Annotated in this window: 43 protein-coding genes and 1 tRNA gene; 34 read left to right on the forward strand and 10 right to left on the reverse strand. The window is 66.5% G+C overall.

Going from position 1 to position 42,012, the window contains the following annotated elements; genetic code table 11:
- From gspL to F3J14_RS16805, 3 genes are all read left to right on the forward strand, one after another.
- On the forward strand, positions 1-592 hold a 592-nt coding region (gspL, locus tag F3J14_RS16795), incomplete at its 5' end, for a type II secretion system protein GspL (protein ID WP_166723957.1).
- A complete protein-coding gene (locus F3J14_RS16800) occupies positions 589-1,095 on the forward strand; it encodes a type II secretion system protein M (protein ID WP_166723958.1) in 507 nt (168 codons plus the stop codon). The genes gspL and F3J14_RS16800, both read left to right, overlap by 4 nt.
- A 31-nt stretch (positions 1,096-1,126) precedes the next feature.
- The gene (locus tag F3J14_RS16805; RefSeq protein WP_166723990.1) at positions 1,127-1,915 is read left to right on the forward strand and encodes a type II secretion system protein N; all 789 of its coding nucleotides are present in this window, start codon (positions 1,127-1,129) and stop codon (positions 1,913-1,915) included.
- Between the two features lie 31 nt (positions 1,916-1,946).
- On the opposite strand, the gene F3J14_RS16810 is transcribed toward F3J14_RS16805, so the two are convergent.
- The gene (locus tag F3J14_RS16810) at positions 1,947-3,509 is read right to left on the reverse strand and encodes an efflux transporter outer membrane subunit (RefSeq protein WP_166723959.1); all 1,563 of its coding nucleotides are present in this window, start codon (positions 3,507-3,509) and stop codon (positions 1,947-1,949) included.
- Between the two features lie 276 nt (positions 3,510-3,785).
- Positions 3,786-4,070 carry a multidrug ABC transporter ATPase gene (locus tag F3J14_RS16815; protein WP_211080363.1) on the reverse strand — a complete coding sequence of 95 codons (285 nt, stop codon included), beginning with the start codon at positions 4,068-4,070 and terminating at the stop codon, positions 3,786-3,788.
- 174 nt (positions 4,071-4,244) lie between these two features.
- On the opposite strand from F3J14_RS16815, the gene F3J14_RS16820 reads away from it, so the two are divergent.
- The 3 genes from F3J14_RS16820 to F3J14_RS16830 all read left to right on the forward strand — a co-directional run bounded on the left by F3J14_RS16820 (position 4,245) and on the right by F3J14_RS16830 (position 6,820).
- A complete protein-coding gene (locus tag F3J14_RS16820) occupies positions 4,245-4,733 on the forward strand; it encodes a MarR family transcriptional regulator (RefSeq protein WP_006757446.1) in 489 nt (162 codons plus the stop codon).
- A 175-nt stretch (positions 4,734-4,908) separates the two neighbouring features.
- Complete coding sequence (locus F3J14_RS16825; RefSeq protein WP_166723961.1) at positions 4,909-6,471, forward strand: DHA2 family efflux MFS transporter permease subunit; 1,563 nt, start codon at positions 4,909-4,911, stop codon at positions 6,469-6,471.
- 100 nt (positions 6,472-6,571) lie between these two features.
- Complete coding sequence (locus F3J14_RS16830; protein ID WP_166723962.1) at positions 6,572-6,820, forward strand: type II toxin-antitoxin system prevent-host-death family antitoxin; 249 nt, start codon at positions 6,572-6,574, stop codon at positions 6,818-6,820.
- Positions 6,821-6,926: 106 nt separating this feature from the next.
- Here F3J14_RS16830 and F3J14_RS16835 read toward each other — a convergent pair whose 3' ends face one another.
- Positions 6,927-7,853, reverse strand: coding sequence for a LysR family transcriptional regulator (locus F3J14_RS16835; RefSeq protein ID WP_006750435.1), 927 nt, complete (start codon positions 7,851-7,853; stop codon positions 6,927-6,929).
- 140 nt (positions 7,854-7,993) lie between these two features.
- Here F3J14_RS16835 and F3J14_RS16840 point away from each other — a divergent pair, with 140 nt between their 5' ends.
- From F3J14_RS16840 to F3J14_RS16920, 17 genes are all read left to right on the forward strand, one after another.
- The gene (locus F3J14_RS16840) at positions 7,994-8,470 is read left to right on the forward strand and encodes a CidA/LrgA family protein (RefSeq protein ID WP_166723963.1); all 477 of its coding nucleotides are present in this window, start codon (positions 7,994-7,996) and stop codon (positions 8,468-8,470) included.
- A gap of 13 nt (positions 8,471-8,483) precedes the next feature.
- Complete coding sequence (locus F3J14_RS16845) at positions 8,484-9,206, forward strand: LrgB family protein (RefSeq protein ID WP_166723964.1); 723 nt, start codon at positions 8,484-8,486, stop codon at positions 9,204-9,206.
- Between the two features lie 173 nt (positions 9,207-9,379).
- The gene (gene fliL / locus F3J14_RS16850; RefSeq protein ID WP_166723965.1) at positions 9,380-9,916 is read left to right on the forward strand and encodes a flagellar basal body-associated protein FliL; all 537 of its coding nucleotides are present in this window, start codon (positions 9,380-9,382) and stop codon (positions 9,914-9,916) included.
- A gap of 22 nt (positions 9,917-9,938) precedes the next feature.
- Complete coding sequence (gene fliM / locus F3J14_RS16855) at positions 9,939-10,937, forward strand: flagellar motor switch protein FliM (protein WP_012362723.1); 999 nt, start codon at positions 9,939-9,941, stop codon at positions 10,935-10,937.
- Positions 10,930-11,421 (forward strand): flagellar motor switch protein FliN, encoded by a 492-nt coding sequence (fliN, locus tag F3J14_RS16860; protein ID WP_105785923.1) that lies wholly within the window; start codon positions 10,930-10,932, stop codon positions 11,419-11,421. The genes fliM and fliN overlap by 8 nt, the downstream gene beginning before the upstream one ends.
- The gene (gene fliO, locus F3J14_RS16865) at positions 11,418-11,984 is read left to right on the forward strand and encodes a flagellar biosynthetic protein FliO (protein WP_166723966.1); all 567 of its coding nucleotides are present in this window, start codon (positions 11,418-11,420) and stop codon (positions 11,982-11,984) included. Before fliN ends, fliO begins: the two co-directional genes overlap by 4 nt.
- A gap of 36 nt (positions 11,985-12,020) precedes the next feature.
- Positions 12,021-12,782, forward strand: a complete 762-nt coding sequence (gene fliP / locus F3J14_RS16870) for a flagellar type III secretion system pore protein FliP (RefSeq protein ID WP_011655568.1) — start codon at positions 12,021-12,023, stop codon at positions 12,780-12,782.
- Positions 12,783-12,798: 16 nt separating this feature from the next.
- Positions 12,799-13,071 (forward strand): flagellar biosynthesis protein FliQ, encoded by a 273-nt coding sequence (fliQ, locus tag F3J14_RS16875; protein ID WP_006750427.1) that lies wholly within the window; start codon positions 12,799-12,801, stop codon positions 13,069-13,071.
- Positions 13,072-13,099: 28 nt separating this feature from the next.
- Positions 13,100-13,882, forward strand: a complete 783-nt coding sequence (fliR, locus tag F3J14_RS16880) for a flagellar biosynthetic protein FliR (protein ID WP_166723967.1) — start codon at positions 13,100-13,102, stop codon at positions 13,880-13,882.
- Between the two features lie 143 nt (positions 13,883-14,025).
- Complete coding sequence (locus tag F3J14_RS16885) at positions 14,026-15,030, forward strand: ABC transporter substrate-binding protein (protein ID WP_166723968.1); 1,005 nt, start codon at positions 14,026-14,028, stop codon at positions 15,028-15,030.
- Positions 15,031-15,151: 121 nt separating this feature from the next.
- On the forward strand, positions 15,152-15,949 hold the full coding sequence (locus F3J14_RS16890) for an ABC transporter ATP-binding protein (RefSeq protein ID WP_006750416.1): 798 nt from the start codon (positions 15,152-15,154) through the stop codon (positions 15,947-15,949).
- A 49-nt stretch (positions 15,950-15,998) separates the two neighbouring features.
- Positions 15,999-16,847: an ABC transporter permease gene (locus F3J14_RS16895; RefSeq protein WP_041491301.1), complete on the forward strand. Its 849-nt coding sequence runs from the start codon at positions 15,999-16,001 to the stop codon at positions 16,845-16,847.
- Positions 16,848-16,920: 73 nt separating this feature from the next.
- A complete protein-coding gene (locus F3J14_RS16900; protein WP_166723969.1) occupies positions 16,921-18,288 on the forward strand; it encodes a sensor histidine kinase in 1,368 nt (455 codons plus the stop codon).
- 12 nt (positions 18,289-18,300) lie between these two features.
- The gene (locus F3J14_RS16905; RefSeq protein ID WP_166723970.1) at positions 18,301-18,978 is read left to right on the forward strand and encodes a response regulator; all 678 of its coding nucleotides are present in this window, start codon (positions 18,301-18,303) and stop codon (positions 18,976-18,978) included.
- A 282-nt stretch (positions 18,979-19,260) separates the two neighbouring features.
- Complete coding sequence (locus F3J14_RS16910; protein ID WP_166723971.1) at positions 19,261-20,391, forward strand: porin; 1,131 nt, start codon at positions 19,261-19,263, stop codon at positions 20,389-20,391.
- Between the two features lie 349 nt (positions 20,392-20,740).
- The gene (locus F3J14_RS16915) at positions 20,741-22,759 is read left to right on the forward strand and encodes a site-specific DNA-methyltransferase (RefSeq protein WP_166723972.1); all 2,019 of its coding nucleotides are present in this window, start codon (positions 20,741-20,743) and stop codon (positions 22,757-22,759) included.
- Positions 22,759-25,794: a DEAD/DEAH box helicase family protein gene (locus tag F3J14_RS16920; protein ID WP_166723973.1), complete on the forward strand. Its 3,036-nt coding sequence runs from the start codon at positions 22,759-22,761 to the stop codon at positions 25,792-25,794. Before F3J14_RS16915 ends, F3J14_RS16920 begins: the two co-directional genes overlap by 1 nt.
- 250 nt (positions 25,795-26,044) lie before the next feature.
- Here F3J14_RS16920 and F3J14_RS16925 read toward each other — a convergent pair whose 3' ends face one another.
- The 4 genes from F3J14_RS16925 to egtB form a co-directional block, all read right to left on the reverse strand.
- Positions 26,045-26,419: a hypothetical protein gene (locus F3J14_RS16925; protein WP_166723974.1), complete on the reverse strand. Its 375-nt coding sequence runs from the start codon at positions 26,417-26,419 to the stop codon at positions 26,045-26,047.
- A gap of 238 nt (positions 26,420-26,657) precedes the next feature.
- Entirely contained in the window at positions 26,658-26,960 is a 303-nt protein-coding gene (locus F3J14_RS16930) for a hypothetical protein (protein ID WP_166723975.1), read from the reverse strand.
- 284 nt (positions 26,961-27,244) lie between these two features.
- Complete coding sequence (gene egtD / locus F3J14_RS16935; protein ID WP_166723976.1) at positions 27,245-28,258, reverse strand: L-histidine N(alpha)-methyltransferase; 1,014 nt, start codon at positions 28,256-28,258, stop codon at positions 27,245-27,247.
- Positions 28,242-29,471, reverse strand: a complete 1,230-nt coding sequence (gene egtB, locus F3J14_RS16940) for an ergothioneine biosynthesis protein EgtB (RefSeq protein WP_166723977.1) — start codon at positions 29,469-29,471, stop codon at positions 28,242-28,244. Before egtB ends, egtD begins: the two co-directional genes overlap by 17 nt.
- 576 nt (positions 29,472-30,047) lie before the next feature.
- Here egtB and F3J14_RS16950 point away from each other — a divergent pair.
- Positions 30,048-30,524 carry a carboxymuconolactone decarboxylase family protein gene (locus F3J14_RS16950; protein WP_166723978.1) on the forward strand — a complete coding sequence of 159 codons (477 nt, stop codon included), beginning with the start codon at positions 30,048-30,050 and terminating at the stop codon, positions 30,522-30,524.
- Positions 30,524-31,405: a sigma-70 family RNA polymerase sigma factor gene (locus tag F3J14_RS16955; RefSeq protein ID WP_166723979.1), complete on the forward strand. Its 882-nt coding sequence runs from the start codon at positions 30,524-30,526 to the stop codon at positions 31,403-31,405. Before F3J14_RS16950 ends, F3J14_RS16955 begins: the two co-directional genes overlap by 1 nt.
- Positions 31,406-31,633: 228 nt before the next feature.
- On the opposite strand, the gene F3J14_RS16960 is transcribed toward F3J14_RS16955, so the two are convergent.
- A tRNA-Val gene (locus tag F3J14_RS16960) sits at positions 31,634-31,710 on the reverse strand.
- 353 nt (positions 31,711-32,063) lie between these two features.
- Between F3J14_RS16960 and F3J14_RS16965 the strand changes: the two genes are divergently transcribed.
- The 7 genes from F3J14_RS16965 to F3J14_RS16995 all read left to right on the forward strand — a co-directional run bounded on the left by F3J14_RS16965 (position 32,064) and on the right by F3J14_RS16995 (position 38,002).
- Positions 32,064-32,999: a glycosyltransferase family 2 protein gene (locus tag F3J14_RS16965; protein WP_166723980.1), complete on the forward strand. Its 936-nt coding sequence runs from the start codon at positions 32,064-32,066 to the stop codon at positions 32,997-32,999.
- A 73-nt stretch (positions 33,000-33,072) separates the two neighbouring features.
- Complete coding sequence (locus F3J14_RS16970; RefSeq protein WP_166723981.1) at positions 33,073-34,644, forward strand: hypothetical protein; 1,572 nt, start codon at positions 33,073-33,075, stop codon at positions 34,642-34,644.
- A 69-nt stretch (positions 34,645-34,713) separates the two neighbouring features.
- Complete coding sequence (locus F3J14_RS16975) at positions 34,714-35,502, forward strand: methyltransferase domain-containing protein (protein ID WP_166723982.1); 789 nt, start codon at positions 34,714-34,716, stop codon at positions 35,500-35,502.
- Positions 35,499-35,837 carry an EamA family transporter gene (locus tag F3J14_RS16980; protein ID WP_006750400.1) on the forward strand — a complete coding sequence of 113 codons (339 nt, stop codon included), beginning with the start codon at positions 35,499-35,501 and terminating at the stop codon, positions 35,835-35,837. The genes F3J14_RS16975 and F3J14_RS16980 overlap by 4 nt, the downstream gene beginning before the upstream one ends.
- A gap of 428 nt (positions 35,838-36,265) precedes the next feature.
- Positions 36,266-36,706 carry a hypothetical protein gene (locus F3J14_RS16985; protein ID WP_166723983.1) on the forward strand — a complete coding sequence of 147 codons (441 nt, stop codon included), beginning with the start codon at positions 36,266-36,268 and terminating at the stop codon, positions 36,704-36,706.
- A gap of 74 nt (positions 36,707-36,780) precedes the next feature.
- Positions 36,781-37,674 carry an Imm72 family immunity protein gene (locus tag F3J14_RS16990; protein WP_166723984.1) on the forward strand — a complete coding sequence of 298 codons (894 nt, stop codon included), beginning with the start codon at positions 36,781-36,783 and terminating at the stop codon, positions 37,672-37,674.
- A 64-nt stretch (positions 37,675-37,738) separates the two neighbouring features.
- Positions 37,739-38,002, forward strand: coding sequence for a hypothetical protein (locus F3J14_RS16995; protein ID WP_348772000.1), 264 nt, complete (start codon positions 37,739-37,741; stop codon positions 38,000-38,002).
- 503 nt (positions 38,003-38,505) lie between these two features.
- Here F3J14_RS16995 and F3J14_RS17000 read toward each other — a convergent pair.
- Entirely contained in the window at positions 38,506-39,267 is a 762-nt protein-coding gene (locus F3J14_RS17000; protein ID WP_166723986.1) for an anti-sigma factor, read from the reverse strand.
- A complete protein-coding gene (locus tag F3J14_RS17005) occupies positions 39,264-39,782 on the reverse strand; it encodes a sigma-70 family RNA polymerase sigma factor (RefSeq protein WP_166723987.1) in 519 nt (172 codons plus the stop codon). The genes F3J14_RS17000 and F3J14_RS17005 overlap by 4 nt, the downstream gene beginning before the upstream one ends.
- Positions 39,783-39,939: 157 nt before the next feature.
- Between F3J14_RS17005 and F3J14_RS17010 the strand changes: the two genes are divergently transcribed.
- Entirely contained in the window at positions 39,940-41,031 is a 1,092-nt protein-coding gene (locus tag F3J14_RS17010) for a catalase family peroxidase (protein ID WP_166723988.1), read from the forward strand.
- A complete protein-coding gene (locus F3J14_RS17015) occupies positions 41,031-41,561 on the forward strand; it encodes a cytochrome b (protein WP_166723989.1) in 531 nt (176 codons plus the stop codon). The genes F3J14_RS17010 and F3J14_RS17015 overlap by 1 nt, the downstream gene beginning before the upstream one ends.
- The last annotated feature ends 451 nt before the right edge of the window (positions 41,562-42,012 follow it).

The raw sequence follows: 42,012 nt of genomic DNA on the forward strand, positions 1-42,012 counted from the left end.
TGTCGGCCGCACCGACGGCCCGCTGCTGCCGGGTGCGCAGCCGCTGCCGTTCGACACGTTCGCGCGGCGTGCGCTCGCCGAGCGCTTCGATCTGTGCCAGTTCGAATTCGAGTCGCAGCCGTGGCGCTTCGACCGCGCGACGATGAAGCGCCTGCGCGTGCCGATCGCCCTCGTCGCGGCAACGCTCGCCGTCGCGGTGATCGGGATGAACCTGCACTGGTGGAAGCTGTCGCGCGAGCGCGATGCGCTGTCCGCGCAGATCACCGAGACACTGCTGTCCGCCTTCCCGAAGACCACGACGGTGCTCGATCCGCCCGCGCAGATGCAGCGCCAGCTGGACCAGTTGCGCCTCGCGGCGGGCGAGCTGTCGCCGAACGACTTCCTCGCGCTGTCGAGCGGGCTGTCGCGTTCGATGGGCGCGCTGCCGCTGAACGGAATCGCGTCGCTCGATTATCACGACCGGCGGCTCGACGTCGGCTTCAAGCCGGAGGTCAAGGTCGACCCCGATTTCCCGCAGCGTCTCGCGCGCAACGGGCTCGCTGGCGAAGTCGACAGCAGCACCGGCAAATGGACTATCCGGAGCCGCCCATGAAGACCGAACAACTGAACCAGACGCTGGCCCAGTTCTGGGGCGAGCGCTCGCAGCGCGAGCGGACGCTGCTCGGCTGGGGCGGTGCCGTGCTGGCCGTCGCGATCGCGTATTCGGTGCTGTGGTCGCCCGCGCAGGAAGGCCGCGCGCGCATCCGGCACGAGCTGCCGACGATGCGCAGCGAGCTCGCGCAGATGACCGCGCAGGCCAACGAGGCGAAGTCGCTGACGGCCGCCGCGCAAGGCGTCGCGCCGACCGGCCTCGCGCTGAAGGACGCGCTCACCGCGTCGCTGTCCGACCACGGGCTGCAGGGCGCGCAGGTGCAGGTCGTCGGCAATGGCGTGCAGATCCAGATGAAGAACGTGCCGTTCCCGGTGTGGACGCAGTGGCTCGACGACGCGCGCCGGCAGTTCAAGGTGCAGGTCGGCGAAGCGCACGTGACCGGCCTGAAGGAAGACGGCCAGGTCGACTTGACGGCCGTGATGCAACCCTCGACGCAGAAGTGACGCAGTGGATGAAACCAGCGACGGTCGGCCGATGAGGCCAGGGATCAGGCGGCTTGCCGCCGTGGTGCCGTGGGTAGTGGCAGGCGGGCTCGCGACGGCGCTGACGCTCGTCGCGCTCGCGCCGGCCGCGTGGATCGCGCCGCAAGTCGCGCGCGCGACCGGCGCTCACGTGAACCTCGTCGATCCGGACGGCTCGCTGTGGCACGGTTCGGGCACGCTGATGCTCGCGCCGGGCGCGGACCAGAGCGCGGCGACGCTGTTGCCGGGGCGGGTCCAGTGGACCACGCGCTTCTGGCCGCTACTGACCGGGCGCGTGCAGATGCACATGCGGCAGACCGAGGCGATGCCCGACGCCGTCACGCTCGACGCGACGTGGCGCGGCGCGGTGCTGTCGGCGGGCTCGATGGCCGTGCCCGCGTCGCTGCTCGCGGGGCTCGGCACGCCGTTCAACACGCTCGACCTGCAAGGCGACGTGCGGCTCGGCTGGACCGACTGGCGGATGATCGGCAACAACGCGTTCGGCCAACTGACGGTGACGATCGATTCGATGAGTTCGCGCGTGTCTCGCGTGAAGCCGCTCGGGTCGTACCGCGCGGTGCTGCAGGCGAAGGGAGCGGACGCCGATCTCGACCTGTCGACGACGCAGGGCCCGCTGTTCCTCGACGGGCATGGCAGCTTCGGCCCAGAACGCGGATCGTTTCGCGGCACCGCGCATGCGGCGCCCGAGCAGCAGGCGAACCTCGCGGGGCTGCTGAACCTGCTCGGCCGTCCGATCGGCAACAACCAGGTGTCGCTGATCTTCGGCGACGCGACGCGCTGAACGCGCGCGGCGCCCTCTCCTTTTTCCTCGATTACGTCTGCGCGAGCGGCGCGGCAGCCGACGGTGCGGTCGCGGCCGGCGCCGCCGCACCGGCCGCCGGCACCGGTGCGGGCGCCGCCATCTCGCCGGTTTCGCGCGCCATGTCCGACGCCTCCCAGCCGCCGCCGAGCGCCTTCACGAGCCCGACCGACGACACCATCCGCTGGCCGGAGATCGTCGCGAGCTTCTGCTGCGCGGTAAACGCGGTGGTCTGCGCGCTCAGCACGTTCAGATAGGCGACCGTGCCGGCCTTGTACTGGTTCGTGACGATCGCGAGCGCTTGCTCGGCGCTGTCGACGGCCTGCCGCTGCACGTCGACTTCCTGCGCGAGGATGCGCTGCGACGCGAGGTTGTCCTCGACGTCCTGGAACGCGGTGAGTACCGCGAGGCGATACGCGGCGACGTCCTGGTCGTAGGTCGCGCGGGCGGCATCGGTCTGCGCGGCGCGCAGGCCGGCGTCGAACAGCGTCGCCGCGAGCTGCGGGCCGACCGTCCAGAACCGCGCGGGCAGCGTGAACAGTTGCGACCACACCGAGCTCTGGAAGCCGCCGGTGGCCGACAGCGTGAGCGTCGGGAAGAACGCGGCGATCGCCACGCCGATCTGCTCGTTCGCGGAAGCCGCGCGACGCTCGGCCGCCGCGATGTCGGGCCGGCGCTCGAGCAGCGCGGACGGCACGTCGACCGGCGTGATCGGCGGTTGCGCGGTGAGCGGGTTCGGCGGCAGCGAGAACGTCGATGCCGGTTCGCCGATCAGCGTCGCGATCGCATGCTCGTACTGCGCGCGCGCGACGCCGTTGTCGATCGACGCGGCCTGCGCGCTCTGCAGCTGCGTCTGCGCCTGGATCACGTCCGCGCGCGCGGCGACGCCCTGCGCGTACTGGTTCTGCGTGAGCTTCAGCGATTCCCCGTACGACTTCACGGTGTCGTCGAGCAGCTTCTGCAGCGCATCGGACGTGCGCAGCTGGAAGTAGGTCTGCGCGAGCAGCGCCTGCTGCGACAGCCGCGCATTCGCGAGATCGGCCGCGGCGGCCGCTTCGCCGGCGCGCTGCGCGCTGACGCTGCGGCTCACCTTGCCCCACAGGTCGGGCTCCCAGCTCGCATCGAGGCCGACGCTGTAGCTGTTGCTGATCGACGAACTGCTGCCGAAGCTCGATGAGCCCGACGACGTGGACGTGCGCCCCGAGCGTGCGCGCGAGCCCGACGCGGTCAGCCCGACGGTCGGGAAATACGCGGCGCGCGCTTCGGCGACGAGCGCGCGGGCCTGCCGATACGCGGCGGCCGATTGCGCGATGGTCTGGTTCGATGCGTTGAGCTTGCCGATCAGCGCGTCGAGCTGCGGATCGTTGTAGACGGTCCACCACGGGCCGCGGTCGGCCCGGTCGGCCGGCTGCGCGACCTTCCAGCCGGCCGGCGCTTCCTTGAAGGCGGCGGGGATCGACGTGTCGGGCCGGTGATAGTCGGGCCCGACGGCGCAGCCGGCGAGCAGCACGGCCGTCGCAACGGCGACGGCGGCGCTCAGCGGGCGAATGGCGCGCGGGAGGGGGGCGTACGGCATCGTGGTTTTCCTGTCTGGGCGCGACGGCCGGCGAGCGGTGTCGCGCGATGCGGTCGTTGTGCCGCTGGCGGACAAATGGTAACTGACGGCGGGAAAGCCGCGCAGCCCTAAGGGTACGGCGCGCGGCGGCACGCATGTGTTACCGGCGCGGCCGGCCGGTTTACCGGCCATTACGGACCGCTTGCGGAAGAAACAGGCAGGCAATGCGGCGCGGACTGCACCGGCCTGCGAGGGGCGCGGCCGGCGTTCAGTCCGGATGGCGAAAGCGGCGTGGCTTCAGTAGCAGCGCACGGGTACCGGAACGGGATCGGCGGCGGACCGCCATGTAGACGGCTCCGTTGCCGCCGGCTGGCTCGTGCGGCGGGCGGCGCCCTTCGCGTTGCGCTGCCGGCGATGATCGAACCATGCGAACCCGAGCGCCGCGAGCGATCCGCCCGGTACCACCAGCATCGTCACGTAGAGCGCGATCTTCCAGCCGCGGTGCGGCCCGGAGAACACATGATGAGCGGTATCGGTCAGGTTGCGGCGCAGCGCGCCGGCGGCATTTTTCAGGAACAGCATCGCGAACATCCTCGGGGGCCCGGCAGCGCGGGCAAAGCGATCAGAACATAGTCTCCGGCAGTGCAACATGCACGTCGTAACTGGTTGACTGAAATAATATTGACTAAGCAATCATTTTTCAAGATACTGGGCGCGTTTTGACCTGAAACGCACTGTTGCTGTGTGCGCAATCGCATGAACGGCGGCCTCTACGATCCCGACACCATCGCCCTGGAAACGAGCCTCGGTTATTACCTGACCAAGGCCCGGCAGGCGCTCGTCGAGCGAATGGACCGCGCACTCGAGCCGCACGATCTCACCGCGCAGCAGATCGGCGTGATCCTGCTGCTGTCGCGCGGCTATGCGCGCACGCCGTTCGAGCTGTCGCGCAAGATGTCGTATGACAGCGGCTCGATGACGCGGATGCTCGACCGTCTCGAGCGCAAGGGCCTGGTCGCGCGCTCGCGCAGCGAGCAGGACCGCCGGATGATCGAGCTGACGCTGACCGAGCGCGGCGCCGAGGCGGCCCGCGCGTTGCCGTCGCTGATCGCGACCGCGCTGAATGCGCAGCTCGCCGGCTTCTCGGCCGACGAACTCGCGACGCTCACCGGCCTGCTGCAGCGGTTCATCGCCAACGGGCCCGGCGACGCCGGCTGCCCGAAACCCGACGAACCGGACCGCTGAGCGAGGGAGGCCCGATGTCTAAGTTAAGCATTCGCTTATTTCTCTGTCTGGGCAGAAGATGACAAGACACGTGCTCCGTCTCTCCCCTTACCCGTTCCACCCGGCCGGGCCGCGCGGTATCGCGCGCCCGTGCGTTGTGCCGGCGCGTCGCGCGCGCCGCGTCTAGGAGATTCCGATGTCCGCCACCACGGCATCCGCCACGCCGCCTGCCGCCGAACCCGCGCCGCTCACCGGCGGCACGCTCGCGCTCCTTACCGTCGGGCTCGCGCTCGGCACCTTCATGGAAGTGCTCGACACGTCGATCGCAAACGTCGCGGTGCCGACCATCTCGGGCAGCCTCGGCGTCGCGACGAGCGAAGGCACGTGGGTGATCTCGTCGTATTCGGTCGCGTCCGCGATCGCGGTGCCGCTGACCGGCTGGCTCGCGCGGCGGGTCGGCGAGGTGCGCCTGTTCACGCTGTCGGTGCTCGCGTTCACGATCGCGTCGGCGCTGTGCGGCCTCGCGTCGAACTTCGAGACGCTAATCGCGTTCCGGCTGCTGCAGGGCCTCGTGTCGGGCCCGATGGTGCCGCTGTCGCAGACGATCCTGATGCGCAGCTACCCGCCGGCGAAGCGCGGGCTCGCGCTCGGGCTATGGGCGATGACGGTGATCGTCGCGCCGATCTTCGGCCCGTTGCTGGGCGGCTGGATCAGCGACAACTACACGTGGCCGTGGATCTTCTACATCAACCTGCCGATCGGCATCTTCTCGGCGGCCTGCGCGTACTTCCTGCTGCGCGGCCGCGAGACGAAGACGAGCCGGCAGCGGATCGACGCGGTCGGTCTCGCGCTGCTCGTGATCGGCGTGTCGTGCCTGCAGATGATGCTCGACCTCGGCAAGGACCGCGACTGGTTCAACTCGACCTTCATCGTCGCGCTCGCGCTGATCGCGGTCGTGTCGCTCGCGTTCATGCTCGTGTGGGAAGCGACCGAGAAGGAGCCGGTGGTCGACCTGTCGCTGTTCAAGGACCGCAACTTCGCGCTCGGCGCGCTGATCATCTCGTTCGGCTTCATGGCGTTCTTCGGCTCGGTCGTGATCTTCCCGCTGTGGCTGCAGACGGTGATGGGCTACACGGCCGGCAAGGCCGGCCTCGCGACCGCGCCGGTCGGCCTGCTCGCGCTCGTGCTGTCGCCGCTGATCGGGCGCAACATGCACCGGCTCGATCTGCGGATGGTCGCGAGCTTCGCGTTCATCGTGTTCGCGGGCGTGTCGGTCTGGAATTCCACGTTTACGCTCGACGTGCCGTTCAACCACGTGATCCTGCCGCGGCTCGTGCAGGGGATCGGCGTCGCATGCTTCTTCGTGCCGATGACGACGATCACGCTGTCGAGCATTTCCGACGAGCGGCTCGCGAGCGCGTCGGGGCTGTCGAACTTCCTGCGCACGCTGTCCGGCGCGATCGGCACCGCGGCCAGCTCGACGTTCTGGGAAAACGATGCGATCTACCACCACGCGCGGCTGTCGGAATCGGTGAGTGTCTACGCGCAGAACACGACCGACTACCAGGGCGCGCTCGCGCAGCTCGGGATCGTCGGGCAGACGGCCAATGCGCAGCTCAACCAGCTCGTCACGCAGCAGGGCTTCATGATGGCGACCAACGACTTCTTCCACCTGTCGGCCGGCGTGTTCATCGCGCTCGCGGCGCTGGTGTGGATCACGAAGCCGAGAAAGGGAGCGGGGCCGGCGATGGGGCATTGAAGCCGGCGCCGGTACTTTCGGCGAACGGGAGGATCTTGCGACGGGGGCGCATTGAACGAAGCCAGGGAGAGATCTGAACTTGGTTCAATTGGAGAATGCAATGCATACCTACAACATGCATGACGCGAAAACGAACCTGTCGCGGCTGATCGACGAAGCCGTTCATGCCGGCGAACCATTCGTGATCGCGAAAGCCGGCAAGCCGCTCGTCAAGGTCGTGCCGATCGATACGCCGGATCCGGTTAGGCCGAGCCGGATCGGGTTCATGAAGGGACAGATTCGAGTCCCGGACGACTTCGACTCGATGGGCAGTGACGAAATCGGCAAGCTGTTCGTGGGCGACGCATGAAGTTGCTGCTCGAGACACGCCGGCTGCTTTCGGCTGCTGCTGAGGCGGCCAAGTTTCCCGCCCGCCCAATTCAGCACGTCTGATTACGCCGGGCATCGATCCGGCTTCACTCCCGTGCCCGCAATCCCCCGAAGGCCAGGTCGTCGCCCGACGCGATCGGCAGCGTCGCCCGCGCGACGTCGAGCCAGGCCCGCGCCGCGTGCGACAGGTAGCCCTTCTTCAGCCAGCCGAGCGCGATCGCCCACGTGATCTCCGGCTCGACGATCGGCCGGCACGTGAACTGCCGCGCATCGAGCCGCCGGCAGTACGGCTCCGGCAACAGCGCGATGCCCACGCCCGCGTGCACCAGCGCGGCCATGAAGTCCCAATGACCGCTGCGGCTCACGATCGACGGCGTGAAGCCGACCTGCCGGCACGCGTCGAGCACCGCATCGTGCAGCGCGAGGCTTTCCGCATAGAACACGAACGACTCGCGCGCGAGATCGGCGAGCGGCACGGCCGCGTCATCCTCCCAGCGCGACTCGCGCGGCGCGACGAGCCACAGCGGCGCGCGTACCATCGGCAGCCGCTCGAACGTGCCGGGATCGACCGGCTCCAGCAGCCCGCCGAGCTCCAGTTCGCCCGACATCAGCGCGGCCTCGATCATCCGCGCGCCCTGCTCGAACAGCTTCAGCTCGATGTTCGGATAGCGCTGCTTGTATGCGGCGATGATCGGCGTGAATAGCGACCCGCCGAGCGGCGGAATGCCGATCGTCAACTCGCCGCGCCCGAGCGTGCCGAGATCGTTCAGCTCCGACTGCAGCTGCGCCTGCGCGGCGAGCACGTCCTGGCCGCGCTGGAACACGATCCGCCCCGCGTCGGTCAGCACCATCTGCCGGCCGTCGCGCAGCAGCAGCGGCGAGCCGATCTCGTCCTCCAGCGCCTTCACCATCTTGCTGATGGTGGGCTGCGTGACGAACAGCCGGTCCGCAGCCGCGGTGAAGCTCTGCTGACGGACGACCTCGACGAAGTACCGCAGTGCGCGCAATTCCATCGATTACTCCCCAGTTTGGTGCGGCGAACCCAAAGCGAATTCCGAATTGGAATGACAAGGATAGAGACAAGTCATTTTATTTATGGTTAGGGGAAACCCTATACTCACACCATCAACGGAATATCTGTATGGAGCCTGCCATGACCCACCCGACCACCACTGCCGCCGCCCGCCCCGCCGCTGCGGGCAACGTTGCGCGCACGGGCCGGATCGTGCTGCAGGCCGCCGCGCTCGGCGTGCTGTGGATGGCGGTCGACTGGGTCGTGCGCGCAGTCGGTCTGCCGGTGCCGTCCGGCGTGATCGGCCTCGCGGTGCTGCTGGTGCTGCTGTTCTCGGGCCGTGTCGCGCCCGCCTGGGTCAAGGACGGCGCGAACTGGCTGTTGTCCGACATGCTGCTGTTCTTCGTGCCGGCCGCCGTCGCGGCGGTCCAGTACGGCGGGCTGTTCCGGGAGGACGGCTGGCGCATCGCGCTGGTCATGCTCGCCGGCACCGCGTTCGTGATGGTCGCGGTGGCCGTCGCGGTCGACCTCGCCGCGAAGCTCGAACGCCGGCTGGCCGCGCAGCGCGTGTTCGCCCAACGCCGCCGCGCGCGCCTCGCCCCCGTGTCGGCCCACTGAGCCGGAGCCCGCGATGCCTGCGCTGTTGTCCAGCCTGTCCGTCGACCAGGTAAATACGGCGATTTCCGTCGGCTGCTTCGTGCTGACGGTTGTCCTGTATTTCTTGTCGAAGCGGCTCTACGCGTACAAGAAGACGCCGCTGTTCTCGCCGCTCGTGTTCGTGCCGGGCGTGCTGGTGCTGCTCGTGTTGCTGACCGGCATCCCGTATTCGGTCTACTTCCGCGACACGCGCTGGCTGATGTGGCTGCTCGGCCCGGCGACGATCGCGTTCGCGGTGCCGATCTACGAATATCGCGAGCTGATCCGCCGCCACTGGCTGTCGCTGTCGGTCGGCGTCGCGGTCGGGATCGGCGCGGGCGTGTGCGGGTCGCTGCTGCTCGCGAAGCTGCTGCACCTGTCGCCCGAACTGCAGCGCTCGCTGATGACGCGCTCGGTGTCGACCCCGTTCGCGCTCGCCGTGTCCGACAAGATCCATGCGCCGAAGGACCTCACCGCCCTCTTCGTGATCGCGACCGGCATCTGCGGGATGCTGCTCGGCGAGATCGTGCTCGCGCTGGTGCCGATGCGCACGCGGCTCGCGCGCGGCGCGCTGTTCGGCGCGGCCGCCCACGGCGTGGGCACCGCGAAGGCGCGCGAGATCGGTAGCGAGGAAGGCGTTGTCTCGAGCCTCACGATGATGATCGCGGGCGTCGCGATGGTGCTGATCGCGCCGCTGCTGTCGCTGCTGCCGATCTGACGCCGCACGGGCGGGCGTCGCAGCCCGCCCTCCCAACGCACCGCAGCCGCGCGGGCCGGTCGTTGTCCCGCCGTTCCAGCCCTACCTCGAGCCGGCACCCGCCGACAATTGGCTGAGATAGCCGCAATTCCCCCCTCTTTTCCGCCCATCGGGCTCGGCCCGGATGCCGAACAATGCATGCTACGAGACATCACGCACGCATTCACATGGCCTCCACGACCGCAAACCCGACTGCCGACAAGCCGGCTTCGTCCGGCAAGTTCAAGCGCATCGCGCTCATCGCCGTCATCGCGCTGGGCGCGGCCGCCGCCGCCGCGGGCGGCATGTACGTGTTCCTGAGCAAGGCGGGCGTCGGCCACACGAGCGCGCCCGCCGAACCGGCGCCGCTCGCCGCGCCGGTGTTCTTCCCGCTCGACCCGCTGACCGTGAACCTGCAGTCGGACGACGGCGTGCAGCATTACCTGCGTGTCGGCCTGTCGCTGAAGCTCACCGACCCGAAGGCGCAGGAGCAACTGACCGCGCGCATGCCGGAGATCCGCAGCCGGATCCTGCTCGCGCTGTCGAACAAGCATCCCGAGGACCTCGCGACACCGGAGGGCAAGCGTTCGCTCGCGAAGGAACTGCGGGAGCTGATCGAGCAGCCGACGCAGCCGGGCAACCAGCGCGCGAAGGTCGACGACGTGCTGTTCACCGAATTCGTCGTCCAGTAACGCGGCCGCAAAAGGAGCGCGCATGGGCCACCAGGAGTTCATGTCCCAGGAGGAGGTCGATGCCCTCCTCAAGGGCGTCACGGGCGAAACCGACACGGTCGACGAGCAGCGCGACCTGTCGGGCGTCCGCCCCTACAACATCGCGACGCAGGAGCGGATCGTCCGCGGCCGGATGCCCGGCCTCGAGATCATCAACGACCGCTTCGCGCGCTTGCTGCGGATCGGCATCTTCAACTTCATGCGGCGCACGGCGGAAATCTCCGTGAGCCAGGTGAAGGTGCAGAAGTACAGCGAGTTCACCCGCAACCTGCCGATCCCGACGAACCTGAACCTGGTGCACGTGAAGCCGCTGCGCGGCACGTCGCTGTTCGTGTTCGACCCGAACCTCGTGTTCTTCGTCGTCGATAACCTGTTCGGCGGCGACGGGCGCTTTCACACGCGCGTCGAGGGCCGCGACTTCACGGCCACCGAGCAGCGGATCATCGGCAAGCTGCTGAACCTCGTGTTCGAGCACTACGCGACCGCCTGGAAGAGCGTGCGGCCGCTGCAGTTCGAATTCGTGCGCTCGGAGATGCACACGCAGTTCGCGAACGTCGCGACGCCGAACGAGATCGTGATCGTAACGCAGTTCTCGATCGAGTTCGGGCCGACGGGCGGCACGCTGCACATCTGCATGCCGTACTCGATGATCGAGCCGATCCGCGACGTGCTGAGCTCGCCGATCCAGGGCGAGGCGCTCGAGGTCGACCGCCGCTGGGTGCGCGTGCTGTCGCAGCAGGTGCAGTCGGCCGAGGTCGAGCTGAGCGCGAATCTCGCGGAGATTCCGTCGACCTTCGAGAAGATCCTGAACCTGCGGGCCGGCGACGTGCTGCCGCTGGAGATCGAGGACACGATCACCGCGAAGGTCGACGGCGTGCCGGTGATGGAATGCGGCTACGGCATTTTCAATGGTCAATATGCGTTGCGCGTGCAGAAGATGATCAGCGCGAGCGACACGATGAAGGAAGGTGGATATGAGTGAGCTGAACCAGACGCCCGAACTCGACGCGCAGGCCCTCGCCGACGCGGCGCTCGCGGAATCGGCCGCGGCCGCGCAGGCGGCACCCGCGGCGGCACAGGAAGAGCAGGGCCTGGACGACTGGGCCGCCGCGCTTGCCGAGCAGAACCTGCAGCCGGTGCAGGCGGGCGCGACCGGCGCCGGCGTGTTCCAGCCGCTGTCGAAGGCCGCGGCCAGCTCGACGCACAACGACATCGAGATGATTCTCGACATCCCGGTCAAGATGACCGTGGAGCTCGGCCGCACCAAGATCGCGATCCGCAACCTGCTGCAGCTCGCGCAGGGGTCGGTCGTCGAGCTGGACGGCATGGCCGGCGAGCCGATGGACGTGCTCGTGAACGGCTGCCTGATCGCGCAGGGCGAGGTCGTGGTCGTCAACGACAAGTTCGGCATCCGGCTGACCGACATCATCACGCCGGCCGAACGCATCCGGAAGCTGAATCGGTGAACGTCGTCACGCCCGGCCGCCGCGTGCGCGTCGCGACCTCGGTGGCGGCTGCCGTCGCCATTGCGGCGTCGCTCGCGTGCGCGCCGGCCGGCGCCGCCGACATGAACGCGGTGAACAACCCCGGCTCCATCGCGTCGAGCGTGATGGTCGGCTCGGCCGCCCCGTCGCTCGGCGTGGGCGCGGTGCTGCAGACGCTCGTCGGGCTCGCGGTCGTGATCGGCCTCGTATTCGGCTGCGCGTGGCTCGCGCGCCGCTTCGGGTTCCAGCCCGCGCGGCGCGGCGGCCCGCTGAAGGTCGTGTCGAGCGTCGGGCTGGGCGCGAAGGAAAGCGCGACGATCGTCGAGATCGGCGATACCTGGCTCGTGCTCGGCGTCGCGCCGGGCAACGTGCGGCTGCTGCATACGCTGCCGGCCGGCTCGGCGGTGGCGCCCGCGTCGGCCGACCTTCCCGCCGGTACGCCTTCCGCCGAACGCGGCCAGCCCGGCACGTTCGGCGCGCGGTTTCGCGACGCGCTCGCGGGCGAAGCCGCGAAGCGCTTCGGGCGCGGCAAGGACAACCGCTGACATGGCGTCGCGCCCTCTTTCCGTACCTGCATTCCGATGAAACACGAATTCCTGCGTCGCGCGGCGCGCTTCGCGCCCGCGCTGATCCTCGGCCTCGCCCCCGCGCTCGCCTGCGCGCAGGCGGCCGGCCTGCCCGCGTTCAACACGAGCCCGGGCCCGAACGGCGGCACCACCTATTCGCTGAGCGTGCAGACGATGCTGCTGCTCACGATGCTGTCGTTCCTGCCGGCGATGCTGCTGATGATGACGAGCTTCACGCGCATCATCATCGTGCTGTCGCTGCTGCGCCAGGCGCTCGGCACCGCGACGACGCCGCCGAACCAGGTGCTGGTCGGCCTCGCGATGTTCCTTACCTTCTTCGTGATGTCGCCGGTGCTCGACCGTGCCTACGCCGACGGCTACAAGCCGTTCTCCGACGGCTCGATGCCGATGGAGCAGGCCGTGCGGCGCGGCGTCGCGCCGTTCAAGACCTTCATGCTGAAGCAGACCCGCGAGACCGATCTCGCGCTGTTCGCGAAGATCTCGAAGGCCGCGCCGATGCAGGGCCCGGAAGACGTGCCGCTGTCGCTGCTGGTGCCCGCGTTCGTCACGAGCGAGTTGAAGACCGGCTTCCAGATCGGCTTCACGATCTTCATCCCGTTCCTGATCATCGACATGGTCGTCGCGAGCGTGCTGATGTCGATGGGGATGATGATGGTGTCGCCGTCCACCGTGTCGCTGCCGTTCAAGCTGATGCTGTTCGTGCTGGTCGACGGCTGGCAGCTCCTGATCGGCTCGCTCGCGCAGAGCTTCACGTAAGCGGAGGAAACGCGCGATGACGCCCGAACAGGTGATGACGCTGGCGCACCAGGCGATGATGGTCGGCCTGCTGCTCGCCGCCCCGCTGCTGCTGGTCGCGCTCGCGGTCGGCCTCGTCGTGAGCCTGTTCCAGGCCGCGACGCAGATCAACGAATCGACGCTGTCGTTCATCCCGAAGCTGCTCGCGGTGGCCGCGACGCTCGTGATCGCCGGCCCGTGGATGCTGACGACGATGCTCGACTACCTGCGGCAGACCCTGCTACACGTCGCGACGCTCGGCGCCGGCTGACTGGCGCGCCCGGCTCCGTTCCGCCCCAATGTTTTCGGTTACCTACGCGCAGCTCAACGGCTGGCTGACCGCCTTCCTGTGGCCGTTCGTGCGGATGCTCGCGCTCGTCGCGACGGCGCCCGTGGTCGGCCATGCCGCGGTGCCGGTGCGCGCGAAGATCGGCATCGCCGCGTTCATGGCGCTGGTCGTCGCGCCCACGCTCGGCGCGATGCCCGACGTCACCGTGTTCTCCGCGCAAGGCATCTGGATCGTCGTCACGCAGTTCCTGATCGGCGTCGCGCTGGGCTTCACGATGCAGCTCGTGTTCGCGGCCGTCGAGGCGGCCGGCGACTTCATCGGGCTGTCGATGGGGCTCGGCTTCGCGACCTTCTTCGACCCGCATTCGAACGGCGCGACGCCCGTGATGGGCCGCTTCCTGAACGCGATCGCGATGCTCGCGTTCCTCGCGGTGGACGGCCACCTGCAGGTGTTCGCGGCGCTGGCCGCGTCGTTCCAGACGCTGCCTGTGTCGGGCGACCTGCTGCACGCGCCCGGCTGGCGCACGCTCGCCGCGTTCGGCGCGACCGTGTTCGAGATGGGGCTGCTGCTCGCGCTGCCGGTGGTCGCGGCCCTGCTGATCGCCAACCTCGCGCTCGGGATCCTGAACCGCGCGGCGCCGCAGATCGGCATCTTCCAGATCGGCTTTCCGGTCACGATGCTGGTCGGGCTGTTGCTCGTACAACTGATGATCCCGAACCTCGTGCCGTTCGTGTCGCATCTGTTCGACATGGGGCTCGATGCGATGGGGCGCGTGCTGCTCGGCTGGCGCTAGTCCGCTGGCGCCTCCGCTTGCTGGAAAACCCCTAAAGGAATCGCCCGCCCGCGAAAGGTAGCAGAAGGTTTCGCCTCCCTATACTCGTTAAGACGATGCAGCAAGCATCGCGCCATACGAATACAACGAAGGAGACGACCCTGATGCGACCCATCCTGCGCACCCTCGCCGTTGCGGCCAGCCTGAGCTGCGCGCTCGCCGCTCACCCCGCGCTCGCCGAAGACGGCGGCAAGATCACGATCATGGTCGGCGGGATCGCGAAGCTGATCTACCTGCCCGCGCGGCTCACGCAGGAGCTCGGCAACTTCAAGGCCGAAGGGCTCGACGTCGAACTGCTGTCGCAGCCGGCCGGCGTCGACGCCGAGAACGAGCTGCTGGCGGGCGCCGTGCAAGGCGTCGTCGGCTTCTACGACCATACGGTCGACCTGCAGAGCAAGGGCAAGGACGTGAAGGCGATCGCCGTGCTCTGCCAGGTTCCGGGCGAGGTCGAGATGGTGTCGACCAAGGCCGCGCCGACCTTCAAGTCGATGGCCGACGCGAAGGGCAAGACGCTCGGCGTGACCGGCCTTGGCTCGTCGACCAGCTTCCTCACGCAATATCTGGCGCTGCAGCACGGCGTGCCGTCCACGCAGTACACGATGCTGCCGGTCGGCGCCGACGCGAGCTTCATCGCCGCGATCAAGCAGGGCCGGATCGACGCCGGGATGACGACCGAGCCAACCGTGTCCGCGCTCGAAAAGATGGGCGACGCGAAGGTGCTGGTCGACATGCGCACCCTCGAGGGCACGCGCGCCGCGCTCGGCGGCACCTACCCGGCCGCGAGCCTGTACGTGCAGTCGGCCTGGGCCGATTCGCACAAGGCGGAAGCCACCAAGCTCGCGCACGCGTTCGCGAAGACGATGCAGTTCATCCACACGCACAGCGCCGAGGAAATCGCCGCGAAGATGCCGGCCGACTACCAGAAGGACAAGGGCCTGTACGTGTCCGCGCTGAAGGCGTCGCTGCCGATGTACACCGCCGACGCGAAGATGCCGGCCGACGGCCCGACGACCGTGCTGAAGGTGCTGTCGGCGTTCAACCCGTCGGTGAAGGGCAAGCACATCGACCTGGCGCGCACCTACACCAACGATTTCGTCAACGCGAAGTAATCGATCCCGGTACCGGCGCCCGCGGCGGCGATCCCGCCGCCGTGCGCTCCCCGTTCCGGCCCGGCTGACCGGCCCGGCGCCGCCACGATGCGGCGCCCTCTTCACCCGCAGGACGAATGCGATGAACCAGGCAGTTTCCCCGAGCACACCGGCGATCGAGTTTCGCAATGTGTCGTGCCGCTTCATTTCGCCGGAAGGCAAGGCCACCGTCGCGCTGCGCGACTTCAGCATGAGCGTCGCGCGCGGCGAGTTCATCGCGATCGTCGGGCCGACCGGCTGCGGCAAGTCGACCACGCTGAACCTGATCACCGGGCTGCTCAAGCCGGTGTCGGGCGAGGTGCGCGTGATGGGCCGCCCGGTCGACGGGATCGACCCGCGCATCGGCTTCGTGTTCCAGGCCGACGCCGTGTTCCCGTGGCGCAACGTGATCGACAACGTCGCGGCCGGCCCGTTGTTTCGCGGCCGCTCGAAGGACGTCGCGTACACGCAGGCCGAGGAATGGATCCGCAAGGTCGGCCTCGACAAGTTCACGAAGCACTACCCGCACCAGCTCTCCGGCGGGATGCGCAAGCGCGTCGCGCTCGCGCAGACCTTCATCAACCAGCCGGAAATCCTGCTGATGGACGAGCCGTTCTCCGCGCTCGACATGCAGACCCGCACGCTGATGCAGGACGAACTGCTGCAGCTGTGGTCCGCGAACAAGGGCTCGGTCGTGTTCGTCACGCACGATCTCGAGGAGGCGATCGCACTCGCCGACCGCGTGTTCGTGCTGACCGCGCGCCCCGCGACGCTCAAGCGCGTGTACGAGATCGACCTGCCGCGCCCGCGCGTCATGTCGGAAGTGCGCTACGACGCGCGCTTCGTCGAAATTTCCAAGGACATCTGGCACGACCTGCGCGAAGAAGTGCAGATCGGCTGACCGTACGGCAGCCATGGCAACACACAGCAAGGACAGGAGCATGACCGACATGACGCTTCCCACTACCGCCCTTACGGCGACGACGCTCGAGGACGACGAGCGCGCCGCGCAACGCCGGCTGCGCCGCCGGCGCAACCTGATCGTCACGTTGCGGATCGCCGTGCTCGTCGTCGTGCTCGGCGGCTGGGAACTCGCCGCACGGCTGAAATGGATCGACCCGTTCTTCTTCTCGATGCCGTCGCTGATCTTCGAGCAGATCCAGGACTGGTTCGTGAACGGCACGTCGCAAGGCCCGCTGCTCACGCAGGTATGGGTCACGCTCGAGGAAACCGGGATCGGCTTCGTGATCGGCTCGGTCGCCGGCGTGATCTGCGGGATCGTGCTCGGCCGCAACAAGCTGATGGCCGACGTGTTCGGCCTGTACATCCAGATCGCCAACTCGATTCCGCGCGTCGTGCTCGGTTCGATATTCGTGATCGCACTCGGCCTCGGAATGGCGTCGAAGATCGCGCTGGCCGTCGTGATGGTGTTCTTCGTCGTGTTCGGCAACGCGTTCCAGGGCGTGCGCGAAGCCGACCGCTACCTGATCGCGAACGCGCAGATCCTCGGCGCGTCGCGCCGGCAGATCACCACGGCGGTCGTGATTCCGTCCGCGCTGAGCTGGATTCTGGCGAGCCTGCACGTGAGCTTCGGCTTCGCGCTGGTCGGTGCGGTCGTCGGCGAATTCCTGGGTTCCAAGCAGGGCATCGGCCTGCTAATCTCCACCGCCCAGGGCGCATTCAACGCAAGCGGCGTGTTCGCGGCGATGATCGTGCTCGCCGTGGTCGCGCTGGCCGCCGACTACCTGCTGACCTGGATCGAGAAGCGGCTGCTGAAGTGGCGTCCCGCCGCGTTCTGAGCCGCGCACGCATCGGATGACACACCCGAACCGCGCCGGTTGCCCCGGCGCGGTTCGGCATTGAGGAGAAGGAATGGCGCACAGCCTGCGCGGGCGGCTCCTGTGGTGGCTGCTGCTGCCGCTGGCGGCTTTCGTGCTGATCGCGGGCGCGATGTCGTACGACACCGCTCGGCGCACGGCCGCGCTCGTGCAGGACAGCGCGCTCGTCGCGTCGGCGCGCACGATCGGCGAGGACGTGGAATGGCGCAACGGGCTGCCGGTCGCCGACGTGCCGCCGGCCGCGCTGGAGATCTTCGAATCGCCGTCGCGCGACTCGGTGTTCTACAAGGTGATCGACGGCCACGGCCGGCTGCTCGCGGGCAACCCGGCGCTCGAGGTCCCTGCCCGGCACGGTGTCGACCCGACGCTGTACGCGACGACGCTCGACGACCTGCCGCTGCGCGCGGCCGCCTACGATCGGCAGCTCTACGACGAGGGGCAGGTCGAGACGGTCACGGTGGTCGTCGCGAAGACGACGCGCTCATATGACGCGATGGTCGCGACGATCTGGCGGCCGCAGCTCATGCGCCTGTCGCTGATGCTGGTGCTCGCGATCGTGCTCGTCTATCTCGGCCTCACGCTCGAGCTGCGTCCGCTGATGAAGCTGAAGGACGACGTCGCGGACCGCGGGCCGATGGAGCTGGAGCCGATTCGCCCGGAGCGGCTGCAGCACGAGCTGCGGCCGATCGTCGACGCGATCAACCAGTGCATCGCGCGGCTCAATACGCACACGGCCACGCAGCGCCGCTTCATCGCCGACGCCGCGCACCAGCTGCGCACCCCGATCGCGGTGCTCGACACGCAGATCCAGTACGCGCAGCAGCGCGGCAACGGCGATCCGGACCTCGCGTCGGTGCTCGACAGCATGCAGCGCAGCAGCCGCAAGATGGCCGACGTGACCGACAAGCTGCTGCTCCTCGCGCATGCGGAAGCGACGCCGCCGACGCTGCTCACGCATCGCGTCGATCTCGCCGCGGTGGTGTCGAGCGTGCTGGAGGAAACGATCGTGCTCGCGCAGCGGCGCGACATCGACCTCGGCGCCGATCTCGGCGAACGGCTCGACGTCGCGGGCAGCGACAGCCTGCTGACCGCGCTGGTGATGAACCTCGTCGACAATGCGGTGCGCTATACGCAGCCGGGCGGCTGCGTGACGGTCGTCGCGCGGCGCGACGGCGGCGCGGTCGTGCTCGACGTGGTCGACAACGGCCCCGGCATTCCGGCCGAAGCGCGGCCGCACGTGTTCAAGCGGTTCTACCGCGTGGCGGCCGACACCGAAGGCTCGGGCCTCGGCCTGGCGATCGTCCGCGAGATCGCGCAGGCGCACGGCGGCAGCGTGATGCTCGCGCCGGGGCCCGGCAATCGCGGTATCGTCGTGACTGTGCGGCTGCCCGCCTTTGATTGAAGAGATGCCGTCATGAAACTCCTGCTGGTCGAAGACAACGCCGAACTCGCGCACTGGATCGTGAACCTGCTGCGCGGCGAGGATTTCGCGGTCGACTGCGTCGGCGACGGCGAGCGCGCGGACACGGTGTTGAAGACCGAGCGCTACGACGCGGTGCTGCTCGACATGCGGCTGCCCGGCATCAGCGGCAAGGAAGTGCTTGCGCGGCTGCGGCGCCGCAACGACAACGTGCCGGTGCTGATGCTGACCGCGCACGGTTCGGTCGACGACAAGGTCGACTGCTTCGGCGCGGGCGCCGACGATTACGTGGTGAAGCCGTTCGAATCGCGCGAACTGGTTGCACGGATCCGCGCGCTGATCCGCCGGCAGGCGGGCGTCGCCACGACGCAGCTCGTGTGCGGCGATCTCGTCTATGCGTTCGGCACGCGCGAATTCCGCTGCGGCGACGCGGTGCTCGCGCTGCGCCGCCGCGAGCACGCGATCCTCGAAACGCTGATGCTGCAGCAGAACAAGACGGTGTCGAAGGCGCGGCTGATGGACAGCGTGTTCGCGCTCGACGACGAGCCGAGCGCCGATGCGATCGACATCTACATCCACCGGCTGCGCAAGCATCTTGCGGGCAGCACGGCCGAGATCATCACGCTGCGCGGGCTCGGCTATATCCTGCGCGCGAAGAGCGCGCAGGACTGACGGTGGCTACCGCCCTGCCGCTGAAAACCGGTTCGTAGCACGAAACGCGTCGCAGGCCCGCCGGCTGTCCGTCGGGCTCGCGCTCGCCTGTCTGCCCGATCCGCGATTATTGCGCGTTCGGTGTTTTCACCGATCCGATTCTTTCCTCCGGGAAAGCGGCGTGAAGGATTGCACCCTCTACGATGCTATGCGTCGGCCCTCTCGCTGTGGTCGGCAACATCCGGCATACATTACGTACTGCCAACGAACAGATTTCAATTCGGCAGCTCGGAGGAGACGATCTTGAAACGAAAAACCCTTGCCCTTTCCATCGCCGCGGCTGGCCTGTGCGCCGGCACCCAGGCGCATGCGCAATCGAGCGTGCAGCTCTACGGCCTGATGGACCTGAGCTTTCCGACCTACCGGACCCACGCCGACGCGAACGGCAAACACGTGATCGGGATGGGCAACGAAGGCGAGCCGTGGTTCAGCGGCAGCCGCTGGGGCCTGAAAGGCGCTGAAGACATCGGCGGCGGCACGAAGATCATCTTCCGCCTCGAAAGCGAATTCGTGGTCGCGAACGGCCAGATGGAAGACGAAGGCCAGATCTTCGACCGCGACGCGTGGGTCGGCGTCGAGGACGAACGTTTCGGCAAGCTGACGGCCGGCTTCCAGAACACGATCGCGCGCGACGCGGCGACGATCTACGGCGACGCGTACGGCACCGCGAAGCTGACAACCGAGGAAGGCGGCTGGACCAACTCGAACAACTTCAAGCAGATGATTTTCTACGCGGCCGGCCCGACCGGCACGCGCTACAACAACGGCCTCGCGTGGAAGAAGCTGTTCAGCAACGGCATCTTCGCGAGCGCCGGCTACCAGTTCAGCAACTCGACCTCGTTCGCGACCGGCTCCGCGTATCAGGCCGCGCTCGGTTACAACGGCGGCCCGTTCAACGTGTCGGGCTTCTACAACCACGTGAACCACAACGGCTTCAGGAACCAGACGTTCTCGGTCGGCGGCAACTACACGTTCAGCATCGTGCGCCTGAACGCCGGCTACTTCCGCTACAACGGCGACCAGGGCTCGCTCGGCCAGCGTCACGACGATTCGTGGACCGTGTCGGTGAAAGTCGCGCCGAAGGGCGCGCTCGACTACGAGCTCGGCTACCAGCAGATGCGCATCAAGAACGCCGCGAACAACGCCGACGGCTTCACGCCGAACGCGAACCTCGGCGCGTTCAGCCTGACCAACGGTGTCGCCAACGGCTTCAAGGAGACGATCTACGGGTCGGTGTTCTACCACCTGAGCAAGCGTACCGAAGTGTACCTGGCAGGCGACTACATGCGCCTGCACGGCGGCTACACGGTGGCGTCGACGTTCGGCGCGAAAAACCAGCTCGAACTCACGTCGGGCATCCGCACGCGCTTCTGACCTCGGGGACGGCCATCCGGGCGGGGCCGTCTGGCCCCGCCTTACCCTCCATCCGGGATTCTCCATGCGGGCACGCCGGCGCACTGCGCCGACCGTGCCCTTTTTTTCGTCGTTTTCGGCACTCGTTTTCAGCCCGCGCGGCAGGCACCGCCGAACGCCCGCCGGCAACCGCTCCGAAGCCGCTTGCGGCCCGTGGGGCGGGCGATCGCGGCCGATGCGCGCACGATCGCATCACATCGGTGCTTGACCTGCGCCGACCGACTCGCTAGCGTTTCGGGTTTGCCCGGGCGGCCATTGCCGCCGGTGCCGTGAGTGCGCCCGACGTCCTGGCGCACGCGGCCGGGCTCCGATGGAAAAAACGATGCAGAAACTCGATGCGGCGAGCCCGCAGGCGATGTCGACGGATTTCACCGCCGACAACGTCGCGCGCCTGAAGGCGCTGTTCCCCGAACTCGTGACCGAAGGCCCGGACGGCGCGTCGGTCGACGTCGACGTGCTGAAGGCGCTGGTCGGCGAGCGCACCGTCGGCGCCGCCGACGAGCGCTACGGCTTCCACTGGCACGGCAAGCGCAGCGCGCGCCAGGCCGCGCTCACGCCGTCGACGGGCACGTTGCGCCCCTGCCCCGACGACAGCGTCGCATGGGACGACACGCGCCATCTCGTGATCGAGGGCGACAACCTCGACGTGATGAAGCTGCTGCACAAGAGCTACGCGGGCAAGGTGAAGCTCGTCTACATCGACCCGCCGTACAACACCGGCAGCGATTTCGTCTATCCGGACGACTTCAGCGACAGCATCCGCCACTACCTGGCGATGACGGGCCAGACCGACGGCGGCGTGAAGCGCAGCACCAATACCGAGGCGAACGGCCGGTTCCACACCGACTGGCTGAACATGATGTATCCGCGCCTGAAGCTCGCGCACGCGCTGCTGTCCGACGAAGGGCTGATCGCCGTGCACATCGACGAGCACGAGGTGCATGCGCTCGTGCTGATGCTGCGCGAGATCTTCGGCGAGGAGAACGAGCTCGGCGTGGCCGTGTGGGACAAGCGCAATCCGAAGGGCGATGCGCGCGGCGTCGCGTACCAGCACGAATCGCTGGTGCTGTTCGCGCGCAATGCCGAGACGCTGCTCGAACAGGCGCCGCTGAAGCGCCCGAAGCGCAACGCGCAGCGCATGCTCGACGCCGCGCACGACGCGGTGTACCGCAGCGGCAACGCGAAGGACGCGCAGAAGGCCTACCGCGCGTGGATGAAGGCGCAGACCAACCTGTCCGGCGGCGAGGTGATGTACGACCGTCTGTCGGCCGACGGGCGCGTGTACCGCCTCGTGTCGATGGCGTGGCCGAACAAGAAGAAGGCGCCCGAAGAGTATTTCACGCCGCTGATCCACCCGGTCACCGGCAAGCCGTGCGCGATGCCGGCCCGCGGCTGGCGCAATCCGCCCGCGACGATGCAGGCGCTGATCGAGCGCGGCCAGATCGAATTCGGCCCGGATGAAACCACGCAGCCGCAGCGGATCTACTACCTCGACGAGAACATGTACGAGAACGTGCCGTCGGTGCTGCCGTTCGCCGGCTCCGACGACGCGCTGCTGAAGACGCTCGGCATCCCGTTCGACCAGCCGAAGCCGGTCGATTTCGCGGCGGCCGTGATCGGCTGGTGCACGCGCGGCGACGACATCGTGCTCGACTGCTTCGCGGGCTCCGGCTCGACCGGCCACGCGGTGATGCAGGTGAACGCGACCGACGGCGGCGCGCGCCGCTACATCCTCGTGCAGTTGCCCGAGACGCTCGACCGGCGCGACAAGACGCAGCTCGCGGCCGCCGATTTCTGCGCGAAGCTGAAGAAGCCGACGACGCTCGCCGAAATCACGAAGGAACGCCTGCGCCGCGCCGCGCAGCAGGTCGCGCGCGACTATCCGGAAAGCTATGGCGACCTCGGTTTCCGCGTGTACCGGCTCGACACGACCAACGTGATCGAGTGGGATCCGCGCCGCGACGACTTCGACCACGCGCTCTTCGCGTCCGTCGAGCACGTGAAGACCGGCCGCAGCGAGGACGACCTGCTCGCCGAGCTGACGCTGAAGCTCGGCCTCGACCTGTGCACGCCGGTCGAGCATCACCAGGTCGCCGGCAAGACCGTGCACCTGATCGGCCGCTCGATCGTCGCGTGCTTCGATGCGCGCATTTCGCGCGACGACGCGGGCCCGCTCTCGGACGGCATCGTCGAGCTGCTCGATGCGACCGGTGCGACGCGCGACGTCACGTGCCTGTTCCGCGACAGCGGCTTCGTCGACGACGTCGCGAAGCTCAATCTCGCCGCGCTGCTCGAGCAGCACGGCGTGAAGCGCGTGCGGAGCCTGTGATGCGGCTGCATTTCGAAGCGGATCTCGACTACCAGCGCGAGGCGATCGACGCCGTCTGCGACCTGTTTCGCGGCCAGGAATCGTATCGCGGCGACTTCAGCGTGCTCGCGAACGCCGCGCCCGGCACGACGGCCGCCGCGCAAGGCTCGCTTGGCTTCGCGGTGTCGGAGCAAGGCGTCGGCAACCGGCTGTCGCTGACCGACGACGCGCTCGCGCGCAATCTCGCCGACGTGCAGCTGCGCGGCGGGCTGCCGCCGTCCGGCCTGCCCGGCTCGCGCGACTTCACCGTCGAGATGGAGACCGGCACCGGCAAGACCTACGTGTACCTGCGCACGATCTTCGAGCTGAACCGCCGCTACGGCTTCACGAAGTTCGTGATCGTCGTGCCGTCGATCGCGATCAAGGAAGGCGTGCACAAGACGCTGTCGATCACCGAGGACCATTTCCGCGCGCTGTATGCGGGCGTGCCGTACGACTACTTCCTGTACGACTCCGCGAAGCTCGGCCAGGTGCGCCACTTCGCGGCGAGCGCGGCGATCCAGATCATGGTGATGACGGTTGCCGCGATCAACAAGAAGGAGATCAACAACCTCTACAAGGACAGCGAGAAGACCGGCGGCGAGAAGCCGATCGACCTGATCCGCGCGACGCGGCCGATCGTGATCGTCGACGAGCCGCAGAGCGTCGACGGCGGGCTCGAAGGGCGCGGGCGCGAAGCGCTCGCCGCGATGGCGCCGCTCTGCACGCTGCGCTATTCGGCGACGCACGTCGACCGTCATCACATGGTGTACCGGCTCGACGCGGTCGATGCGTACGAGCGCAAGCTCGTCAAGCAGATCGAGATCGCGTCGGCGATCGTCGAGGATGCGCACAACAAGCCGTATGTGCGGCTCGTCGGCGTGTCGAACCGGCGCGGCGCGATCAGCGCGCGCATCGAGCTGGACGTCGCGACCGCGGCCGGCGTGAAGCGCCAGATCGTATCGGCGACCGACGGCGACGATCTCGAACGCCTGACGAAGCGCGCATTGTATGCGGGGTTGCGCGTCGGCGAAGTCCATGCGGTGAAGGGCGCAGAGTACGTCGAGCTGCGCCATCCGGAAGGCGAGGCGTTCCTGTCGCTCGGCGAGGCGTTCGGCGACATCGACACGCTCGCCGTGCAGCGCGAGATGATCCGCCGCACGATCCGCGAGCATCTCGACAAGGAATTGCGGCTGGCCGAGCGCGGCGTGAAGGTGCTGTCGCTGTTCTTCGTCGATTCGGTCGAACGCTATCGCCGCTACGACGAGAACGGGATGCCCGTGAAGGGCGACTATGCGCTGATCTTCGAAGAGGAATATGCGCGTGCGGCCCGCGTGCCGGCTTACCGTGCGCTGTTCGACGGCGTCGACGTCGCGCTCGAGGTCGAACGCGCGCACAACGGCTACTTCTCGATCGACCGCAAGGGCGGCTGGACCGACACGAGCGAGAGCAGCGCCGCCGCACGCGAGAACGCGGAGCGCGCGTACGGCCTCATCATGCGCGAGAAGGAAGCGCTGCTGTCGTTCGACACGCCGCTGAAGTTCATCTTCTCGCACTCGGCGCTGAAGGAAGGTTGGGACAATCCGAACGTGTTCCAGATCTGCACGCTGCGCGACATCCAGACCGAACGCGAGCGTCGCCAGACACTCGGCCGCGGGCTGCGCCTCGCCGTCGACCAGGACGGCGAGCGCGTGCGCGACCCGGGCGTGAACACGCTGACCGTGATCGCGACCGAGCGCTACGAGTCGTTCGCCGAGAACCTGCAGAAGGAAATCGAGGCCGATACGGGCATCCGCTTCGGGATCGTCGAGGAACACCAGTTCGCGGCGCTGCCGGTGCAGGAAGGCGACGGGCCCGCGCATGCGCTCGGCATCGAGCTGTCGCGCGTACTGTGGGCGCATCTGCACGAACAGGGCTACGTCGACGCGCAGGGCAAGGTGCTCGATCGGCTCAAGGATGCGCTGCGCCAGAGCGCGCTCGTGCTGCCCCAAGCGTTCGAGACGCTGCGCGCGCCGATCGTTGCGACGCTGCGCAAGCTGTCGGGCCGCTTCGCCGTCCGCAATGCGGACGAGCGGCGCGCGATCGCGTTGCGCCGCGACGCGTCGGGCAAGGCCGTCGTGTTCGGCGACGACTTCCGCGCACTGTGGGACCGTATCCGCCACCGCACCGTGTACAGCGTCGCGTTCGACAACGCGAAGCTCGTGCGCGACTGCACGGCCGCGCTGCGCGACGCGCCGGACATCGCGCGCGCCCGGCTGCAGTGGCGCAAGGCCGAGATCGACATCGGCAAGGCCGGCATCGAGGCGGTCGAGGTGGCCGGCGCGGGCACGGTGCTGATCGACGAGGGCGAGCTGCCGCTGCCCGACCTGCTCACCGAGCTGCAGGACCGCACGCAGCTCACGCGCCGCTCGCTCGCGACGATCCTGGCCGACAGCGGCCGGCTCGACGATTTCCGCGTGAATCCGCAGCAGTTCATCGCGCTGGCCGCCGATGCGATCAACCGCTGCAAGCGGCTCGCGCTGGTCGCGGGCATCGCGTACCGCAGGCTCGGCGAACGCAACGTGCATGCGCTCGAATCGTTCGAGAGCGAGGCGCTGACCGGTTATCTGCGCAACCTGCGTCCCGATGCGCGCAAGTCGATCCACGAGGCCGTCGTGTGCGAGACCGACGCGGAGCGTGCATTCGCCGATGCACTGGAAGCGCACGACGGCGTGAAGCTGTACGCGAAGCTGCCCGCGTGGTTCCGCGTGCCGACGCCGCTCGGCAGCTATCACCCGGACTGGGCGGTGCTCGCGGAGCAGGATGGCGGCGAGCGGCTGTATTTCGTCGTCGATACGCCGAATGCCGATGGCGACGTGACGAGCGAGCACGAGCGCGCGAAGCTCGCGTGCGGTGAAGCGCATTTCCGTGCGCTGGTGGACGGGGAAGATGCCGCGCGATTCGTGCGCGTCAGGCAGGCGGATGCATTGTTCGAGCCGGCTGCAACCGTCGCGCCGCTGGCGGGCGCGGGACGCTGAAACGAAGGGCGGCGATGAGCCGCCCTTTTTTCATGGGCCGGGCCGCGACGCCGCTGCGATGCTCTTCTCTTGCGGGGGCTAATCCGCCTGTCATTCGCATGAAAGCGATCTGTATCCTCGCGCGTTGGTGCGCGTGGTTACGGCTGGTTGCAAATCGGGGTCGATGCGATGCCGGCGCACGACGGTTCCTAGCCCAGCCGGCATGAAAAAAGGGCGCCGAAGCGCCCTTCCTTGTCATGTGGCGTTGCGCTTACAGCGTGTGGCCGAACGCCTTGCGATGCGCGTGATGCGTGGACGTCGATGCATGCGCGGCATGGCCATGCGTTTGCCCATGACCGTGGCCCGGCTGCGTACCCGCACGATCGGCGATCGTGTCGGAGCGATCGGCTGCTCGCGCGAGGCCCTTGTCGCGGTCGCCCGCGCGGAAGCCGTTCGAGTTGCTGAGCGCTTGGCCGCTCATGTGGCCGCCGGACATGCCGCCCGCGTTGCCGCCGGAGCCGCCTGCGCCATGACCACCGCCGTTGCCGCCACCACCACCATTGCCGCCGGCCGCCGCATTCGCGGAAACGGCACCGAGTGCGAGCAGCGCGGCTGCCAGTACGGACAGATATCGTTGGGTTTTCATTGTTGGCTCCCTGGAGCGCGTTCGAGTGATTGCATTCTACGAACGCGCGGTTTCCGTGCTGCTCGACGTTGTAAATGATCGTAACGGTGGGTGCGCGCAGCGCACATTCGTCAGATCAAATGGCCGGCGGCCGGCCGCATGGGCGAACCACGCGGCCGGCCGTCAGGGAAATAGGCGTCGTGCGATCACGCTCACCGTGTCGTCGTGATCAGGGTTCTCGTGAACCCGGTCGCCGGGTTCAGTTCCAGCCGCCGCGCCAGCCGTCGCGGTCATGCCAGCGGCGCTCACGCCACTCGTGCTCGCGCCATTCACGGCGGCGCCATTCGTGTTCGCGCCATTCGCGCGCACGCCAGTCGTCGTCACGGTAACCCACCGGCGCGTACATGACGGGCGGAGGCGGCGCCACATAGACCGGCTCCGGCGCCGCGTAGACGCCCGGCACGCCGATGCCGACCGACAGGTCGACGTGGGCCGATGCGACGCCCGAAGCTGCCAGCGCCGCTACACCGAGAACTGCACCGAGAATAAGTTTCTTGCTCATCTCGCGACTCCCTGCACGTGTCGTGCTTCATGTGAATACGGTTCGAAGTCTAGGCACCCTGCGCCGACACAGGTGAAACCGGTCTGCGAGAGCGGTAACGGACGTTTACGGGTGGCCGCAGAGCCTTACGGGACAAGGATGACGAGTGATTCGACACGCCGTTGCAAACGCGCGTCGAATCGATAAAGGCGGGAATTTTTGCCGGTTCGCGTGCCGGCGACGCGGGCAGCACGCGAACCGCACGCCGTGCGAGCGGTCCGCAACGACTCAACAACCCAACGACGTCAAGCGCGGATATCGTCGACGCTGCGCAGCCAGTGCACGCTGAACAGGCTGTCCGCGTCGGTCCACACTGTGTCGGGCTCGAAGCCCGCACGCCGTGCGATCGCGTGGAAGCCGTCGATCGTGAACTTGTGCGAGTTCTCCGTGTGGATGCGCTCGCCGGCGTCGAAGCGGAACGCATGGCCGCGCACATGCACCGTCTGCGCGATATCGCTGACGAGATGCATCTCGATGCGCTGCCGCTCGCGATCGTAGAACGCGCAGTGCGAGAACGCGTCGAGATCGAAGTCCGCGCCGAGTTCCGCATTCGCGCGGGCGAGGAGATTCAGGTTGAACTGCGCGGTCACGCCCTGCGCGTCGTTGTACGCGTCGTGCAGCGTGCGCTCGTCCTTCACGAGATCCGCGCCGACCAGCAGGCCGCCGCCGCGCAACAGCCGCGCGGCGTCGCGCAGGAACGCGTCGGCTTCCTCCGGCGAGAAGTTGCCGATCGTCGAGCCGGGGAAGAAGCCGATGCGACGGCGCGGCGTTTCGGTCAGTTCGGCCAGTTGTTCGGCCTTCGTGTAGTCGGCCGCGATCGGCGCGACATCGAGCCACGGATACGCGGCACGCAGCCGCGCCGCGGCGCCGTGCAGGTAGTCGGCCGAGATGTCGATCGGCACATAGCGCGCCGGCGCGTTCGCGTAGTTGTCCGCGCATGCATCGAGCAGCACGCGGATCTTCTCGAGCGAGCCCGCGCCAAATTCGACGATATCCGCATGCGGGCCGACGCGCCGCACGATCTCCGCCGCGCGGTCGCGCAGGATGCCGAGCTCGGTACGCGTCGGGTAGTACTCGGGCAGTTCGCAGATGCGGTCGAACAGCGCGGAGCCGGCCGCATCGTAGAAGTATTTCGGCGAAATGCTGCGCGGCGTGCGCGACAGTCCGTCGATCAGGTCGCGCTCGAACGCGCTCGGCCGCGAATCGCGGGCGGGTTGCAGGCCACCGCTCGTGGCCGTCCGGTCAGACGTCTCGCGCAAGTCGCACTCCCGTGAATTGCCAGCGCGCGGCCGGCGGAAAGAAATTGCGGTACGTCGGCCGTTCATGCCCCGGCGGCGTCGCGATGCTGCTGCCACGCAGAACCTGCTGGCCGACCATGAACTTGCCGTTGTATTCGGCAGCCACCCCGGCGAGCGGCCGAAAGCCCGGATACGGCTCGTAGGACGAACGCGTCCACTGCCACACGTGCCCGAGCATCTGCTGCATGCCGTCCATGCCGAACGCGGCTTCCCATTCGAACTCCGTCGGCAGGCGTGCGCCGGCCCATTCCGCGTAGGCGGCCGCTTCGTAAAAGCTCACATGACACACGGGCGCATCGGGCGCGAGCGGCTCCACGCCATGCAGGCCGAACGCGCGCCATGCATGTACGGTCTTTGCATCGCCGTCGTCGTCGGGAATCCAGTACGGGGGCGCCGACCACCCTTCCCGCTGCACCGTTGCCCAGCCGTCGGACAGCCAGTATTCGGGGCGTTCGTAGCCGCCGCCAGCGATGAAGGCCGCGAATTCCGCGTTCGTCACAAGACGGTTCGCGATCTCGCACGGTCGCACGAGCGCGGTATGGCGCGGCCGTTCGTTGTCAAACGAGAACGCGTCGCCGTCGTGGCCGATCTCGACGAGTCCGCCCGGCTGATGCAGCCAGCGCAATGGGCCGGCGTCGCCCGCGGCCAGCGCGGCGTGCGTGGCGGCGCCGTTGCGCGGCCGGAATGCAGGCTTGAGCGGGTTGCACGAGAACGCATGCAGCATGTCTGTGACGATCAGCTCCTGATGCTGCTGTTCGTGATGCAGGCCAAGTTCGATCTCGGGTGCGATCGCGGCGAGCAAGGCCGGATCGGCATCATCGAGCGCGCGCAACATCGCTTCGTCGACGTACTGCCGGTACGCATGCACGTCATCGAGCGACGGACGCGTGAGCAGCCCGCGCTGCGGCCGCGGATGGCGCGGGCCAAGCGCTTCGTAATAGGAATTGAAGAGGAACTGGAAGGCTGCGTCGAACGGCGCGTAGCCGGGCACGCGGCGCATCAGCACGACGGTTTCGAAGAACCAGGTCGTATGCGCGAGATGCCATTTCACCGGACTCGCGTCGGGCATCGACTGCACGGCCTGGTCTTCGGCGGATAGCGTCGCGGTCAACGCGATGCTATGGGTGCGCACGTCCTGGTAACGGCGCTGAAGCTGGGATGCAAGGAGGCTCATCGGTTTACCGTTCACGTCGCGATTCGCTGCGTTGCGTTGCCGGAAAAAGGAAAGCCTTGCGCTCGAATGCGCGCGGCTGACGTGCGACCTTCGGTGCTGCGTCGTCGGGCAGCCGGCGCGCGCGCCGGGCCGCTGATGCGGCATCACTTCTTCTGCCCGTGCAGAACAGTATGGGCCAGAAATGTGAACGTCGCGAATCGGATTTCGGGTGAAACAAAGGCGAAAGACAAATGAAAGTATTCACCCCGTCCGGCTCGGCGGCATGACGAACCGTCGACGCCCATCATGGCGGGGGCTCGGCAACCCGATCGCAATGCGCATGCCTGCGCGTGCGCGCTACCGACGCCTCATGACAGCCGCGCGGCGCTGATGAAAGGTGGATGGCGCGGCTTCGCCGGAGAAACGGTGTCATGCGGGCGATGTCGGATGCCGATCCGCGCGCGGGTGTCGCGGGCATCGGCATCACGTTCGACGCCACCTGCTTCCCGGCCTTTGAAAATTTTTTTGCGTCGATGTCACACGCGCGGGGTGCTCGCTCGTCATATCACCGGAACCCACACGAAAGGAGAAGGAACCATGACTGCAAAACTCAATCCGTTTGCCGCCGCCCCCGCGCTGATGAAGAACTGGATGACCGTGTCGGTCGCTGCTGCCGGGAGCCTCGAGCCGACGCTGATCGAGCTGGTCAAGATCCGCGCATCGCAGATCAACGCGTGTGCGAACTGCCTTAACATGCACACCGTCGAGGCGCGCGAGCAAGGCGAGACCGAGCAGCGCATCAACCTGCTGGCCGCCTGGCGCGAAGCGCCCTGCTACACCGACCGCGAACGCGCGGCGCTCGGCTGGACCGACGCGCTCACGCGGCTGTCGGAGGGCCACGGCGCGCATGAGGCCGCGTATGCGGCGCTGAACGACCACTTCAGCCAGGAGGAACAGGTGAAACTCACGCTGATGATCAACGTGATCAACGGCTGGAACCGGCTTGCCGTCGGCTTCGGGCTGTGGGTCGATCCGGCCGAAGCGAAGGCCGCGGCCGCGAAGATGGTGGCCTGATGACGAGCCTCGATCCGGCCACGGGCAGTGCCGAAGACCGGGCCGACGCAGCGGCGAGTTTCGACCCGCTGCGTCGCACGCTGATTCGCGTCGCGTACCGGATGCTCGGTTCCGTCGCGGACGCCGAGGACATGGTGCAGGAGGCGTTCATCCGCTGGATGGATGTCGATCGCACCGAGGTGCGCGTGCCCGAGGCGTTCCTGCGCCGCATGGTGATGCGCATGTGCCTCGATCAGCTGAAGTCCGCGCGGCACCAGCGCGAGACCTATATCGGCCCGTGGCTGCCCGAGCCGGTCGTCGAGGAAGATGAACAGGAGGATGTCACGCTGCCGCTGATGCTCGCGCTCGAACGGCTGTCGCCGCTGGAGCGCGCGGCGTTCCTGCTGCACGACGTGTTCGGCCTCGAGTTCGACGAGATCGCGACGACGATCCAGCGCGACCCGGCCGCATGCCGGCAGCTTGCCGCGCGCGCACGCACGCATGTGCGCGAGGCGCGGCCGCGGTTCCATGTCGAGAAGCAGCGCGGGATCGAGCTCGCCGAGGCGTTCTTCGCGGCGTCCCGCAGCGGCGACATGCGCGCGCTCGGCGCGATGCTCGCCGAAGACGTGAGCCTCCATTCGGACGGCGGCGGCAAGCGCGCGGCCGCGGGCAAGCCGGTGTTCGGCTTCGAACGCGTGATGAAGGTGCACGAATATCTGGCCGAACTGTTCACCACGCATGCGTCGAAACTCGTGCGCGCGGGGTTCATCAACGGGCTGCCGGGGTTCGTCACGCTGGAGGCCGACGGCGAGCTGCAGACGACCGCGCTCGACATCGACGACGGGAAGATCGTCGCAATCTATGTCGTGCGCAATCCTGACAAATTGAAGCATCTGCATTGACGGTGGCCGGTAGGCGCGCTGCGCCCGCTTGCCCTGCTCCGCGCCCTGCTTTGTCGATTGCCTGCTGCTTGCAGCGCGTGGATTGCACGATGCATCGTGCACACGCATGCGCAGTTTCGGCCGCAAAAAGAAAAACGCCACGCGAGGTTGCCGCGTGGCGTTTGTATGTTTGGCGAGCCGGATTGCCTGTAGGCAATTCGCGCTGCCGGACCCCTTCATTTTGTTCGTTGGTAGGCTCGATTGGATTCGAACCAACGACCCCCACCATGTCAAGGTGGTGCTCTAACCAACTGAGCTACGAGCCTAAGAAGCCGCGAATTATAGAGAGGGTTTTGGAGGAGCACAAGCCCCTTCGTGAAAATTTTTTGAATCGGGGATGACGCTTTGGGGGATTGTCCGGCGCTCGAGGCAAACCGCAATCGCATCCGGGTTCATCCTCACTGCGACGCCTCACCGAGTCGGAGCACGTTCCGTCATAATGGATTCGTCGCGAATCCTGGGCCGGGGTTGCGAACGACAATCAAAAGCAGGAACCGGCCCGTTCCGGTCACGGGGAACAGGCGCGCGTGATGCACGAACCGCCCGCCACAATGCACGGATCAGTAGCGCCTCGTGACGACGTAGACCGCAACGTACGCGTAACGATATCGGGGTGGGTATGGTCGCGCTCAATCTCGTGATTCCCTGCTTCAACGAAGAAGCCGTGTTGCCGGAGACCGTACGCCGGCTCACGATCCTGCTTGACCGGCTTAGCCGCGACGGCATCATTGACGGCGCAAGCGGTGTGACGTTCGTCGACGACGGTTCGCACGACCGGACCTGGTCGCTCATCGAAGGCTTCCATGCCGCCGATCCGCGTATCCATGGCCTCAAGCTGTCGCGCAACCACGGGCACCAGAACGCGTTGCTTGCCGGTCTCATGAAAGTGAACGGCGACGTGCTGATCAGTCTCGACGCCGATCTTCAGGACGACCTCGACGCAATCCCGCGCATGCTGGGCGAATACCACTCCGGTGCCGAGATCGTATTCGGCGTGCGACAGCGGCGCGACAGCGATGGCTTCTTCAAGCGCGTCAGCGCGCGCGGCTACTACCGGCTGCTGCGCCGCTTCGGCGTCGACATCTTGCCGGATCACGCGGACTTCCGCCTGATGAGCCGCCGGGCGATCGAAGAGTTGCGCGGCTTCCGCGAGGTCAATCTGTTCCTGCGCGGCATCGTGCCGTTGCTGGGCTTCCGTACCGCGATCGTCCACTACGACCGGCAACCGCGCTTCGCCGGCGAGAGCAAATATCCGTTGGCGAGGATGATCTTGCTCGCGTCGGATGGCGTCGCGTCGTTTTCGACGAAGCCGCTGCAATGGAGCGCGTACGTTGGCGCCCTGCTCGCGCTGGCCTCGACCCTGTGCGGCATCTGGGCGCTGTCGATCCGGCTGTTTACCGACCGCTCGGTGCCCGGCTGGGCGTCCACCGTGATCCCGATGTACTTTCTCGGCGGCCTGCAGTTGCTGTTCCTCGGCGTGATCGGCGGCTATGTCGCGAAGATCTATTCGGAGACGAAGCAACGCCCGCGCTTCATCGTCGAGAAGACGCTATGACGGGCAATCGGTCCTGTAGCGCAACGATCCGGCACGCGGCCGGCGGCGGCGGTCTCACGCGGGGGCTCGTGCAATGGATGACAGCACGGTAAGCGGCCGCCTGCCGCGCGCGTGGCCATATCGCGCGGCCGATCGCGCGTTGCGCGCATTGTTCGTTGCGACGGTCGCGGCGGCCGGTCTGCTGTTCTGGCTCGCGCCGCATCCGCCGATGGTCGATCTTCCGCAGCATGCGGCGCAGGTCGCCACGCTGCACGACATGCTGCGCGGCCAGTCGCCGTGGGCGCCATTGCTGCGGATCAATCTGTTTACGCCCTACCTGCTCGGCTATGGCACGGCGGCCGCACTGTCGTTCGTGATGCCTGTCACTGCCGCATTCAAGGTCATGCTGACGCTGTCGTTCTACGGTTTCGTCGCCGCGTACGTCGCGCTGCGTCGGCGTCTCGGTACGGACCCGCGCCTCGACTGGCTGTGCGTGCCCGGGTTCTTCGGCTTCGCGTATGAATTCGGCCTCTATTCGTACCTGGTCGCCACGCCGGTCGCGATGGTCTTCCTCGCGCTCGCGCTCGACTATGCCGAGCAGCCAACCTTTCGCCGCGGCGCCGTGCTGGCGCTCGTGAATCTTGCGCTGTTTTTTTCGCACGGGCTAATCTTCGTGTTCGCGAACGCGATCGGCGGATTGTTCCTGCTCGTGCGCCGGCCCCGCACGTTTTCGCGCGCACTGCTCGCCGCGTGGCCGTATGCGGTGCTCGCGCTTGTCACGGTGCTGTACACGCTGTTGCATCGTGACGTCGATCTGGCGCCGATGTATCCGTTCACCGTGATCTGGACCATCAATCCACTGGCCCGAATACTTGCCGCCGTGTTCTATCCGTGGGGTATTACCCCCGACAACGGCTTATTGCTGGCCTTTCTGCTGATCGTCGCCGCACCGTTCCTGATGGCGTCGAAGGCAAACCGACACGTCGCCGCCTATGTACCGGCGCTCGTTGTGACCATCGTCTGGTTCGGTGTGCCGCTGTTCGCGATCAACACGTTCTTCCTGTTTCCGCGCTTCGCGCTGTTCCTGTTGCCGTTCTATGCATTGATGTTTCGGGCGCCCGTGCAGGCCGAATCGGGTCGAGCGGGTACGCCGTGGCTCGTGCTGATGACGCAGCTGATCCTTGCCGGGATCTGCGCCGGCTTCGTCGCGCAGCAAGGCGTGCGTGTGGTGCGCTTCGCCGAGGAGAGCGCTGATTTCGACGTGGTCGCCAACGCGATCGAACCGGCGCAGCGCGGCCTCGGGATCATCGTCGACCGGGCGAGCGTGGCCGCGGACAACCCGTTTGTCTACGAGAACTTTGCGGTCTGGTATCAGGCCGAGCATCGCGGATTCGTCGATTTCAATGCCGCGCGGTTCCCACCGCAGATCGTCCGTTTTCGGCTCGACCAGTTGCCCGGCGTCGGGCCGTCCGACGTCTCGCCGTTGCCGCTATACCGGCACTTCAACTGGCAGCGGCACCAGGGACGCTTGTACCGGTATTTTTTCGTCCGCGCCGAGACACCGCTGCCGGACGCGTTTTTCGCCAATCCGGACTGTCGCGTCGTGCGCGTGAAGACAGCGGGCGAATGGTCGGTGTATGAAAAGCAGGCTTGTCGGAGCGATTGATTGCACTGCCGTCACATGAGGTGCGTCGCGCCACGCGACATGCACCGATCGCGCCATCGGGAGATTGCGATGCCACCTGGATTCATAGCGGACGACGCGCCGCGGCCGTATGACGAGACGTTCTACCGGTATCAGCGCGAAGGATCGGTACGGTCCGCGCGCGGCGTACTGCCAGGCGTCAATGCAGTGCTGAGGCCTGCGAGCATCCTCGACGTCGGTTGCGGCGCCGGCGCATGGCTCAGTGTGCATCGCGAGTTCGGCGTGCAGGACTTCACCGGCATCGACGGCGACTACGTGGATCGTTCGGTGCTGATGTTCGACCCCGCCCGCTTCGTGCCGGCCGATATTTCGAAGCGCTTCGATCTCGGGCGAGCGTTCGATCTCGTGCAGTGCCTTGAAGTCGGCGAGCACGTACCGAAGGCATCCAGCGAGGTACTCGTCGACAATCTCGTCCGGCATGGCAAACACGTGCTGTTTTCTGCCGCCGTGCCCGGCCAGGGCGGCGAAAACCACATCAACGAGCAGCGCTACGAATTCTGGCGCGACCTGTTCGCGCGCCACGGCTACCAGCTGTTCGATTTCGTACGGCCGCTGATTGCGGCGGATACGCGTATCGAGCCGTGGTACCGCTACAACCTGCTCTTTTTCGTTGCTGCCGACGAAGTGGAACGGCTGCCGGACGCCATCAAACAACACCGCATCGACCGCCGCTCGAGCGTACCGGACGTATCGCCGCCCGGCTACAAGGCACGCAAGTTCGTGCTGCGCTGGCTGCCGGTACGCGCGAAGACCGGCGTCGCCATCCTGAAGAGCCGCATGGTCGCAAACCGATTGAAGCGCAACGAGGGAGACAGGTGAAACTCTCCGTCTACGTTCTCATTCTGGCTGGCGTATTCCTCGCGGCAACCGGTCAGATCGCGTTCAAGCTCGGCGCCGACGGACGCCACGCGTTAGCTGAATTCATCAATGCGTGGGTCGCGCTCGGGTTGCTCTGCTACGGCGCGGGCACGGTGCTCTGGATCTTCGCGTTGAGCAAGGCCGGGCTCACGGTCGTCTATCCGTTTACCGCACTCACGTTCGTGCTCGTCTTTCTGGCCGGGATCGTGTTCTTCAGCGAGCGCGTGTCATATGCGCAATGGGGCGGCGTCGCGATGATCCTCGGCGGCCTGTACCTGATCGCTGTGGTTCGATAGAGGGCGGAATTTCGGCTCAACTTATCCACAGCTCTCTCTGGATAACCATCCGGCAAGCCTCTGGATTCACAGTGGAACAATTGAGGATATGTCGGCGCGGCTGTGAATCGGCGAAAAGTTGTTCTGTGCTGCACAGAGCTTTGAGTGTGCATTGCCCGTGGTTATGCATTCTGCTTTGCGCTGGAAATTCAGTGCGTTACGGGGGTTATCCACTGTGAGGCCGCGGGCTTGTTAACTATCACTACGTATGTATACGAACTCTGTTAACACCATTGGATAAGCACAGTCCGGCGACTGTGATCCGGGCAGACCATGCACTGCGTGCAGCAAGCAGACAAACAAATCGGCGGGCTGTGAGGCCTGCGGTCAATGTGCGAACGGTCAGGTCTGTAGAATCGCCGGCATTCACGATGCGACGAGTTGTCGACATGACATTGGCGATCCGGGTTGACTGGCAAAGCGGCGTGGTTCACGCCGACCGCGTGCGTATCGAGGTCGGTGGCGACGGGCGATTGAGCGAAGACGTCTGGCGCTTGTGTTCGCCGGTGCAGGCGTTGGAGAACGGTGCGGTGCGTTATCGCATATCGCAGAAGACCACCTTCGGTGGACATGGGGGCGAATGCTTGATCGACATGGTCGAAGCGCGTCTGACGAGCGTGACGATCCTGTTCGATACGATTCGCTTCCTCGACGCGAGCATCACAGAGTCGAAGATCGTACGGTCGATCGCGAAGGCGTCGGGACTGGCTGTGGTGAGCCCGCATCCCACAGAGGCGCGACTCGAGCCGTGTTCATGGGGCGTGACGGAGTTTCGCTACGATCCCCGGCAAGGGGACTTGAGTTTGGAGATGCGGTTTCGTGGTGAGTGACGAATCCAGACCAAGACGACCAATAGAAAAGTGAGCGCGACGACACGATCGGCAGCCAATTACGACGGCCAGAGATGAGGAACACGATCAAGCAATACGACATGACGGATGACACGACCCGGCGCAGGATTTTTTGGGTGCTTCAACGCCTGACCAGTTATTCGCTGTGGAAGCGCAAGCGAGATGCGTTTGCAATCTTCGCGAATGAATACGAGAACGCGGTGAAGACCTGTCCCGAAGGTGATCCGGAGCCCATGCCCGCAGACAATTTGCCGATCATCTTCGAAATCCTTGCGGCCTATGAACGAGGATTGTCCGAGCTGGCCCGAGGGCACCGATTCGTCTGGCAGCGCGGTGAGCCGCTGCAATACGCGGTCGATCGGTATAACCATTTGAATGCGTATTTCTTCCCTCATCCGGATTACTGGGATCGCGGTGCGCAGGCCGCTCCGTATCCGCCGAAGGTCGATACGCTGGCTCAGTTGCTGCATGCATCGGAATATCAGATGGAGCATGCGCCGTTCGAGCCGGGACATACCGACCTCGCACAATTACGCTCGGTAGGGCTGCTGTTGTCCCCGAATGCATACGACCAAGGGTTCTACACGCTTCCGTATCCGGTGTTTCCCGAGAACCTGCCCGAGGTGCCGGAACCAGTCGGCCCGGTGATCAAGTCCGGCGAGAAAGTGCCTTGCGACGGAATCTGGGAGCCCGTTGCCGTCGAGCAATCGAAGTTGCTGGGCGTCGTGCCGTTCGGCGGTCGCGTGTTCCGGAATAGAGGATGCTTCAATTATTTCGTCGCGGAAGTGGTCGCCCCCAGTTTTGCGGACATGGACGTCGATACGTTCGACGTAACGCTGAGACCCACACATTGGCGTTTGTTGTGGGAAGACACGCGATACAGGGACGGCATCATGCCGGACGAATCACAGTACTTCTTGGTGTACGAAGAGGAAGCCAACAGGTGACGAGATGCCGCTGATAAATTGCCCGTCTCACGGATATGTTGGCGGTGAGCTTGTGACACAAGCGGTGTCCGATCTCGTCGGGGATCGCAGCCGCTGGAGTGGCAGCCGTCGGATTGTGCCGTTGACCCTGTTGCGCGACGAAATCGAGTATCCCGGCTACATGCTCGAATCCGAAGAGACGAAAATGCTTGCGCTGGGCGGCAAGTACGCGGGAGGCAGCTTCTACCGCTTCAACGACGACGAGTCGATGGACGCAGCCATCGGATTGCTGACCGCAACGTGTGTTGAGTGCCTGAGGGAATTAATGGCCGTGCAGAAAGAAGGGTAGTTGAACAGGATGTCTCGGGGGGAGGGATGATCAAACCGAATTTCGGGATGATCGACCGGTGCCCCGTCGAGCTCGATGCCGCGACGCTGCCGGTCTGGCCCACGAAGCGCTCCGCGCATGTGAACAACCTGAACGCAACCAAATCGAAACCCTGTGCATTGACTCGGTGAGGGCGGTGTGGATATCGCCTCCCAAAGTCACTGGAAATGCTGTGCACCCCAAAGGTGAGCGATTCGACAAGCGACGGCATGCCGAGCCGTTGCGGCCGATGTGGATATCCTGCGCCGAAACGACGCCAAACCCTGTGATACCGGAACCAAAGAGGGCGCGCCCATTCACGAACGCATCGAGATGAGATTCGCGGTGTGGATAACCATCACGAAGGCGAATCCAAACGCTGTGGACCCGAACGGTGAGAGTGAGCGCTTTCGGCCTGGTTGAGCCGCCCCGGCCGGACTACGGGCCGCGCGTCACGGCGACCAACGGGCCCCGCATAGTCTCGCTCAAATCTGCTGATCAAGCGCCCGCACAACGGCTTGTTCGCCGAGATTGACCGCCGGCCCCACCACCGCGAAGTTAATCCCATTCACCGACCCATACCGCGCCAGCAACGACCCATCCACGCGTTGCCCGGCCGGCAGCAGCCGATGTTTCGATTCCGCTGGCCGGAGATAGAAGCTGAGCGTCCGTCCGGCATTGTCCTCATAGAGCACCATCGCGGCCGTGGCCCCGCTGTCCGTCGTAAACAACCGCCCGCCAACCGGCTTGAACCCGGCCGCACTCAAATCCGGCAGCTTCGCCGAAGCGCCCACGCGTCTGGTGAGCCACCCCTGCAAATCGCCCGCACTCGTCGGCCGGAAATCCACCTTCGCGACCTGATCGACGACCATCATCCGGTAAGCCTCGAGCGCATCGCTCATCGGCGCGATCGGCGGCGCCGCGTTCCACCCGCGCGCCTGCCACCCGCCGAACGTCCCCAGCCCGATACAGAACACGAACGAAGCCGCCATCGCGAACCGCATCCGCGAGCGCTCCGCACGCCGCGCACGAATCGCCGCCGGATCGAGTTCAGGATTCTCACCCGGCATTCGCACACTCTCGAGCGCGGCCCGCAACCGCTGCGCATCCTGCTGCCAGCGCTTCACCTGTTCCGCACTCTCCGGATGCAGCGCGAGATATCGCTCGACCGCGGCACGCGCATCGTCGTCGAGCTGGCCGTCGACATAGGCCTGGAGATCGTGTTCGTCGGGACGGAGGTTGTTCATTTCATCAACCGGAGAGAAGGAGCGGGAAGCTCGCCGTCGCTGAGCTGGCGCAGCGCCTGGCGCGCGCGGGAGAGTCGCGACATCACGGTGCCGATGGGCACGTCGAGCAGGTCGGCGACTTCCTGATACGTGAAGCCCTCGACCGCGACGAGCAGCAGCAGGCTGCGCTGCTCGTCGGACAGGCGGCCGAACGCTTCGAGCGTCGCACGCGCGGCCACCTCGCGTTCGGCCGACGGCCAGTGCAGCTCGTCGTCGTTGCTAATGCGGCCGAGCAGCCACGCGTAACGCTTCGCGCTGCGTTTACCGTCGAGAAACTGCCGGTAAAGGATCGTGAAGAGCCAGCTGCGCAGCGACGCGTCGTCGCGGCGGCTCGTCCAGCGCGACAGCGCGCGCTCGAGCGTCGACTGGACGAGATCGTCTGCCGCATGAACGTCGCGGGCCAGCCAGAGTGCGAAGCGTCGCAGCCTGGGGATGAGTTCGCGCAACGCGTCGTCGTCGGGGGCGTTTGGGGGCATGGCCGGGGCGCTAGCCGATAAGCGTGGAGATTCCGCGTAGGACGCCGGTCGGCGCCGCTTATTCCGTCAGCATACGAAAAATTTCTTCATGGAATAAAGCGGCGCGTGCGGCGTCCTATGCCTGTTCGACAATGATCTGACGATCGGGAGTGCATCCATGAAGCAATCTTCCTCTTCTTCGCCGCCGCGCGAACCCGGGCGCGGGTGGTGGCGCTGGGCCGTGATCGGCGGCGCGGTGGCCGGCGTGACCGTGGCGTTCGGGTATGTCGGCGGTTGGCTCGCGCCGACGCGGCTGACCCCGCACCGAATCGTCGACGCGCTGCAGACGGCTGGCGGCGGCGCGCATCCGGGTTTCCGGCGCAATCACGCGAAGGGCGTGTGCGTGACCGGTTACTTCGAAAGCAATGGCGCCGCCAGCGCGTATTCGGTCGCGCCGTTCTTCAAGGCGATGCGCACGCCGGTGGTCGGGCGGTTCGCGCTGCCGGGCGGGAATCCGTATGCGCCCGACAGCAGCGTGCCGATCCGCAGCCTCGCGCTGAAACTCACCGCGCCGGACGGCCAGCAATGGCGGACCGGAATGAACGCGATGCCGGTGTTTCCGGTGGCCACGCCGAAGGCGTTCTACGCGCAGTTGCTCGCGACCCGGCCGGATCCGGCCACCGGCAAGCCCGATCCGGCGAAGGTGAAGGCGTTTTTCGGCGCGCATCCGGAAACGGCTGCATTCCGCGAGTGGGTGAAGGGTGCGAAGCCGAGCGCGAGCTACGTCACCGAAAGTTATTACGGGCTGAACGCGTTCTACTTCGTCGACGCAGCGGGCAAGCGCCAGGCGGTGCGGTGGCGCGTCGTGCCGGAGCAGACGGCCGGCGCCGGGGATGTCGCGACGGCCGCGGATCCGAATGTATTGCAGCAGGACCTGACGCGTCGCATCGCGGACGGTGCGCAGAAGTGGAAGCTGCTGGTCACGCTGGCGGAGCCCGGCGATCCGGTGGACGACGCGACGAAGGTCTGGCCCGCGCAGCGCACGACGATCGACGCGGGCACGCTCGTGCTCGATCGCGTGGAGCCGCAGGACGGCGGGCCGTGCCGCGATGTGAATTACGACCCGACGGTGTTGCCGCAGGGGATTCAGGTATCGGGGGATCCGTTGCTGGCGGCGCGGTCGGCGGCGTATGCGGATTCGTATCTGCGCAGGACGAGTGAAGAGGCCGGCGTAGCCGGTGCAGCGCGGTTGAGTGCGGAGGGACGGTGATGAAGGCGACTAAGACGTTTAGCTTGCCGGCGAGGGTGCTGCATTGGGTGATGGCCGCGATGATTCTCACGATGCTGTTTATCGGGGTGGGGATGGTGGCGTCCGCTTCCGAGCGGCATGATTTCCTGGTGGCCTTGCATAAGCCGCTGGGGGTTGCGGTGCTGGTACTGGTTTGTGTGCGGATCGTGGTGCGTTTCGTGTCGAAGCCGCCGGCGTTGCCCGCGGATCTGCCCGTCTGGCAGAAGGTGGCCGCGCATGGGTCGCATCTCGTGCTGTATGCGCTGATGGTTGCGATGCCGCTGATCGGCTGGGCGATGCTGTCGGCTGGCGGGTATCCGGTGACGCTGGGCGGCGGTGTGCAGTTGCCGGCGCTGGTTTCGGCGGATCCGGTGGCGTTTGCCTGGCTCCGGGTCGCGCACCGACTGCTGGCTTATCTGTTCTTCGCTACGTTCGTCGCGCACTTTGCGGCTGCGCTGTATCACGGCTTGATCCGGAGGGATTGGGTGGTGAGGGCGATGGTGGGGCGGTGAGCGACGGAGGGTTGCGTTCGATGCGGCAGGGCTGTTCGCGGGCTACCGAGGCAGCTTCTGCCGAGTCGCTTCTATGAGTATTGGTGGACGGGTCAACGGCTCCTCGGCACCGCTTGTAAAAAAATTTTCACAAAGGGGTTGCAGAGACCGGGGCGGGTGCATAGAATCACGCCTCTTTCGCGCTAACGGAAACGCAGCGCGGGGAGAAAGAAGGGAAGCGGTGCTATTAAGATTGGTTTTAGCGATCTCGGCGCACATTGAGTTGAATCCCAACCGTCGCAACGAATTAGTTAAATAAGTTGTTGACGAGTTGAAAAAAACACCTCATAATCTCGCTTCTCTGCTGCTGAAAACGCAGCGCTGCTGAGAAACAGAAGGTTTCTCGCAGAAATGCTCTTTAAAAATTAACAGCCGATAAGTGTGGGCGCTTGATGGAAGCGAGCTGATCTTC

Source organism: Burkholderia sp. Tr-862 (assembly GCF_011753085.1).
Classification (GTDB): domain Bacteria; phylum Pseudomonadota; class Gammaproteobacteria; order Burkholderiales; family Burkholderiaceae; genus Burkholderia; species Burkholderia ambifaria.

Coding starts and splice junctions, on each gene's coding strand:
- egtB (WP_166723977.1), bottom strand. CDS start 29,471: ATGAGCCTCCTTGCATCCCAGCTTCAGCGCCGTTACCAGGACGTGCGC.
- F3J14_RS16950 (WP_166723978.1), top strand. CDS start 30,048: ATGACTGCAAAACTCAATCCGTTTGCCGCCGCCCCCGCGCTGATGAAG.
- F3J14_RS16890 (WP_006750416.1), top strand. CDS start 15,152: ATGAACCAGGCAGTTTCCCCGAGCACACCGGCGATCGAGTTTCGCAAT.
- F3J14_RS16955 (WP_166723979.1), top strand. CDS start 30,524: ATGACGAGCCTCGATCCGGCCACGGGCAGTGCCGAAGACCGGGCCGAC.
- F3J14_RS16845 (WP_166723964.1), top strand. CDS start 8,484: ATGCCTGCGCTGTTGTCCAGCCTGTCCGTCGACCAGGTAAATACGGCG.
- F3J14_RS16800 (WP_166723958.1), top strand. CDS start 589: ATGAAGACCGAACAACTGAACCAGACGCTGGCCCAGTTCTGGGGCGAG.
- F3J14_RS16925 (WP_166723974.1), bottom strand. CDS start 26,419: ATGAAAACCCAACGATATCTGTCCGTACTGGCAGCCGCGCTGCTCGCA.
- F3J14_RS16895 (WP_041491301.1), top strand. CDS start 15,999: ATGACGCTTCCCACTACCGCCCTTACGGCGACGACGCTCGAGGACGAC.
- F3J14_RS16990 (WP_166723984.1), top strand. CDS start 36,781: ATGAGGAACACGATCAAGCAATACGACATGACGGATGACACGACCCGG.
- F3J14_RS17015 (WP_166723989.1), top strand. CDS start 41,031: ATGAAGGCGACTAAGACGTTTAGCTTGCCGGCGAGGGTGCTGCATTGG.
- F3J14_RS16840 (WP_166723963.1), top strand. CDS start 7,994: ATGACCCACCCGACCACCACTGCCGCCGCCCGCCCCGCCGCTGCGGGC.
- F3J14_RS16820 (WP_006757446.1), top strand. CDS start 4,245: ATGAACGGCGGCCTCTACGATCCCGACACCATCGCCCTGGAAACGAGC.
- fliQ (WP_006750427.1), top strand. CDS start 12,799: ATGACGCCCGAACAGGTGATGACGCTGGCGCACCAGGCGATGATGGTC.
- F3J14_RS16830 (WP_166723962.1), top strand. CDS start 6,572: ATGCATACCTACAACATGCATGACGCGAAAACGAACCTGTCGCGGCTG.
- F3J14_RS16885 (WP_166723968.1), top strand. CDS start 14,026: ATGCGACCCATCCTGCGCACCCTCGCCGTTGCGGCCAGCCTGAGCTGC.
- F3J14_RS17010 (WP_166723988.1), top strand. CDS start 39,940: ATGAAGCAATCTTCCTCTTCTTCGCCGCCGCGCGAACCCGGGCGCGGG.
- F3J14_RS16965 (WP_166723980.1), top strand. CDS start 32,064: ATGGTCGCGCTCAATCTCGTGATTCCCTGCTTCAACGAAGAAGCCGTG.
- F3J14_RS16915 (WP_166723972.1), top strand. CDS start 20,741: ATGGAAAAAACGATGCAGAAACTCGATGCGGCGAGCCCGCAGGCGATG.
- fliR (WP_166723967.1), top strand. CDS start 13,100: ATGTTTTCGGTTACCTACGCGCAGCTCAACGGCTGGCTGACCGCCTTC.
- F3J14_RS16970 (WP_166723981.1), top strand. CDS start 33,073: ATGGATGACAGCACGGTAAGCGGCCGCCTGCCGCGCGCGTGGCCATAT.
- F3J14_RS16975 (WP_166723982.1), top strand. CDS start 34,714: ATGCCACCTGGATTCATAGCGGACGACGCGCCGCGGCCGTATGACGAG.
- F3J14_RS17005 (WP_166723987.1), bottom strand. CDS start 39,782: ATGCCCCCAAACGCCCCCGACGACGACGCGTTGCGCGAACTCATCCCC.
- F3J14_RS17000 (WP_166723986.1), bottom strand. CDS start 39,267: ATGAACAACCTCCGTCCCGACGAACACGATCTCCAGGCCTATGTCGAC.
- fliN (WP_105785923.1), top strand. CDS start 10,930: ATGAGTGAGCTGAACCAGACGCCCGAACTCGACGCGCAGGCCCTCGCC.
- F3J14_RS16905 (WP_166723970.1), top strand. CDS start 18,301: ATGAAACTCCTGCTGGTCGAAGACAACGCCGAACTCGCGCACTGGATC.
- fliP (WP_011655568.1), top strand. CDS start 12,021: ATGAAACACGAATTCCTGCGTCGCGCGGCGCGCTTCGCGCCCGCGCTG.
- fliM (WP_012362723.1), top strand. CDS start 9,939: ATGGGCCACCAGGAGTTCATGTCCCAGGAGGAGGTCGATGCCCTCCTC.
- F3J14_RS16810 (WP_166723959.1), bottom strand. CDS start 3,509: ATGCCGTACGCCCCCCTCCCGCGCGCCATTCGCCCGCTGAGCGCCGCC.
- F3J14_RS16920 (WP_166723973.1), top strand. CDS start 22,759: ATGCGGCTGCATTTCGAAGCGGATCTCGACTACCAGCGCGAGGCGATC.
- F3J14_RS16985 (WP_166723983.1), top strand. CDS start 36,266: ATGACATTGGCGATCCGGGTTGACTGGCAAAGCGGCGTGGTTCACGCC.
- F3J14_RS16825 (WP_166723961.1), top strand. CDS start 4,909: ATGTCCGCCACCACGGCATCCGCCACGCCGCCTGCCGCCGAACCCGCG.
- F3J14_RS16835 (WP_006750435.1), bottom strand. CDS start 7,853: ATGGAATTGCGCGCACTGCGGTACTTCGTCGAGGTCGTCCGTCAGCAG.
- F3J14_RS16900 (WP_166723969.1), top strand. CDS start 16,921: ATGGCGCACAGCCTGCGCGGGCGGCTCCTGTGGTGGCTGCTGCTGCCG.
- F3J14_RS16815 (WP_211080363.1), bottom strand. CDS start 4,070: ATGCTGTTCCTGAAAAATGCCGCCGGCGCGCTGCGCCGCAACCTGACC.
- fliL (WP_166723965.1), top strand. CDS start 9,380: ATGCATGCTACGAGACATCACGCACGCATTCACATGGCCTCCACGACC.
- F3J14_RS16930 (WP_166723975.1), bottom strand. CDS start 26,960: ATGAGCAAGAAACTTATTCTCGGTGCAGTTCTCGGTGTAGCGGCGCTG.
- F3J14_RS16805 (WP_166723990.1), top strand. CDS start 1,127: ATGAGGCCAGGGATCAGGCGGCTTGCCGCCGTGGTGCCGTGGGTAGTG.